This window comes from Chryseobacterium sp. SSA4.19, assembly GCF_022601875.1.
In the GTDB taxonomy this organism is placed as follows: Bacteria; Bacteroidota; Bacteroidia; order Flavobacteriales; family Weeksellaceae; genus Chryseobacterium.
In genome coordinates this window covers 1-57,671 of the sequence record NZ_JAKVIP010000027.1, presented here as the reverse complement: position 1 = coordinate 57,671, position 57,671 = coordinate 1, and the positions used below count along the sequence as shown (strand labels likewise).

Annotated in this window: 55 protein-coding genes, 1 pseudogene and 1 riboswitch (1 of these 57 running past the window's edge); of the genes and pseudogenes, 38 read left to right on the top strand and 18 right to left on the bottom strand. The window is 37.4% G+C overall.

The genetic code is table 11. From position 1 onward, the window contains the following. A protein-coding gene (locus tag MKJ01_RS16175) for a T9SS type A sorting domain-containing protein (RefSeq protein WP_241615085.1) crosses the window boundary here: on the bottom strand, positions 1-456 show its 5' portion. Its footprint begins 1,155 nt before the window's first position; only the first 456 of its 1,611 coding nucleotides appear in the window; its start codon is at positions 454-456; its stop codon lies beyond the left edge, outside the window. 866 nt (positions 457-1,322) lie between these two features. Here MKJ01_RS16175 and MKJ01_RS16170 point away from each other — a divergent pair. After that, a complete protein-coding gene (locus tag MKJ01_RS16170; RefSeq protein WP_241615086.1) occupies positions 1,323-1,544 on the top strand; it encodes a hypothetical protein in 222 nt (73 codons plus the stop codon). A 512-nt stretch (positions 1,545-2,056) separates the two neighbouring features. Here the strand turns inward: MKJ01_RS16170 and hemL are convergent. The 5 genes from hemL to MKJ01_RS16145 form a co-directional block, all read right to left on the bottom strand. Continuing rightward, positions 2,057-3,340, bottom strand: coding sequence for a glutamate-1-semialdehyde 2,1-aminomutase (gene hemL, locus MKJ01_RS16165; protein WP_241615087.1), 1,284 nt, complete (start codon positions 3,338-3,340; stop codon positions 2,057-2,059). An 18-nt stretch (positions 3,341-3,358) separates the two neighbouring features. Beyond that, complete coding sequence (locus MKJ01_RS16160) at positions 3,359-4,333, bottom strand: hypothetical protein (RefSeq protein ID WP_241615088.1); 975 nt, start codon at positions 4,331-4,333, stop codon at positions 3,359-3,361. Positions 4,334-4,349: 16 nt separating this feature from the next. Beyond that, on the bottom strand, positions 4,350-5,408 hold the full coding sequence (locus tag MKJ01_RS16155; protein WP_241615089.1) for a glucosaminidase domain-containing protein: 1,059 nt from the start codon (positions 5,406-5,408) through the stop codon (positions 4,350-4,352). Positions 5,409-5,474: 66 nt separating this feature from the next. Beyond that, positions 5,475-6,383, bottom strand: coding sequence for a 1-aminocyclopropane-1-carboxylate deaminase/D-cysteine desulfhydrase (locus tag MKJ01_RS16150; protein ID WP_241615090.1), 909 nt, complete (start codon positions 6,381-6,383; stop codon positions 5,475-5,477). A gap of 233 nt (positions 6,384-6,616) precedes the next feature. Then, complete coding sequence (locus tag MKJ01_RS16145; RefSeq protein WP_241615091.1) at positions 6,617-6,943, bottom strand: hypothetical protein; 327 nt, start codon at positions 6,941-6,943, stop codon at positions 6,617-6,619. A 41-nt stretch (positions 6,944-6,984) separates the two neighbouring features. Between MKJ01_RS16145 and MKJ01_RS16140 the strand changes: the two genes are divergently transcribed. From MKJ01_RS16140 to MKJ01_RS16130, 3 genes are all read left to right on the top strand, one after another. Beyond that, positions 6,985-7,167, top strand: coding sequence for a DUF5522 domain-containing protein (locus MKJ01_RS16140; RefSeq protein WP_082384278.1), 183 nt, complete (start codon positions 6,985-6,987; stop codon positions 7,165-7,167). A 2-nt stretch (positions 7,168-7,169) separates the two neighbouring features. Then, positions 7,170-7,697, top strand: a complete 528-nt coding sequence (locus MKJ01_RS16135; protein WP_241615092.1) for a DUF4136 domain-containing protein — start codon at positions 7,170-7,172, stop codon at positions 7,695-7,697. 172 nt (positions 7,698-7,869) lie between these two features. After that, on the top strand, positions 7,870-9,411 hold the full coding sequence (locus tag MKJ01_RS16130; RefSeq protein ID WP_241615093.1) for an endonuclease: 1,542 nt from the start codon (positions 7,870-7,872) through the stop codon (positions 9,409-9,411). 69 nt (positions 9,412-9,480) lie between these two features. Here the strand turns inward: MKJ01_RS16130 and MKJ01_RS16125 are convergent, their stop codons facing one another. The 3 genes from MKJ01_RS16125 to namA are packed head-to-tail and all read right to left on the bottom strand — an operon-like array spanning position 9,481 to position 11,201. Beyond that, a complete protein-coding gene (locus MKJ01_RS16125; RefSeq protein WP_241615094.1) occupies positions 9,481-9,804 on the bottom strand; it encodes a CCC motif membrane protein in 324 nt (107 codons plus the stop codon). 29 nt (positions 9,805-9,833) lie between these two features. Next, a complete protein-coding gene (locus MKJ01_RS16120; RefSeq protein WP_241615095.1) occupies positions 9,834-10,118 on the bottom strand; it encodes a DUF2752 domain-containing protein in 285 nt (94 codons plus the stop codon). Between the two features lie 30 nt (positions 10,119-10,148). Beyond that, on the bottom strand, positions 10,149-11,201 hold the full coding sequence (gene namA / locus MKJ01_RS16115) for an NADPH dehydrogenase NamA (RefSeq protein ID WP_241615096.1): 1,053 nt from the start codon (positions 11,199-11,201) through the stop codon (positions 10,149-10,151). A 101-nt stretch (positions 11,202-11,302) separates the two neighbouring features. Between namA and cdd the strand changes: the two genes are divergently transcribed. The 5 genes from cdd to MKJ01_RS16090 all read left to right on the top strand — a co-directional run bounded on the left by cdd (position 11,303) and on the right by MKJ01_RS16090 (position 17,678). Then, the gene (gene cdd / locus MKJ01_RS16110) at positions 11,303-11,785 is read left to right on the top strand and encodes a cytidine deaminase (RefSeq protein ID WP_241615097.1); all 483 of its coding nucleotides are present in this window, start codon (positions 11,303-11,305) and stop codon (positions 11,783-11,785) included. Positions 11,786-11,900: 115 nt separating this feature from the next. Continuing rightward, a riboswitch (cobalamin riboswitch) is annotated at positions 11,901-12,049 on the top strand. 119 nt (positions 12,050-12,168) lie between these two features. Beyond that, on the top strand, positions 12,169-14,190 hold the full coding sequence (locus tag MKJ01_RS16105; protein ID WP_241615098.1) for a TonB-dependent siderophore receptor: 2,022 nt from the start codon (positions 12,169-12,171) through the stop codon (positions 14,188-14,190). 15 nt (positions 14,191-14,205) lie between these two features. Further along, complete coding sequence (locus tag MKJ01_RS16100; RefSeq protein ID WP_241615099.1) at positions 14,206-15,330, top strand: YncE family protein; 1,125 nt, start codon at positions 14,206-14,208, stop codon at positions 15,328-15,330. A 19-nt stretch (positions 15,331-15,349) separates the two neighbouring features. Further along, positions 15,350-16,633, top strand: coding sequence for a DUF5074 domain-containing protein (locus tag MKJ01_RS16095; RefSeq protein ID WP_241615100.1), 1,284 nt, complete (start codon positions 15,350-15,352; stop codon positions 16,631-16,633). Positions 16,634-16,661: 28 nt separating this feature from the next. After that, positions 16,662-17,678, top strand: coding sequence for a T9SS type A sorting domain-containing protein (locus MKJ01_RS16090; RefSeq protein ID WP_241615101.1), 1,017 nt, complete (start codon positions 16,662-16,664; stop codon positions 17,676-17,678). 78 nt (positions 17,679-17,756) lie between these two features. Here the strand turns inward: MKJ01_RS16090 and MKJ01_RS16085 are convergent, their stop codons facing one another. The 4 genes from MKJ01_RS16085 to MKJ01_RS16070 form a co-directional block, all read right to left on the bottom strand. Then, positions 17,757-19,184, bottom strand: coding sequence for a CCA tRNA nucleotidyltransferase (locus tag MKJ01_RS16085; RefSeq protein WP_241615102.1), 1,428 nt, complete (start codon positions 19,182-19,184; stop codon positions 17,757-17,759). Positions 19,185-19,358: 174 nt separating this feature from the next. Continuing rightward, positions 19,359-19,907, bottom strand: a complete 549-nt coding sequence (locus MKJ01_RS16080) for an L-threonylcarbamoyladenylate synthase (RefSeq protein ID WP_241615103.1) — start codon at positions 19,905-19,907, stop codon at positions 19,359-19,361. Positions 19,908-19,971: 64 nt separating this feature from the next. Continuing rightward, positions 19,972-20,397 (bottom strand): IS200/IS605 family transposase, encoded by a 426-nt coding sequence (gene tnpA / locus MKJ01_RS16075; protein WP_241615104.1) that lies wholly within the window; start codon positions 20,395-20,397, stop codon positions 19,972-19,974. A gap of 225 nt (positions 20,398-20,622) precedes the next feature. Beyond that, a complete protein-coding gene (locus MKJ01_RS16070) occupies positions 20,623-21,153 on the bottom strand; it encodes a hypothetical protein (protein ID WP_241615105.1) in 531 nt (176 codons plus the stop codon). 38 nt (positions 21,154-21,191) lie between these two features. Here MKJ01_RS16070 and MKJ01_RS16065 point away from each other — a divergent pair, with 38 nt between their 5' ends. Further along, positions 21,192-21,476, top strand: coding sequence for a hypothetical protein (locus tag MKJ01_RS16065; RefSeq protein ID WP_241615106.1), 285 nt, complete (start codon positions 21,192-21,194; stop codon positions 21,474-21,476). Positions 21,477-21,567: 91 nt separating this feature from the next. Here the strand turns inward: MKJ01_RS16065 and MKJ01_RS16060 are convergent, their stop codons facing one another. The 4 genes from MKJ01_RS16060 to MKJ01_RS16045 form a co-directional block, all read right to left on the bottom strand. Then, positions 21,568-22,083, bottom strand: a complete 516-nt coding sequence (locus tag MKJ01_RS16060) for a DinB family protein (RefSeq protein WP_241615107.1) — start codon at positions 22,081-22,083, stop codon at positions 21,568-21,570. A 118-nt stretch (positions 22,084-22,201) separates the two neighbouring features. Continuing rightward, positions 22,202-23,341: a cystathionine gamma-synthase gene (locus MKJ01_RS16055; RefSeq protein WP_241615108.1), complete on the bottom strand. Its 1,140-nt coding sequence runs from the start codon at positions 23,339-23,341 to the stop codon at positions 22,202-22,204. A 98-nt stretch (positions 23,342-23,439) separates the two neighbouring features. Continuing rightward, positions 23,440-23,766, bottom strand: coding sequence for a gliding motility protein GldC (gene gldC / locus MKJ01_RS16050; RefSeq protein WP_241615109.1), 327 nt, complete (start codon positions 23,764-23,766; stop codon positions 23,440-23,442). A 67-nt stretch (positions 23,767-23,833) separates the two neighbouring features. Beyond that, a complete protein-coding gene (locus MKJ01_RS16045) occupies positions 23,834-24,817 on the bottom strand; it encodes a hypothetical protein (RefSeq protein WP_241615110.1) in 984 nt (327 codons plus the stop codon). Between the two features lie 169 nt (positions 24,818-24,986). On the opposite strand from MKJ01_RS16045, the gene MKJ01_RS16040 reads away from it, so the two are divergent. The 5 genes from MKJ01_RS16040 to MKJ01_RS16020 all read left to right on the top strand — a co-directional run bounded on the left by MKJ01_RS16040 (position 24,987) and on the right by MKJ01_RS16020 (position 28,110). Further along, positions 24,987-25,508 (top strand): GNAT family N-acetyltransferase, encoded by a 522-nt coding sequence (locus tag MKJ01_RS16040; protein ID WP_241615111.1) that lies wholly within the window; start codon positions 24,987-24,989, stop codon positions 25,506-25,508. 51 nt (positions 25,509-25,559) lie between these two features. Continuing rightward, entirely contained in the window at positions 25,560-26,351 is a 792-nt protein-coding gene (gene nadE, locus MKJ01_RS16035) for an NAD(+) synthase (protein ID WP_241615112.1), read from the top strand. Positions 26,352-26,449: 98 nt separating this feature from the next. Next, positions 26,450-26,947, top strand: a complete 498-nt coding sequence (locus MKJ01_RS16030; RefSeq protein ID WP_241615113.1) for a ribonuclease domain-containing protein — start codon at positions 26,450-26,452, stop codon at positions 26,945-26,947. A gap of 36 nt (positions 26,948-26,983) precedes the next feature. Continuing rightward, positions 26,984-27,292 carry a barstar family protein gene (locus tag MKJ01_RS16025; RefSeq protein WP_241615114.1) on the top strand — a complete coding sequence of 103 codons (309 nt, stop codon included), beginning with the start codon at positions 26,984-26,986 and terminating at the stop codon, positions 27,290-27,292. Between the two features lie 221 nt (positions 27,293-27,513). Beyond that, positions 27,514-28,110: a Crp/Fnr family transcriptional regulator gene (locus MKJ01_RS16020; protein WP_241615115.1), complete on the top strand. Its 597-nt coding sequence runs from the start codon at positions 27,514-27,516 to the stop codon at positions 28,108-28,110. 56 nt (positions 28,111-28,166) lie between these two features. Here the strand turns inward: MKJ01_RS16020 and pafA are convergent, their stop codons facing one another. After that, positions 28,167-29,813: an alkaline phosphatase PafA gene (gene pafA / locus MKJ01_RS16015; protein ID WP_241615116.1), complete on the bottom strand. Its 1,647-nt coding sequence runs from the start codon at positions 29,811-29,813 to the stop codon at positions 28,167-28,169. Between the two features lie 263 nt (positions 29,814-30,076). On the opposite strand from pafA, the gene MKJ01_RS16010 reads away from it, so the two are divergent. The 23 genes and pseudogenes from MKJ01_RS16010 to MKJ01_RS15900 all read left to right on the top strand — a co-directional run bounded on the left by MKJ01_RS16010 (position 30,077) and on the right by MKJ01_RS15900 (position 57,588). Beyond that, entirely contained in the window at positions 30,077-30,403 is a 327-nt protein-coding gene (locus tag MKJ01_RS16010; RefSeq protein ID WP_241615117.1) for a hypothetical protein, read from the top strand. A 1-nt stretch (position 30,404) separates the two neighbouring features. Next, positions 30,405-31,184 carry a hypothetical protein gene (locus MKJ01_RS16005; RefSeq protein ID WP_241615118.1) on the top strand — a complete coding sequence of 260 codons (780 nt, stop codon included), beginning with the start codon at positions 30,405-30,407 and terminating at the stop codon, positions 31,182-31,184. Positions 31,185-31,198: 14 nt separating this feature from the next. Beyond that, positions 31,199-31,738, top strand: a complete 540-nt coding sequence (locus tag MKJ01_RS16000; protein ID WP_241615119.1) for a GNAT family N-acetyltransferase — start codon at positions 31,199-31,201, stop codon at positions 31,736-31,738. Positions 31,739-32,205: 467 nt separating this feature from the next. Continuing rightward, complete coding sequence (locus tag MKJ01_RS18965; protein WP_241615121.1) at positions 32,206-33,543, top strand: T9SS type A sorting domain-containing protein; 1,338 nt, start codon at positions 32,206-32,208, stop codon at positions 33,541-33,543. Between the two features lie 53 nt (positions 33,544-33,596). Continuing rightward, positions 33,597-43,793 (top strand): SpvB/TcaC N-terminal domain-containing protein, encoded by a 10,197-nt coding sequence (locus MKJ01_RS15990; RefSeq protein WP_241615122.1) that lies wholly within the window; start codon positions 33,597-33,599, stop codon positions 43,791-43,793. Next, the gene (locus MKJ01_RS15985) at positions 43,765-44,220 is read left to right on the top strand and encodes a hypothetical protein (RefSeq protein WP_241615124.1); all 456 of its coding nucleotides are present in this window, start codon (positions 43,765-43,767) and stop codon (positions 44,218-44,220) included. Before MKJ01_RS15990 ends, MKJ01_RS15985 begins: the two co-directional genes overlap by 29 nt. 89 nt (positions 44,221-44,309) lie before the next feature. After that, a complete protein-coding gene (locus MKJ01_RS15980) occupies positions 44,310-45,398 on the top strand; it encodes an RHS repeat-associated core domain-containing protein (RefSeq protein ID WP_241615125.1) in 1,089 nt (362 codons plus the stop codon). A gap of 1 nt (position 45,399) precedes the next feature. Next, positions 45,400-46,089, top strand: a complete 690-nt coding sequence (locus MKJ01_RS15975; protein ID WP_241615126.1) for a hypothetical protein — start codon at positions 45,400-45,402, stop codon at positions 46,087-46,089. Positions 46,090-46,176: 87 nt separating this feature from the next. Then, positions 46,177-46,872 carry a hypothetical protein gene (locus tag MKJ01_RS15970; protein WP_241615127.1) on the top strand — a complete coding sequence of 232 codons (696 nt, stop codon included), beginning with the start codon at positions 46,177-46,179 and terminating at the stop codon, positions 46,870-46,872. Between the two features lie 97 nt (positions 46,873-46,969). After that, entirely contained in the window at positions 46,970-47,650 is a 681-nt protein-coding gene (locus MKJ01_RS15965) for a hypothetical protein (RefSeq protein ID WP_241615128.1), read from the top strand. A 480-nt stretch (positions 47,651-48,130) separates the two neighbouring features. Then, the gene (locus tag MKJ01_RS15960) at positions 48,131-48,805 is read left to right on the top strand and encodes a hypothetical protein (RefSeq protein ID WP_241615129.1); all 675 of its coding nucleotides are present in this window, start codon (positions 48,131-48,133) and stop codon (positions 48,803-48,805) included. A 290-nt stretch (positions 48,806-49,095) separates the two neighbouring features. Then, entirely contained in the window at positions 49,096-50,736 is a 1,641-nt protein-coding gene (locus tag MKJ01_RS15955) for an RHS repeat-associated core domain-containing protein (protein WP_241615130.1), read from the top strand. Then, positions 50,717-51,298, top strand: coding sequence for a hypothetical protein (locus tag MKJ01_RS15950; protein ID WP_241615132.1), 582 nt, complete (start codon positions 50,717-50,719; stop codon positions 51,296-51,298). The genes MKJ01_RS15955 and MKJ01_RS15950 overlap by 20 nt, the downstream gene beginning before the upstream one ends. A 40-nt stretch (positions 51,299-51,338) precedes the next feature. Continuing rightward, positions 51,339-51,527 (top strand): annotated as a pseudogene (locus MKJ01_RS18860) (RHS repeat-associated core domain-containing protein); the annotation flags it as partial. Between the two features lie 69 nt (positions 51,528-51,596). Continuing rightward, positions 51,597-52,160 carry a hypothetical protein gene (locus MKJ01_RS15940; protein WP_241615133.1) on the top strand — a complete coding sequence of 188 codons (564 nt, stop codon included), beginning with the start codon at positions 51,597-51,599 and terminating at the stop codon, positions 52,158-52,160. A gap of 13 nt (positions 52,161-52,173) precedes the next feature. Then, complete coding sequence (locus tag MKJ01_RS15935; protein ID WP_241615134.1) at positions 52,174-52,707, top strand: hypothetical protein; 534 nt, start codon at positions 52,174-52,176, stop codon at positions 52,705-52,707. A gap of 203 nt (positions 52,708-52,910) precedes the next feature. Then, positions 52,911-53,921 (top strand): RHS repeat-associated core domain-containing protein, encoded by a 1,011-nt coding sequence (locus MKJ01_RS15930; RefSeq protein WP_302850493.1) that lies wholly within the window; start codon positions 52,911-52,913, stop codon positions 53,919-53,921. Beyond that, positions 53,918-54,289 carry a hypothetical protein gene (locus MKJ01_RS15925; RefSeq protein ID WP_241615135.1) on the top strand — a complete coding sequence of 124 codons (372 nt, stop codon included), beginning with the start codon at positions 53,918-53,920 and terminating at the stop codon, positions 54,287-54,289. The genes MKJ01_RS15930 and MKJ01_RS15925 overlap by 4 nt, the downstream gene beginning before the upstream one ends. A gap of 96 nt (positions 54,290-54,385) precedes the next feature. Beyond that, positions 54,386-54,730: an RHS repeat-associated core domain-containing protein gene (locus tag MKJ01_RS15920; RefSeq protein WP_241615136.1), complete on the top strand. Its 345-nt coding sequence runs from the start codon at positions 54,386-54,388 to the stop codon at positions 54,728-54,730. A 547-nt stretch (positions 54,731-55,277) separates the two neighbouring features. Further along, positions 55,278-55,982, top strand: a complete 705-nt coding sequence (locus MKJ01_RS15915) for a hypothetical protein (protein ID WP_241615137.1) — start codon at positions 55,278-55,280, stop codon at positions 55,980-55,982. Positions 55,983-56,175: 193 nt separating this feature from the next. Further along, on the top strand, positions 56,176-56,862 hold the full coding sequence (locus tag MKJ01_RS15910; RefSeq protein WP_241615138.1) for a hypothetical protein: 687 nt from the start codon (positions 56,176-56,178) through the stop codon (positions 56,860-56,862). A gap of 13 nt (positions 56,863-56,875) precedes the next feature. Continuing rightward, entirely contained in the window at positions 56,876-57,277 is a 402-nt protein-coding gene (locus MKJ01_RS15905) for a hypothetical protein (protein ID WP_241615139.1), read from the top strand. Continuing rightward, the gene (locus MKJ01_RS15900) at positions 57,274-57,588 is read left to right on the top strand and encodes a hypothetical protein (RefSeq protein ID WP_241615141.1); all 315 of its coding nucleotides are present in this window, start codon (positions 57,274-57,276) and stop codon (positions 57,586-57,588) included. The genes MKJ01_RS15905 and MKJ01_RS15900 overlap by 4 nt, the downstream gene beginning before the upstream one ends. Positions 57,589-57,671: the final 83 nt, after the last annotated feature.

The following is a 57,671-nucleotide window of genomic DNA, read 5'->3' as shown; positions in this document are numbered from 1 at the left end:
GGAAGCACCGCCGATGGTTTTCTGCCACAGTTCATCCCCAAACTCATTGATACGGATGAGCCAGATGTCCGAGCCGCCTTTGGAATCGTCTTTTTTATCGAAGCCTTTTCCGCTGTACGAGGTTCCGGCAAGCAAAAATCCGCCCTCCTGAGTATTTACGGTAGCAGACAGAAAATCATGGTTCTGGCCTGAGAAATATTTTTCCCAGACTTCTTCGCCCTGCTGGTTGAGTTTCACCAGATGGAAATCGTAGCCGTTGTTTTGTTTGGTATCGGAGGTAAGCTTTTGTGACTGGATGGAGCTTCCGGTGATTAAATACTGCTGGTCAATGGTGGTGGTGACCTGGGAAAGGAAATCCTGGGTGGAGGATTTGATGTCTTTCTGCCAAACCACTTCCTGGGCTGATATGCCGAGAGAGACGCACAGAAACAGTGCACTCATGTAGAGTTTTTTCATGCTTCGTATATTTTCAGTGTGTTATCAATTTTTTAACGCTGCAAAAGTAGGGCTTTTAAGTGATGGTAAAAAGTGTATGACAAATATTTAATGTGAATATTATCAGCTTTATAGGATTAAAAAAACTCATATTTATTCTTCTTCAATTTCTTATGAAGCAAAGGTATTTCTGTAAAGCGACAGAACCCGTCGTGTTTTATTTTAATTGCAAACCGATTAGGCTCTGTTGACTGTACAGATAAGTGCATCTGTTTTATAAAGGACGTTTGCTCCGCCCGCCTCACACAGAGCTCATCCGCTCACCTTATTATAAATCTTTTAAGAGCAAAGTTATCATTATTTGCCAATAAAACAATATAGCATTGTAAATAAATCAATTATTTATTGTTTAATCTGTTTTTTAATGATGCGGTATCGGAATGAGTGTAGGTTGATTTAATAGCCTCAGCCACCGGAATGCGAAATCACCGCCTATTAAAGCCACGGGAATCCCAAACCACAAAACTCGCCTCCTTTTTCGTGCGGCAATTAGGGTCAGATCAGGTAACATCAGGTCAGGGTTAGGGTAACAAGGTACGCGCTGTTAAATGCTGAAGTCTCTCCCGTATTGCTGAAATACACCCATACGTGGACTTTTTTGCCGAGATGGTAATCCACCTCTGTGCTCAGGGCCGACCTGGCTGCAACGGACTCAAAAAGTTTCGAAAGTGCCGAGCGATTCGCTGTAGCAGACGATACTTGCCCTGTCCGTGGCAGAGGCATTGCCCTTCGCAGAATTTTCCTGAGAATCCTCCGAGGATCCCTTTTGTGATTCTTGCCATTGTACTGGTTTTTGTTGGTTGGTGAGACGAAGGTAAAACAGGTTTTTGTATTTTGAAAGGGCGTGGCAGCCTGTGTCCGGTTTTGTCCGGTTTTGGCAGCCTATAACCGGGCAACTTCACCCTTTCTTCGGAAGCGCTTCGGGAATCCTTCGGTACTTCTTCGGAAAAAAGATGTTTTTTCCGAAGAAGTACCGAAGAAACACCGGAGAAGACCCGGAGAATATTGACTTTTTGATAGGTATTTCTGTCAGAGAAATCCAGATTTAGCCATTATTAAATTATTAATCATTATTACATTAATTTGTAGATTCACCAATAAAACACATACGTCAATCCAATTAAAACCCGGCAGAATTCTTACCGGCCATATGGGTTATTCCAATGATCAGGAAACATCAATAACTGATTATTTACAGCATCATCAAAGGCATACCACCTCCTGACCATCAATCATTACATCCTGTTCAAGGTTATAATGAAGAGTTCGAGTAAAAGTCGGAGAAAGGATAAAAGACTTCCATTTCGATGATATGATTACTCCAACCCACACCCATTTCAGAACTGATTATTTTTTAATGATTTGTTGTTTTAATTAAATATTCCGTAAATACAAACTGCAGCAATCCATATCCTTGAAAACGGCAGGGTTTAATGATAACGACCGTTCAATTCCGATGGGTATCACGTTTTCTAAGAGAAGTGAGTTTATTGTCATAAACAAATGATCGCACAAAAAAGGATGAAGCAAAGCCTCATCCTTTTTATATGTGGATCCAATCCTAAGAATATTCAAACTTTCTCACGGCTTCCAGCGTCCTATCGATTTCCCTATCTTTGATCGCATCGCTGATGAAATAGGTTTCGTAACCGCTTGGCGGAAGATAGATTCCCTGGGCTAACATCTGATGGAAGAAATTATTGAACAGCGCATGGTTCGCTTCCTGTGCTTCATCAAAATTGGAAACCCGGTTGATATGGAAGAATACCGACATCATAGAGCCTTTCCTGTTGATCTTATGGGCAATTCCTTTTTCATTCAGGATTTTACCGATTTCAAAATCCAGTGTCTCCGTAGTTTTTTCCAGCCTGCTGAAAAAGCCGGGATCATTTTTAATAATCTGTAATGTTTTTAATCCGGCTCTCATCGCCAGGGGATTCCCGCTTAACGTCCCGGCCTGGTAAACCCCGCCTTTAGGAGCGAGGTGGTCCATAATTTCGTTTCGCCCGGCAAATGCCCCTACCGGCAGCCCGCCACCGATTACTTTTCCGTAGGTAACCAAATCCGCTTTCACCTTAAAAAGCTCCTGGGCGCCTCCGAAAGCCAGTCTGAAACCGGTCATCACCTCATCAAAAACCAGTAAAGCCCCGTTTTCGTCACAGATAGCCCTTAATTTTTGAAGGAATTCATTTTCAGGAAGCACGCAGCCCATATTCCCGGCAACCGGTTCAATGATCACTGCTGCAATTTCACCGTTGTTATGCCTGAATAAATCCTCAACCTGCTCAAAATCGTTATATCTTGCCAATAACGTATCTTTTGCCGTGCCCTGCGTTACTCCCGGAGAATTGGGATTCCCGAAGGTTGCAGCACCACTTCCCGCTTTGATGAGAAATGAATCTGAATGGCCGTGGTAACAGCCTTCAAATTTTATGATCTTATCTCTTCCCGTAAAACCTCTGGCCAGCCTGATGGCGCTCATACACGCTTCCGTACCTGAAGACACCATCCTGATCTGATCGATGTTCGGGACATTTTCCACAATGAATTTTGCGATCTCCGTTTCAAGCTCTGTCGGTGCCCCGAATGAAAACCCTTTCTCTGCCTGGCTTTTAAGCTCTTCCAGCACTTCAGGATGGGTATGCCCCAAAATAGCCGGGCCCCAGGAATTGATATAATCGACATACGTATGATCATCGGCATCGGTCAGGTAAGCCCCTTTGGCAGATTTCATAAAAACAGGCACTCCTCCTACGGATTTGAATGCACGGACCGGGGAATTGACGCCTCCGGGAATGTATTGGTACGCTTCATCGAATAAAGCTGAACTTCTTTGGTATCTCATATTTTATTTTTTATCGTGTTAACCCTCAAAATAAAGGGTACCGTCTTCTGCTGCGTAGTTTTTCTCTCCATTGATTATGGTATAATACAATCGGTATTCATGACCGTTTCGCCAAACGGTTCCTGAAGGCTCAAATCTTCCGTTTAATATATTATTGGGAAGAATGGTCTTTATCATTATCTCTCCCTCACGTTGCGGATCCGGTTCTGAAAGAAACACCAGTTTGCCCGGATCTGATAATGTGATTGAAATATATTTTACGGGATACACTTCATTGGAAAATTCATCAGCCATTCCGAATAAACCTGAAGAATCCGTTGTTAAAATATAGGGTTTGCCATTATACAACTGCCATCCTACATAAGCAATTTCCGGTGTGCTTTTGTATAATTTCTTAATTTCCGGAATGTAAATACCGACCTGTGCATCCCCGGAAAGAATCTCAAGAAAATTAATTTTAAAATTGATGCGGTAAAGATTTTCATCCTCATAAGGAATCAGCATTTCCCGGTCTGTGTCATCAAGGTCATTCCACGTTAAAGAGGCGGGCAGGGCTTTATTATCGAAATAAGGGTCATCATGTCTGCTCCACCGGTCATTAACGGGAAATCTTTCCGGCATAATATACGGGTCAAGCTTCATTTTAGTTTTCATGGAATAATTGTAATAACTGAATCCGTCAAAAACAACATAACTATCACCATTGACAAAAATCGGTTCATCTGAGATGCATTGCATCACCGGTGCTCCGTTACTGCCGATAATCCCGAATTTACCGCTCTGTTCTACATGGAAACCTCCCGCCGATGGGTCATATCCACTGATGCTGTTGTACTGCGGCTGTATTACAATAAACCGGTTAGCATCGCAAAGCCCCCACAGTTTTCCTTTTCTGAAAGGAATGTATTTCTGAGGTTCCTGCGAAAACAGATGGCATGAAAAACTCAGTAAAAACATCCACAAAAGCATGGATTTCACATACACTGTTTTCATGGCTCAGGATCAAAAATTAATTTCTCGGTTTTTTATCAATCAAATAAATCAGCTGTCCGGCAGAAGGCTGTTGCCCCTGGTCCATCCTGTTTTTAGCATATAATTTATTCAATTTGATTCCGAATTTCTGGGCAATGTCATGCATATCTTCCCCATATTCGGCTTTATAGGTCGGTGTATTCCCGTCAGAATTTTTAGATTCGAGGAAAACGATGTCATTTTTTTGCAGCATTTCGCTGTCAAGCTCGTTCCATTTGATCAGTTTGCTTTCGCTGATTTTAAATTTTTTGGCAATGAACTGAACATTGGTATCTTCAGGAATGATGATGTATTTTAATCCGTCGTTCGGGTGGCTTTTGATCAGGATGGTGTTAAGAATTTCCGCCTTGGTTTTAATTCTCTCTACCCTCTTCTGCTGTTGTGCATACGAAGTCTGCTTATACGGAACTTCTACCGTTACAGGGTTCTTTGTTTTCTTCGTGTATTTTTCAGGCTCCATCTGTGCCATGAAAGCCCTGTCGTCCTTAAGGCCGGGATACATTTTCAGAACCGCATACATCACTTCATTAGAGCTGATATTGTCAAATTCGTATAATTTATATCTTTCGATTTTCCCGATCAATATCGAAGCATACCGGGGATTTGTCGCGTATCCCGCTTTTTTCAAACCGGTTGCCCATGCTTTGTAATCTTTCATATCCAGGTTGAAAAGATTCGCATAATATTTCCTGGTGGTCAGGAAGATGGAATGGTCTTCATACGACTGTCTCGGATCGTCGTACACCCGGAAACATTCATTGGGAGCATCATCGGTGTGCTTCATGGTTTTTCCGGTCCAGTCTTCCTTGCATTTTATCCCGAAGTGGTTCTTTCCTTCCAGCGCCAAACGGCTTTGGCCGCCGCCTGTTTCCAGGAGACCCTGTGCAAGCGTAATAGAAGCCGGAATTTTATATTTCTCCATTTCTTCTACCGCATACCTGGCAAATTTCTGGATGTACTGGTCTTCTGTAGCCCAGGTCTGGGCAGAGAATTTTGATAAAACTAAAAGGCTTAATATGGAGAAAAGTCTTTTCATCTTATAATTTTTATTTTTTTAAAATGAAAGATGGAACACTTAGTGTTTCATGCTTTTCAATTTTACTTATATAATTAAACTTCTGTTTTGCCTTGCCAAAAGCAGATTGGCACCTTCAATGCCCTGTAATCCGCCGGTGTGAAAGCACAATATTTTACTGTTTTCAGGAAAATAACCTTCATCCATCATTTCGAAAACCTTCTGCATCATTTTTCCTGTGTATATCGGTTCCAGAGGAATTTCAAATTTCCTTTTAAAGTCATTGATAAAACGAACCGTTTCATCTTTTATTTTACCGTATCCTCCAAAATGCGAATCTATCAGCTCAAAATTTCTTATCGAAGTCAATTCACAGATCCTGCTTTCCAGTGAATCGTCATCCACTGCTTTGAAACCTATTATTTTCTGGTGATCTTCAGCATATTTTGAAATTCCGGCCACGGTTCCTCCTGTTCCGACTGCGGTGCAAAGATAATCAAAATCTTTTGTATGGTCATCCAGCATCATTTTTACGCCTTCTACGGCTGCCTCATTGGTGCCACCTTCGGGAATAATCAACGCTTCAGGAAATTCTTTCAGCAGAAAACCGGAAAGTTTTTCTTTGTGCCGGTATTCTTCACGGCTAACGAATTTCAGGTTCATTCCGTTGCGGTGGGCAAAAGCCAGTGTCGGGTTGTCACGCCATTTGCTCTGCAGCTCCTCACCTCTTATGATGCCCAGCGTGGGGATTCCGGCCAGGCTTCCGACAGCAGAAACGGCCGAAATATGATTTGAAAATGCCCCTCCGAAAGTGATCAGATAAGGCGTTCCCGGATTCCCGGCTGCATATTGATTCACATTATAAAAAAGCTTCCAGTATTTATTTCCCGAAACCTGAGGATGCACGAGATCTTCCCGCTTTATAAAAAGCCGTCTGTTTTTATGAACGGGAATTTCCTGGATCGGGATGTTTTGTGTAGGGAACGGTAACAGCATTTTTATGCGGATTGTAAAGTTCTGATAGGACAAAAATACGTTTTCCAAAATACTTTTTGAAGAATCTGTATCATTCTGTACCAATTAAAGCCGGATGAAAATGAACGTCTGTTCTCTAATATCATCAACAGGAAGATACAGGGATTACCACCAATCTAATATCTAATATCTAATATCTAATATCTAATATCTAATATCTAATATCTAATATCTAATATCTAATATCTAATAAATCACAGATACTTCCTGAAACTCCATAATTTTCTTTTTTCCAGATACTTAAGATTGTGTTCATTGGCATACGCTTCCCTTTCAAAAGAAATTCTCTGATAAGCCCGGTTGCTGTCTTTCAGTTTAACAAGCCAGTAATAATATTCTGCAACATATACAATATAGAAGAAAAGAACAAACATTTCCAGCTGCTGCCTCAAATGTATTTTTTCATGGTTGATCAGTATTTTATTTTTCTTATCTTCGGGGTTGCTGATCAGGATAAAAGGAAAAAGGGCGATGCCGTTGATTTTTAATCTTTTCAGCGGCTTTTGGCATACAATTATCATATTAACAAATATAAAGTTTTTTTGACTTTTCGATTTAACTTATGGCACTTTTTGACATCAAAGAAGGCGAAGACTTTTACTATAATGAGCAGGGGTATAAGGTTTTTACGGAAAAATTTCATCTGAAAAGAGGACATTGCTGTAAAAGCGGATGCAGGCACTGCCCTTACGGGTACGATAAAAAAACTGATACATTCATTAAAAACGATAAAAAAATCAAGTAAAAATGAAAAAATATATTTTTCTTCTGTTAGCTTCTGCTGCATTGACGATAACTTCCTGCAGCTCGTTTAATGTGCGTTCTGATTATGCTGAGACCGCAAACTTCAATTCCTATAAAACGTATAAATTAAGAATTGACGATCTTAAGCTGAATGATATTGATAAAGACCGCGTTCTTAATGAACTGTCTAAGCAGCTCCAGATGCGTGGTCTTCAGCCGGGAGAAAATCCTGATATGATTGTTAATGTAAAAGCGAACCATAAAAAAGTAACCGATATTACCAATAGCTCACCTTACGGAATGTGGGGATGGGGCGGTCCTTTCGGTTGGGGAATCGGAATGAACAGAACATGGACAAGCAATTATAATGAAGGCGCCATTATCGTGGATCTGGTAGATGCAAAAACCAACAAACTGGTTTGGCAGGGAATCGGAAGCGGAATTTCCGTAGATTCCCCGAAAGCGAAACAAAGACAAATCCCTGAGATTGTAGCGGAAATCATGAAGAATTATCCTCCGCAGAGAAAATAAGATCGTATGTAATCATATATAGAAAGCCAAGACCAATGGGTATTGGCTTTTTTTATTGCCTGGTTTAAAGAACATCTGCAAATACTTTATTATTCTCTGATCATTGAAATTTAATGATTCTGTAATTTCCAATTCATAAATTTGTAGTAATCTTACCAAAATAATTTTTGACATGAAAAAAACATTACTGATCTTAACATTGGCTTCGCTATCGGCAAATGCCCAGGCTCCGGCCGGATACTACAATTCTGCGAGCGGATTATCCGGAGCTCCCTTAAAAACAGCTTTAAGCACGATTATTACAAACGGTCATCAGGACAAAGGCTACAGTGGACTCTGGACAGGTTATAAAACAACTGACATCGATAAAAATTATGAAAACGACGGTTCTATTTTAGATATTTATTCTGAAAAGCCCGCCGCAGCAGACCCTTACAAATATACACCGGGAACCAACCAGTGCGGAACGTATTCGGTAGAAGGAAACTGCTATAACCGTGAGCATATTGTACCGCAGAGTTTTTTCAACGAAGCTTCTCCTATGGTTTCTGATATTCATTTTATCAGGGCCACCGACGGAAAAGTGAACGGCATGAGATCCAATTATCCTTTCGGAAAAGTAGGGACCGCCACTTTCACTTCAAAAAACGGATCAAAGCTTGGAAACTCTGCTTCATCAGGATATGCGGGGACGGTTTTTGAACCGATTGATGAATTTAAAGGCGATGTGGCCAGGATGGTATTTTATTTTGTAACCCGATATCAGAATAAACTTTCTACTTTCTCTTCTGGAAATATGCTGGGAGGTTCTGCATTTCCGGGACTACAGACCTGGGAACTTAATGTTTTACTGTCATGGCACAACCAGGATCCTGTTTCCCAGGCAGAAATCAACAGAAATAATGCGTCTTATACTTATCAGGGAAATCGAAATCCTTTTATTGATAACCCTAACTATGTGAATCAAATCTGGGGTTCAGGCTCTTCAGGCGGCGGCGGAACCACAACACCTCCTCCAACTTCAACGGGATGTACCAATGAAACTTTTGAAACCATCCCGACAGCAAGCAGCGCTTCTTATACAACAAGGACCTGGAACAATAACGGATTATCATGGACCGCAACCGATGCCAGAACGGATCAGACGATTTCCGGAAAAGCAATTACCGTAAGAGCCGGTTCGCTGACATCAGGAAGTTCAGCTAACGGTATCGGGTCACTGACTGTAACTACACAACTTAAGTTTTCAGGAAGTAACGGCACTTTTACCGTTAAAGTAAACGGAACAAACATCGGAACCATCCCTTATTCTACAAATGTTACAACTACAACCATCAGCAATATTAATGTTTCAGGAAACGTTGTGGTGACTTTGGAAAATAATTCATCAAGCAACAGGGTGGCCATCGACAACCTGAGCTGGACATGCTATTCGGGGACATCCAAAAAAAGTCAGATGACAGAGCCTGGATTGAACAGCATTCAAAAAGATTTACAGATTTATCCTAACCCGGTTTCCAACCAGGAGATTTTTGTACAGGGTGAAACTCAGAATATTAAGAAAGCTGAGATTTACAATCTTCAGGGTAAAGTTATGCAGACCATTGAACATCCTTTTAAAAACAGCAGGAATGTAATCAGAATTAAAAATCTTGAACAGGGAATGTATATTCTGAAACTGGATGATTCAGCACTGAAGTTTATAGTAAAATAGTATAAATAAGTATACTCCTTAAAAATTTAAAAATACATAATGAAAAAGACCGCTTATCGCGGTCTTTTTTTATCCTCTTCCCATTTTGGAAATATCTCTCATTTGTTCCATATATCCATCCCAGCCTACAGTGGCAAGAATAAAGACCATGTAAATAACCTGCAGTGCTCCTAAAGAAAGCCCGATAATACATAAGATACGTCCTGTATTCAGATTTCCGTAATCTGAATATTGTGACGGGTTCTTGTCATAAAGGAGTTTATCGTTTTTATACTTGCTCAGACCGATCAGTCCGCAGATAATCCCGATTAAACCTGTACAGCAGCAGGTTCCCACTACTGAAATAATCCCTAAAATCAGCACGGTTTGTGCATTTGGCAATTTTTGATCCATAGTTACATTTTAATGTTATTAATATTGTTTTAAAAAATTTGATGCTTGTAAAAATAGGCCACGACCATAATGACCGAATTAACCGCAGCCAGAATGACTAACAGGTTTCCGTAATTTCTCTTCTTATCCACAAAATTCAGGACCACCGTTGCAAAAAAAAGCAATAAGGTATATACGGCAGGAAACATATGGAAAGCCTCACTGAACTTTCCCTCGAAAACCATAACAATAGCCCTTTGGGTACCACAGCCGAAACATTCGATTCCCAGGAATTTTTTGCTCGGGCAGGGCAGCATGAAGTCTTCTATTTTCATTATTTTGTTTACCTTCTCAAATATAATAAATTAAGAGGAAATTTTCGCTCTTAAATATTGATGCGGAAAAAAGCAGTCTTCATTGGTTTCAAATGACCCCTGAACTGCAATGTAAGGGTTTCTTAAGATTTCCCTGGCAATAAAAATAAGATCAGCATCGCCTTTCTGAAGAATTTCTTCTGCCTGTTCTGTGTTTGTGATTAACCCGACAGCACCGGTTCTTACCTGCGCTTCTTTTTTCACCTGTGAAGAAAACGGAACCTGATATCCGTCGTATACAGGAATTTTAGCACCGTGAATGTTTCCTCCGCTGGAAACATCTACCAGATCAACAGCATGGTTTTTTAAAATCTTGGCCAATGCCGAGCTGTCATTGACATCCCAGCCGTTTTCCGCATATTCGGTTCCGGAAATCCTTACGAATAAAGCGATATTTTCATTAAGCTCTTCATTAACGGCATCCACAATCTCCAGCAGGAACCTGATCCTGTTTTCAAAACTTCCGCCGTATTCATCTGTCCTGATGTTAGAAAGCGGCGATAAAAACTGATGAATCAGATAGCCATGGGCCGCATGAATCTCAATGACATCAAATCCTGCCTGTACCGCTCTTTTTGCAGCTTCCCTGAAATATTGAACCTGTTCTTTGATTTCTCCGGATGATAAAGCATGAGGAATTCTTTCTTCCGGATGGTAAGGAACAGGACTTGGAGCAACAGTTTCCCAGCCTTCTTCAACCGGGATCTGGACATTATTCCATGTAGAGCCTTTTCTTCCTGCATGGGCAAGCTGGATTCCGATCTTACTTTCGGAATTCCGATGGACAAATTCTACAATATGCTGCAGCTTTCCTGCCTGTTCGTCATTCCAGATTCCCATACAGTGATTGGTAATCCTGCCGCGCGGCTCCACTCCTGTCGCTTCTATGATGACCAAACCGGTGCCGCCCTGAGACCTGCTGCCGTAATGTACAAAATGGAAATCATTGGCCAGGCCATTATCAGAAGAATACATACACATCGGGGACATGACCCAACGGTTTTTCAGCTCAACATTTCTGAACGTGATCGGAGTATATAACATGATATTATTTGATTTTAAATTAAAAATTTTTGAAGATGCAATAATCTTGCCTACCTCCTGAAAAAGAGCTATTTTTATCGCCCTTTTTTATTTTACAATATATGAAAAAAGAAACGCAGATCAGTTACGAATATTTTAAGAATAGCAGTGAACTGAACGATATAGAAACCGCACTATTCACAAAAGCGAAGGAAGCCCGTGAAAATGCATACGCTCCTTACTCAAATTTTCTGGTCGGCTGTGCCGTGCTGCTGGAAAACGGGGAGATCTATTCCGGGAATAACCAGGAAAATGCGGCCTATCCTTCAGGCCTTTGTGCAGAACGGACCGCTCTTTTCTGGGTTGCCGCAAATTTCCCAAACCTTAAAATCAAAAAGATTTTTGTTGTAGGCGGGCCGAAGGAAGTACAGGCAAGCCATCCTCCTATCCCACCCTGTGGAGCATGCAGGCAGAGCTTAATGGAGTATGAAACCAAGCAGAATGAAAATATCGATCTTTATTTCTCGAGCATGAATGAAGAAGTGGTAAAAGTAAATGCGATTAAGGATTTATTGCCGTTTTACTTTGATTCGACTTTTTTATAGCAATTCTCCAAACAAATAGCATTTAAAGTACAGGATTTATACTCTATTCAAGATTTTAGTTTAGTTTTCATTTTATTGAATTTACAAAAAAACAAATGATAATTTAACAATTTCTCATTGCTAATTCGCCATTAAAGACTTAAATTTGCAACAGTCTAAAAGGGAACCTGGTGGAAATCCAGGGCAGACCCGCTACTGTGAGTGATATTTGGTCATCGATCAACTATTATAAGTCAGACACCTTTTAAATCAATCATATAGATGAAGCTTTCGTGGAGTGAGGCATAGTCGGATTTAACCCTATTTGTACTGAGCAACATAGGTTATCTCTATCTATTCATATCATTTCATTACGCTTTTTTAAGGGCTTTTATAAGAATTGAATGAATAAACATCTTTACTCTCCTGCGCTAATCTTTTTATTAGCTACTCCCATTTCTATTTTTTCACAAAGTAGCAAGAACGATACTGTGAATACCAAAGTGATTGAGAGTATCATCATCAATATGAAGCGTCAGGAAACCGGAGTTATCTCATCTCAAAAACTTTCGGGTACCGAACTGGAAAAACTGAACAGCACCTCTGTTGCGGATGCCGTGCGATACTTTTCAGGTATTCAGATCAAGGATTATGGAGGCATCGGCGGCATGAAAACGGTAAATATCCGGGCCATGGGATCACAGCATGTAGGGGTTTTCTATGATGGAATCCCGATCGGAAATGCGCAGAACGGAACTGTGGACCTGGGGAGGTTTTCTTTAGATAATTTAGAATCCATTTCTCTTTACAACGGCCAGAAAAGTGAAATTTTCCAGGCGGCAAAAGATTTTGGTTCATCGGGATCTATTTATTTACAAAGCAGAACTCCGGTTTTTAAAGGTTCAAAAAAGACCAACTTCAATCTGAATTACCGTTCAGGATCTTTCGGTGTTGTGAATCCTTCTGTTTTGTTTGAACAAAAATTGAGTAACAAAGTAAGTCTTTCTCTAAATACAGAATATCTTACGGGAGACGGAAAATATAAATATTACCAGAGAGTCGCTTTGCCGGACGGAAGCCTCGGCTGGGAACGCAAAGGAATCAGGGAAAACGGCGACATCGAAGCTTTGCGGGCCGAAGCTGGAGTTTTCGGAAAAATAAGCAACGGAAGCTGGAAACTGAAAACGTATTATTACGATTCTGAAAGAGGTGTTCCCGGCGCTATTATTAAGAACGGGCCTATTCCATCAAGCAGACAATGGGATACAAACTTTTTTGTGCAGGGAAGTTTTGAAAAAGAAATCTCTCCAAAATATAAGTTTTTAATTAACTCAAAATTTGCTGATGATTATACCCATTATTACAATGACAATCCCAGCGGAACTCCGATTCTGATTGACAATACGTATAAGCAGCAGGAATTCTATATTTCGACGGCGCATCAATATTCTCCCTACAAATTCTGGAAAATCAATCTCTCCGCAGATTACCAATACAATACATTGGATGCGAATTTAAGGCAATTTGCTTATCCTCAAAGAAATACAGAGCTTATTGCTTTGGCGACACAATTTGATCTTAAAAAATTTAAGTTACAGGGAAGTGTTTTAGGAACTTTTGTTCAGGAAAAAATAGAAAATACAAATTTTTCAATTCCTCAAAACCGTTCGGAATTTACACCTACCGTATTTGCATCTTATCAACCGTTTGCAACCGACTTTAAGATCCACGGATTTTTTAAAAGAATTTTCAGAATGCCGACTTTCAACGATCTGTACTACGCAGACATCGGAAGTTCTCAACTAAAACCCGAATTTACCAATCAGTATGATCTGGGATTTACATTTAATAAAGATTTTCAAGGAGGAATATTAAAGAATATCAACCTTATTGCAGATGCTTATTACAATAAAATTCATGATAAAATTATTGCTGTTGCCAGAGAGCCATTCCGTTGGGAAATGTCTAATCTTGGTGAAGTGGAAATAAAAGGCGCTGATGTTTCAGCACAGGCAATCTGGCTGATTTCTGAGAATATTCTTTTCAGCAGCCGTTTTACCTATACTTTTACTGAAGCACTGAATATTACAAAAGGCAATATCACGTCTTATTACAGAAATCAAATCCCTTACACTGCAAAGAATAACGGAAGCATGTTGCTCGGACTTACGTATAAAGAATGGCAGCTCAACTACAGTTATATTTATGTGGGAGAACGTTACAATATGTCTCAAAATATCCCCGAAAACTACGAACAGCCCTGGTACAGCAGCGATATTTCCGGGACGAAAGAATTTAATCTGAAAAACTGGAAATTCAGACTGGGACTGGAAGTTAATAATCTTCTTAATCAGAATTATAGTGTTATCAGGAATTATGCGATGCCCGGGAGAAATTACCGTGTTAACTTAAGAATAATGTTTTAACAGTAAGATCTTATTATGAAAAAATTACACTTATTATCAGCCATTTTTTTACTTCTTACTGTCCTTTCCTGTAGAGAAGATTACGATTATGTGAACTATGGAGCAATTGTTTCGGGAGTTCAGGAGCCGGAAGATATTGATATTAAAGGTTTGTATGTACTGAACGAAGGAAATATGGGAAGCAACAAGGCTTCAATTGATTTTTTTGATTATACGAACGGAACATTTACCAAAAATTATTATAATGCTCAGAATCCAACCGTGGTCAACAGTCTTGGTGATGTCGGTAATGATATAAAAGTGTATAAGGATAAATTATATGCTGTCATTAATGTTTCCAATTATATTGAAGTAATGGATGCGAAAACAGCAAAACACATCGGTGAAATTCCGGTGCAGAATTGCAGATTCATTAATTTCCATAAAGATTATGCTTACATCACCTCTTATGGCGGTGCGGTGGGAGCTTCCCAGCCCGGTTATGTGGTAAAAGTAGATGTCAATACACTACAGATTGTCGGTCAGGTATATGTTGGAAAACAACCCGATGAACTTGAGGTTATTGGTGATAAATTATACGTTGCCAATTCAGGCGGTTACAGTTCTCCGGATTATGACAATACCGTTTCTGTGATTGACCTGAATACGTTTACGGAGATTAAAAAAATTCCGGTGGCGATCAATTTAAGTAAAATTAAAAAGGACGATTCCGGAAAACTATGGGTAACGTCACGAGGAAATTCTGCAGATGTTTCGCCTAAAATATATGTACTGAATCCCCAGACCGATCAGGTGATCAGAGAGATCAATATTCCGGTAAGTGATTTTTCCATTATTGAAAACAGACTTTACTACTTCAGTTATGTCTATACTTCTTCAGGAACTGAAAGCGGCTACGGAATCATTAATACCGACACATTCGCTACGATGAGCAATAATTTCATTACCGACGGCACACAGAATAATATCGTTATCCCGTATGGCATTGCTGCCAATCCTGAAAACGGGGATATCTTTATCGGTGATGCTAAAGATTACACTTCATCCGGCGAGCTTTTCTGCTACAACAAATTCGGGAAGCTGAAATGGAAAGTACCAACCGGAGAGATACCGGGACACCTCACTTTTTTATATAAATAATTAAAATAATTCAACAAAAATGAAACACTTTTACTCTAAATTTTTAAAACTGAGTTTTACAGCAGCAGGATTTACATTGCTGTCCGCACAGTATTCGAACGGCTATATCGTTGCTAATGAAGGAAACTACGGCTCTCCGACAGGAGAAATTTCTTACATTGACAACAACAATAATGTTACGAATAATGTTTATCATTTAGCCAATAACGGCGAGGCATTGGGAGATATTTTGCAGTCTATTTATTTCAATGGAGATAAATCTTACCTGGTTTTAAACAATTCCAACAAAGTAGTGGTCACCAACAGAGCAAGCTTTGTGAAATCTGCAGAGATTACCAGCAATATTGTACAGCCAAGATATACAACCATTGCCAACGGAAAAATATACACCAGCAATTGGGGAACATCTTCTGACCAACATGTTTCTGTACACGATGCGACTACCCAAGCTTATATTACAAGTATTACTTTAAGCCAGGATCCTGAGGAAATCGTTACGGTAAACGGAAAAGTATATGTAAACAAATCATCATACCGTGCAGGAAACAGCATTGAAGTGATAGATCCTTCAACCGACACCATCATTAAAACCATCACATTAAGCAGCGGATTGCAATCCATTACGGTAATCGGAAATGATATTTTCGCTTTATGTACAGGTTCAACAGGTTCAACAGTTTATAAGATCAATACCACTACAGATACAGTGGCATCAAGCATCGCAAATGCTACGATCGTACCGCCATCGGAATATGAAGCGCTTAAATTTACATCAGACGGGACAAAACTTTATATTGCGGGAGTGACAAGCGTATATTCTTTGAATAGTGATCTGGCAGCATTCAGCAGTACTCCTATTTTTACGACAACTCCAAGTACGACTTATGGTGATTTCTATGGTTTTGCTGCGATCGACGGAAAAATTTTCCAGGGGAATGCGAACAGCTTCGGTCCTAGTTCCACTGTGAATGTATATAACTTAACAGGAACTTTGCTGAATACATTCTCTACCACTATTGGTGCTAATAATGTTTATAAAAACCTGTTTACACCTTCAAATCTTGCGACTGCCGAAAATAAACTGAGCACTGCAATTTCAATTTACCCAAATCCTGTATCGGATGTTCTTTACATTAAAAATGCTGACACAGCTTCATATCAAATTGCTGATCTTTCAGGAAGAATTGTAAAATCAGGAATTTATAATAACGGAATCACAGTTTCAGATTTGAATAAAGGAACGTATATTATTCAGATTTCAGTTAAAAACACTCATAAAACAGAAAAATTCATCATTAAATAAATTGATGAGAAAAAATTAAATTATTACAATGAAAAATTTATTCATAGCAGCTTCTTTTTTTTCTGCCTGCTTTATAAGTGCTCAAAGTTATGCACCACAGGCCGGTGTTGCAGGGTCAACAGCGATCATAAGTACCAGTCCGCTTTTTAAATCCTGGGCAACAGGCGCTGCTATCGTACGCGGTCCACAGCAGATTAACGGAACTTCAGGAGCACTTGCCAATGCGGGTGTTGACACCAATGCCACAGGGGCATCCAACGGATCTGTTGTTTCTTTAGGCGACGGTGGTACTGCGACTCTTACTTTTGCAAAACCCATTACCAATGGAAGCGGATTTGACTTTGCGGTATTTGAAAACGGCTTCAATTCAAGTGTTACAGGAAAAGCATATTTAGAGCTAGCTTTTGTAGAGGTAAGCTCAGACGGAGTGAATTTCTTCCGTTTCCCTTCTCATAATGAATACCCTTCAAATTATATACAAAATGCTCCGGACCAGGGAGGATCAGGCTTTGCAACCATGGATGCAAAATACCTGAATAATTTTGCAGGAAAGTATGTTTCCAACTACGGAACGCCTTTCGACCTCAGCGATCTTCCTGATAATGTACTTTTAGACAAAACAAAAATCACCCACGTGAAAATTATTGATGTTGTAGGTACCAATATTGATGGATACAGAACGTACGACAGCTTTGGAAACATTGCCATCGATCCTTTCCCTACGCCTTTCGGTTCGTCAGGATTTGATCTGGATGCCGTGGGCGTAATCAATGAATTTGTTGCGGGCAGTATCTTATCAACGGCAGAAGGTCAGAAACCGGAACATAAAGTTAGCATTTATCCGAATCCTGCGTCAGATGTCATTAAAATCAATACAGCTGAGGATGTCGCTGTGAAGATTTACAGTGTTAACGGAACGCTTATTAAACAGGGCAAAACAGTTAATAAAACATTTAATGTGTCCGATTTATCAAATGGAAATTATATCATCCAGATTGATAATACGGTTACCAAATACAATCTAAAACTGATTATCTCCAAATAATTTCAGTCAGATTATATAAGCAAACCTCTTTCAAGTAATTTTGAAAGAGGTTTTTTATTTAACGTAAGTTTTTTAAGATTAAATTTTTTCCAGCCTGAGACCCAATTTTTCGGCTTCTGCGATGACAAAATTTCTTGCTTCTTCGCTGTCGTTTCCAATTTCACCTTCCAGGATGGCTTCTTTTACTTTCTCTTTTAAAATTCCGATTTCACGTCCCGGCTTCAGGTTGAACATTTCCATAATTTCCTCGCCGGAAATAGGAGGCTGGAAATTCCTCACCTGGTCTTTTTCCTCAACTTCTTTGATTTTAACAGCAACGTATTCAAAATTTTTCCTGAATTTTTCCTGCTTCCTGGAATTTTTGGTGGTGATATCCGCCTTGCAAAGCGTGAACAGATCTTCCATATCTTCTCCGGCATCAAACAGCAGTCTTCTCAGTGCCGCATCAGAAGCATCATCGGTAATTAAAGCAATCGGGCGGGAAGACAGCTTCACCATTTTCTGAACATACTTCATATCCGGGCCTAGCGGTAATTTCAATCTCTGAAACAAGGATTTTACCATTTTAGAACCTAAAAATTCGTGACCATGAAAGGTCCATCCCGTTCCCTCTACAAATTTTTTGGTCGGCGCTTTCCCTATGTCGTGAAGCAAAGCCGCCCAGCGCAGCCAAAGATTATCGGTATTTTCGGAAATGTTGTCAACGACTTCCAGCGTGTGGTAAAAATTATCTTTGTGTGTCTGTCCTTCCACTTCTTCCACGCCTTTCAGATCAATCAGTTCAGGAATAATTAATTTCATCAGCCCGGTCTGCTCCATTAATTGTAAGCCGATAGAAGGCTTCTGGGAAAGCATGATTTTGTTGAATTCCACCATGATCCGCTCCATGGAAACAATTTTGATTCTTTCGGCTTCCTGCTTAATGGCCTCTAGAGAATGTTCCTCAATCTTAAACTGTAAGGTTGAAGCAAAACGGATCGCTCTCATCATACGCAGAGGATCATCAGAATACGTCTGGGCAGGCTCTAAAGGGGTTTTTAAAATACCTTTTTCCAAATCACCGATTCCGTTAAAAGGATCAACCAATTCTCCGAAATTATCACGGTTTAAAGAGATAGCCATCGCATTTATAGTGAAATCCCTTCTTTTCTGATCATCTTCAATCGTTCCGCCCTCAACTTCCGGCTTTCTGCTGTTTTCAGTATAACTTTCCTTCCTCGCACCTACAAATTCCAGTTCAAGATCTTTATATCTGATCATGGCTGTTCCATAGGTTTTAAAAACGGATACTTTCATTTTAGGATCGATTTCTTTTCCTACGTTTTCGGCAAGCTCAATCCCGCTTTGTTCCGTCACAAAATCAATATCCGTAGAAGCTTTTCTTTTCATCAGCAAATCCCGGACATAGCCGCCGACAATATAGACCGACTGGTTGTTTCCGGCTGCCACCTGAGAAATTGTTTTAAAAAGTTTTAGGTTTTTATTTTGATTAAGATTGATGAACATTTTTTTAATAGATGTTAGATATTAGATGTCAGATACTAGATTTACCACTATCTGTAATAATTGTTAATTCATATCTAATGTAAAACCACTAAGAAATCAGATTGTAAGCTTAAACTAAATTTCCGACTTCTTAATGGTTAATTGATTTTGCAAAGATAATTAAAATCTTCTTTTTTATTCCCGAAGAACTTTTATTCTGTTGTCGCTCCATATTTTAATCACCGAAGAACCCGAATATTTTGAAACTACATCTCTGTTTTCTTCCACTGCATAATCTACTAAATCAATCATTTCAGATGAAATATCGGAGAATTTCAATGGACTTTTATCTCCACTAAAATTCGCAGAAGTTGAAACCAATGGTTTATTTAGTTTAGTGATTAATTTTTTACAGAAATCATTTTTTACCAGACGGATTCCTATGCTTCCGTCTTCTGCCAATAATTCTTTCGGCAAACCTCTGTGGTTTTCATAAACGATCGTCACTGGTTTTTCGCTGAGGTCAATAATTTCCCACGCCATTTCCGGAACATCCACCAGATCCTGCAGCCTCTTTTCAGACTCCACAAGGATGATCATGGATTTGTTTTTTTCCCTTTTTTTAATGTCAAAAATTTTGTTAACGGCGTCTATATTGGTAGCGTCACAGCCGATTCCCCAGATGGTATCAGTGGGATAAAGGATGGTTCCACCGGATTTTAGTATTTGTATGATGTTTTCCATATTCAATAGGGACGGGCTTTAGCCCGGTTTCAAAATTAAGCATTCATTTGGCTTTAGCCAAAACCTATTTAAAATTATATTTCTCTATAAATTCTAAATATTCATCTTCAAACGATTTTTTCTTATGATGTATTTCCTGATTTTTAATATAACTTTTAACCGATTCAACCATAGATTCCGAAACAGAGACCGCAAAATATTCATCTTGCCAAGCAAACTTTTCTTTAGTCAATTGATTTTTATTGATCCAAAAAGAAGATTCGCCTTTCATTAACTGAACAACTTTCTCTATATTTTGATTTGAACTTAAAGAGATCAAACAGTGACAGTGATCAGAATACCCGTTGACCATATCCAGATAAATATTTTTTTTGGAAGCGTTTTCTTTGATATGTTTCCAGACTTTGACTCTTAATTCTGAAGTATTAAGATAAGGAATTCTATTTCTCGTCGAAAATACAATGTGAATATAAATTTTAATAAATGGCATTTGTGTTGTTTTGCCAAAACTATTAATTCTTTTTTAAGTTTTGGCTAAAGCCAAGTGAATTGCATTAAATAGAAAAACGGGCTAAAGCCCGTTTCTATTGATAATGATGTTTATTGTTTTACGTACAACTTCGGCAAATACTTTCCCTCGATAATATTCAAATGATGCTTATTATAACCAATAATAATTTAAAATGCATTCAGTTCTTATGAGTAATTGAATGCATTACTTTAAAATTCTTTTCAAATCCCTCGCTTTGAAATACTGTGCAAATAAGACAGGCGTATTGAACCTTGTGGTTTCTTTAAGCACCGTATATAAAATTTTTTCATTCCTGATAAAAATAAAAGTCGTCTGTTCATAACCAGAAGATCCTTCATAAGTGGGCTCATTGAGAAAAAGTAAATAATCTGCTGCTTCGTATGTTCTGTAATTTTTTATTCTGCTGTACTCTGCAATTCTCCTTTTAATTTCCTCCGGCTGAATGTTTGTCCTGATTTCTTTAAGCTTCATTTCATTGAACTGACAGTACAATCCATGCAGTCCGAAAATCATTATTGGAAAAAAGAAAAATTCAGGAAAAGCAATATCATGACTTGTTATAAGATCGATCATCATTATTAATGAGACAAGAACAAAACCCGAAAACATGCTATAGCTTAGTGCCCGGTTCAATCCATCAGAATTATTCTCATTAAAAATCAGTTTTTTTAATTGGATGCTTCTTTCAATATCCAGATTATCCAGCCGGCGCATTTTTTTTATTTAGTAGTTTTAAATAAACTGCTGAAAAAGTGATAAACAGCATTGAAAACAGCCATAAAAAATATCCGGTATTCAGACTGGATATCTTTGCCATCCTTCCATTTTCAGCTGCTAAAATTTCTGTACAGAAAATAAATGACCCGGAAATGAGAATGGAAATGAAACCAGAGACCATTGCCATACTATTGTATTTTCTGAAAACACAGAAGAGAGAAATTAAAAACCAGACGTTTGCCGTCCATGTTAAAAATTCTTTTCCTGCACCTCCTAAAAAGCTAATGGGACCAATAACGAATACTTCAAAAGATGCGTAGCTTTTGGTTTTCCCCATGTCTTCTACGGTAAAGGCAGTAAAGAAAAGAGAAAGTATAAAAATAAGTATACTTATAATGGCTAGCTTATTCTTTAACTGACGCATACGGCTTGTGGCAAATACCTTTCTTTAATAATATTCAGGTGATGAATATTGTGACCAACAATTAATTTCCCTATGGTTTCTACAGAAATCTGATTTCCGTTGGCTGTTCCAATCGTATTTAAGACAGATGGTTGCAATGTTTCCAACAGGATCTGAGACGATTTTCTGATCAATTGATATTCTTCTAATAATGAATCTAAATTTCTTTTATTAGCAAAGGAATTTGCAGCATACATTTCTTCGTCAAAACCCGGCAATTCGTTTTGGTCACCTCTCGCAAAGGCTAAAATCCTGTATTGAAAAATCCTTTCCGTATCTGATAAATGCAAAAGCAATTCTTTTAATGTCCATTTTCCTTCCGCATATGCAAAAAAAGACTGTTCGTCCGTGAAACCGGAATACAGCTCGACCGTTTCTTCCCCTGTTTTTACAAGCTCTTTTAACCAGTTTCCAGATGGGATGAGGTCTAAATACCGCTGAACGTATTTCTGAAATTCAGTCATTTAAATAATATATTAAGTTAAGAATCGTGAGTTTGTCATCCGTAAAAATGATCATGAGAAAATTGAAGTTAAGCCATTTAACAGATCAATTTTCTCATGATGTATGTTTTTATTTTAATTAAGAAAATGCTTTTTCCAGATCTGCGATCAGGTCTTCCGCATCTTCGATCCCTACGCTTAGGCGAACCAGGTCATCTGTGATGCCCAATTCAGCACGTTTTTCAGCCGGGATAGAAGCATGGGTCATTAAAGCCGGGTGGTTGGCTAATGATTCCACTCCCCCTAATGATTCAGCAAGCGTAAACACCTTTACCTGCTCCAGAAACTTTACCGCATCTTCCTGTTTTCCGGATTTGAAAGTGAAAGAAACCATTCCTCCGAAATCTTTCATCTGAGATTTAGCCAGTTCATATTGCGGATGAGACTCCAGTCCCGGATAAATTACTTTGTCAACAGCCGGATGAGATTCCAGATATTTTGCAACGGCCATCCCGTTTTCAGAATGTCTCTGCACTCTTAATGCCAGTGTCTTGATTCCTCTTAACACCAGATAAGAATCATGAGGACCTAAAATCCCGCCGCTTGCAAACTGAATGAAGTGCAGCTTATCTCCCAATTCAGCATCTTTCGCTACCAGCGCTCCTGCGATCACATCAGAATGCCCTCCAAGATACTTTGTCGCGGAATGCATCACAATATCAGCTCCCAGATCAATGGGCCGCTGAAGATAAGGAGTCGCAAAAGTATTGTCAACAGCGACCAAAATATTTTTCCCTTTCGCTATTTCGACAACCGCCTTAATATCAACCAGCTTCATCAACGGATTGGTTGGTGTTTCCACCCAGATTAGTTTCGTTTTATCGGTAATCACATCAGCGATCTTAGATACATCATCAAAATTCACGAATGTAAATTTCAGCTGGTATTTTTCAAAAAGCCTTGTGAACATTCTGTACGTTCCCCCATATAAATCATCAACAGCTACGACCTCATCACCGGGATTCAGCAGTTTTAAAACACAGTCGATGGCTGCTAATCCCGAGCCGAAAGCAAGGCCTCTCGCTCCGTTTTCAATACTTGCCAGAGAATCTTCCAAAGCCTGTCTTGTAGGATTCGCCGCTCTTGAATATTCATAACCGGAATGAACTCCCGGGCTTGTCTGTGCAAAGGTGGAGGTTAAAAATACAGGCACATTTACGGAACCGGTTGCGGGCTCGTGGTGCTGTCCTCCGTGTATTACTTTAGTATTAAAATTCATAATTGGTATAATTAATAATTTGAGAATTTGAGAATTTGAAAATGCTTACTAAATGCTTAATTTTCAAATTGCCTCATTATCTCATTTTCAAATTGGTTTTACATTTTTATAGCAGATTTAACGGCAAACTCCTCTGCAATTTCTTCCATCCATTGTGCTACATCTTCTTCACCGGTTGCCCTCTGGTATGTATTTCCAAGAGAAACCAGGATCTGGTGGATAAACATTTTCATCTGGTCAACCGGCATTTCTTTGGTCCACAAATCAATTCTTAAAGCTTCCATTGTTTTATCATCCCAAACGGAAATCATGGTCGCTTTGGTTTCCTCCTTTTCTATTCCTCCATCCTGTGCATTCCAGGTGATATGTTCGGGAATATGGTTTTCATCAAGTTCTACATCTATTGTAATCTGAGTTTTTCTCATAATGTTCTCTATTCTTTCTAATTTATTTTTATTTTCGGCTGTTAAGCCTCTTCATCAGTACACTTTCCTATTTCATTTTCGGTTTGTATCCGGACTGGTTAAAGATTACCGTTGCATCCATCTTTAAAAAATCCTGCAGTTTGGTATCCGGTTTTTCATTAAGATAAGCTTTACAGATCTGCCACCCGGCAAAAATCCCTACCTGTGGTGAAGATTCATTGTCTATATCAGTATAAAACTTTGAGAAAGGCCCCGGCGCAATAAACCGGTCCTCCAGCCTGTGGTCATCACCGAAAATAATATTGTTTTCCACAAAATAATTCCAGATGTTGGCTTCATTGGCCACTGCCCATTCGTACTGCTTCTGGGTATAATTCATTTTCAGGTATTCCGGATAGGTAGGTAAAAATGCATCTTTAAGAATCATTATTTTACCGTTCAGGATCATCATATCAATAAATTTCTGGTGATCCGGCGATTCTTTTACGAAGCCTTCTGCAAAAATCTGCGCCACTTTCGGAACAATATTGTTCGGATTCATCGATTTCTGGAAATACATTTCCAGGCCTTTGTAATTTGCATTCCCGTCTCCCATGAACCCGGTAACGTCAATGAAAAGAAGGTTTCCTTTTGCATCATAAAAAATAGGATCCTGCACCATCTGTAACGCCGAAGAAAATAAAAATACCTTTGGACTTTTAAACTGTGGAAAATAATATTTAATATGTGAAAACAGATCGTGAAGATCAGTCTGAAGCTTATTCCGGTCTATCTTTCCGATGGCTTCCTTGTAAATTTTAATTTCTTCCTTATCAGTCCTGCGTTTTCCAAAATCAGCATCGCTTACGGTTCCCTGGAACCATGGAAATTCAGCTTTAAACTGCTCTAACGGGATGCTCTGATTATAGAACTTGCCTGAAATATCTGTAATGATTACTTTTTCAGCCGGTGTTTTCACTTCCACGTCCCATTGATTCTGAGACTCTTTATTACAGGAGCCCAAACTTAAAACTAATCCTAGAGAAAGCGCAATAATTCTGAAAATCTTCATATTTTTACAAGGAATTTACAGGTACAAAAATAAGGATTTAAAGATAACCTGATGCCGAAAAATAAAATAATTGCAACTCTTTTCATGCCTTTGTTCTGCTTTTACAGTATATAAAAGTCTGCTTCCCGTTTGTGGAAACTTTGGAAAAGCTGAGGCAAAAAAATAAAATATGGAACTTAAAACCGAAAGACTTATTTTAAGAAAATTCGAGGATCGTGATGCTGAACGCCTGTTTCTTATGGATTCGGATCCTGAAGTCGTAAAATATACGGGTACATTGCCTGTTACAGACCGCAGTGAATCCGAGAACATGATCCGTATGATCCAAAAACAATACGATGAATATGGCACAGGAAGACTGGCAGTCATCGAGCAGCAGAGCGGGCTTTTCATTGGTTGGTGCGGGCTTAAATTCTGTATTGAAGCAAACGGGTATAAAAACTTTTACGATTTAGGCTACCGTTTCCTCCCTGAATACTGGGGAAAAGGATATGCTTCGGAAGCGGCAAAAGCTTCGCTTGACTGCGGATTCAAAAAACTTAATCTTGATAGTATCTATGCGGATGTCCATCATGAAAATGCGGCCTCGCATCATCTGCTGAAAAAGCTCGGTTTCATTAAAACCGGTGAATTCACAGAACCTGACGGCCTTTGTTTCTGGTATGAAAAACAACGTGATAAGCATCTCTGAATATTTTTGGAATATAAATTGAAACGTCTTAAAAAAATTAAAATATAAACAATGCAGACACAAAAAATAACAGACCATATTGTGAACTGGCTTAAAGATTACGCCACAAAAGCCAATGCGAAAGGATATGTATTGGGCGTTTCGGGAGGAGTAGATTCCGGAGTAGTTTCTACGCTTTGTGCGATGACGGGGCTTGAGGTGCTGCTTCTGGAAATGCCGATTCGCCAGAAAGCTGATCAGATCACCCGGGCACAGGATCATATTGAAGACTTAAAGAGGAGGTTCCCAAACGTAAAAGGCCATACAGTAAACCTGACTCCGGTTTTTGAAAGCTTTGAGAGTATTGTTGAAGAGCATGCGAAGGACAACGCCAATAACAATCTTGCGCTGGCCAATACAAGATCGCGTTTCAGAATGCTGAATCTGTATTATTTCGGACAGCTCCACGGACTTTTGGTTTGCGGTACCGGAAATAAAGTGGAAGATTTCGGAATCGGATTTTATACAAAATACGGTGACGGCGGTGTGGATGTCTCACCGATTGCAGATCTATATAAAACAGAGGTCTATGAACTGGCAAGATCATTGAACCTTATCGAAAGCATCCAGAATGCGATTCCTACAGATGGACTGTGGGATGCTGAAAGAACTGATGAAGATCAAATTGGAGCGACCTATCCTGAGCTTGAAAAAATCCAGAAGGAGTATGGAACAAAAGCTGTTGCAGATTATGAAGGCCGCGATAAGGAGGTGTTTATGATTTTCGACAGGATGCATAAAGCCGCTAAACACAAGATGGTCCCGATCCCGATCTGCGATATTCCTGAGGAATGGAGAGGATAATAATGTAACAATCCGGAAGTTTCCCAATAGAACAGTAAATTATCTGTTGTATTAGTATATTCCAACATTGTTAAATTACTACATTTTAAATTAAAAATATGACCGGTAAAACAAGATCCTTATTTTTTATCTGCCTGGGGCTTCTTTTCGGAATGTCTGTGATGTATGTTTATCATAATTTCATTGCAGATAAAAAATCAGCACCTTCTACACATCCTGTTGTTGAGTATGCAACAGCAGACGGGAATTCCGGCAACACAATTCAACAATCAATTGATCAGCTGACTGCAGAAAAGACGGTTGTTGACTATGTAAAAAAGAACCATACCCTGCCCGCATATTATATTAGTAAAAACGAAGCCAGAAGTCAGGGCTGGGATCCATCAAAAGGCAATCTCTGTGAGGTACTGCCCGGAAAAGCAATTGGCGGGGACTGTTTCGGCAACCGGGAAGGGAACCTTCCAAAGGATGAAACATATTATGAAGCTGATGTCAACTACCATTGTGGCAACCGCAATGCAGATCGTATTGTATTTACCAAAAACGGCAAAGTTTATCTGACAAAAAACCATTACAAGAGTTTTAAAGAGCAATAGGTTGGATATAAAATAATCCTTACTAAGATAAAGAATATGAAGACACTATATATAGATTTTACGGACATAGGAGATGATGAAGATTTCTATGCCCAATTGAAAGAAAAAATTACCCTGCCTGAACATTTCGGGAACAATCTGGATGCGTTATCCGATGTTATTACGGGCGAACTGGAAATGCCGCTTCACATTGAATTTGTCAATATGACTGTTGATCAGCTCGAAACATTTGAAGACCTGCTGATTACCCTCGAAGATGCGGAGGAAGAACTGGAAGGTTTTACTTTCACATATTTTTTAGAACAGTATGCTGATGAAGATGATAATATTAATAACAAAGATTAAATACAGACCGATCAATAAAAAACCCGCAGAGCAAGTCTACTCTGCGGGTTTTATGTTGGAAATCATTTATTTTATATTGATGAAATAATTAATCTTCATATTGGACATATTGCAGGCAATTGCTTTATCAGAGGCACTTCTAAGGCATGCATGTGGTATTAATTAATTTTTAAACAAGATGTTTATTCGTTAATTTTATCACAAATAAATACTGTTAGCTTATGATCATTTGCGAAAACCTATTGTTTTCCCATGGCGCTGAACTGCAAAACTATATCCCCGGTGAATATATCTTTAAAGAAGATAACACTCCGAAATATTATTTACAAATAAAATCAGGCACTGTAAAGTTAAGCAGCTTTTTGGAAGATGGTAAAGAGTTTATCCATGGAATCCCATTTGACGGCCATTGCCTAGCAGAAACCTATCTTTTTCATGACAAAAAATATGCAGTCAACGCCATTGCCATTACAGACTGTAACATTATAAGGCTTGAAAAGACCAAGCTGATGGAAATGCTGAAAGAAAAACCTGAACTTTTTTTTAAAATGTATTCTTATACGGCAGACCGTATGCATTACCGGTATATCATTGCCGCTCCGTTTTCGTTTCAGGATCCTCTTGCTAAGCTTCATCTTATCATGAACCATGTTAAGAGTCATTTCGGCTTTAAAGAAAAGTTTTCTTATCCCATTCCTTACACAAGACAACAGCTGGCATCGCTTACCGGCATGCGTATAGAAACAGTGATCCGGACGATTAAAAAGATGGAAAAACAGGAACTTGTGAGAATTGACGGTACTAAAATTTTCATTTAATAAAAAAATCCTCAACTGGTGTTAAGGATTTTCAGATTCTGTTATTTAAAAGTATTTTATTTACCTGTAACTTCCGTGATCGGGTTACCGATATTTCCGCTCGGAAACTGAATTTTCAGCAAAGAAGAAACCGTTGGCGCGATATCGGTCATATTATAAGGCTTATCGCTTTCGCCATGCTGAATTCCCCAACCCATAAAAATTAATGGAATATGGGCGTCATAAGAATTCCACACGCTGTGCGTAGTTCCCGTTTTTGCATACGGCGGAAGCATGGAATCGTGAGAAATCAGCTGAATATCTCCGCTTCTCTGCCTGTTTATTCCGTTGATGATTCTCTGCTTGATAGGTTCCGGAATTGTAGCTTCCTGTACCTTTGTCACTGAAACAGCATACAGATCATTCGGGTCATTTTCAATCTCCTGAACCGTGAAGTCCTTCACGTCATCGAGGGATATATTATTATCTTTCAATAATTTCCTGTCAAAATAAATCTGGTAATTATCCACTGCATTGATCAGTTTATCCACGCCAAATTTTTCTTTCAGTTTCTTATTCATATTCAGCTCCATTCCATCACCGAAAAACCCTGTAGTTATTTTATGCTCCTGCAGAAATCCTACAGAATGAGCTCCTCCATGATCTGCCGAAAGGAAAACCATATACTTTCCCTTCCCCACTTTAGCATCCAGGTAATTGAAAAATTGTGCTAAATCCTGGTCTAGGCGTAAATACACATCCTCTACCTCAATAGAATTAGGACCGAATTTATGTCCTGCATAATCTGTAGACGCCAGATTAATCGCCAGCATATCCACAAAATCATCACTTCCTAACTTTTCTCCTTCCAGCACCGCTTCTGCCAACTTTAAAGTCAGTGTATTCCCAAACGGCGTGTAACGGATATTATCTTTTTTGGACTTATAATCAGCCGCCAGATTGCTGTAAGGAAACGTAGGAGTTTTAGCGCTGCCCAATAATCCTTCCCATGATGAATTGTCCGGTGAACTTTCGGTATACTCACCGATTGGAAGCAGCGTATTCCAACCATTCGCCACCAGCTTATCCGGAAGGTTTAAGGCATTAAATGACTTCAGCCATTGCGGAAGTTCATTCATATACCAGGTGCTGGTAATAAAATTTCCGGTAGAATCATCAAACCAATAGGCACCGTTCGGGGTATGGCCTGCCGGAAGAATGGAAGCACGGTCTTTCAGGGAAACACCCACTACTTTCCCCTGAAAATTAGTCGCCAGCCTTAATTCGTCACTCACGGTGGTTGACCACAGGTTTTTTGGAGAATGGCTTCCTACTTTTACATTGGTAGTACCAACTGGCTGTACGCTCTCGTCGGTAGTACAATACACATTTTTCCCTGTTTCTTTATCTGTCCAGTCATTTCCTGCAATCCCGTGGATCGCCGGAACAGAACCGGTATAAATACAGGTGTGACCTAAGGCTGTAACGGTAGGAACATAAGGAATATGAACATTGTTTAAAGAATAGCCGGTATTCAACAGTCTTTTAAAACCATCGTTGCCGTATTTATTATAAAAGCGGTACAGGTAATCCCACCTCATCTGATCTACTACTAGCCCCACTACCAATTTGGGCCTTTCCAACTGAGAATTCCTGTTCTTCTGCGCATGGGTTGTGATAACGGACAAAAAAGCGACCGCCACAACCGAAATTTTCCTAAGCATTCGTAAAATTTTATTGAGAACAAATTTACAGGTTTTGAAATTTTCAGGATGTGAAATTTTAATTAAATTTAATCCTTCCGATTGTTATAAAAAAGTAACATTCTACTGGTATTCGTGTAAAGGCAAGCAAGTCATGCAAGCGATAATTATTAAACAGTATACAACGGCACCATGAAAGTCATAATAGCTGTAAGTTTTTCACTTTTTTCGGATTGATTTTTTTACATTTGGAAGGACAGAACTCCTGCATAAATCTTTAATTAATGAAACTTTTCAGACCTTTTCTTTTATGTGTTTCAATCTTATTATTCGGATGGCTTTTGATGAGCAATATTACCCTCATTAATGTCGCCACTACACTGAATGAAGCTGAAATAAGCTCCGAAATCGCCAGGGTAAATAGTTTTTCGGACATCGATCATCTGAAAAAATTTACTATTGAAAAGATCAGCTATATGGAAGTGATCAGAAAAAGATTTTCGGAAAACGCAATGATAAGGGTGGCTGTAATTTCAGTACTGGCTTTTATACAAATCATTCTTTATGTAATGAAGAGGAATGAGTTTAAATCGGAATCCATAGGTCATTAAAATGATTTTAGGAGTATATTGGTATTATCGGTTTCCTGAAGGCTTATATGATTTTAAATACTTCAGATTTTTAAACGGCTTCGGAGGACATGTCAATAATCCGGCCCAGCTTCAGGCAAGAATCTGTGTTCAGAATACCGGAAATTTCCTGTCCGCTGTAAAAATATTGAAATCTAAATATAGAATGGCGTATTTAACCATCAAAACAAGCGGGAACCAATTATTGATAGAAACAGGAGACTACAATTTATTCGATTATCATTTTCAACTGGTGTCAGAGATTGAACAACTCTTAGAAAATGAGAATGCAACTCTAGCAGATCATGAAATTCCTTTTCATTTGGAAACCCGTTATGATTTTGATGCAGATTGGGAAGGTATCGATGACAAAAACAAACATAATTTCATTCAACTCGTAGGCTCAGACTTTAAAAAATATAATGCAGAAAACTTTTCATTGCGGATAGACTGTCATCTCTCCCTACCTCTAAAAAAGAACTTTATTAATGATTTGACCGAAGCATGTCACCAGGAAAATATCTCCGTTTTCTATTACTATGATTATGAAAAGGATGATTTTGTCAACCTGATGCTTTTTTTCACCAACGGACGTCAGACCAAAGAGCATCTTCAGATTGTTAATATTCATTCTTTCGGAAACAGAGTACAAAGCATAGCTGGAAAATATGCTGTAAAATATAAGCATAAAAAAGGGTTGGAATCATATCCTGCTAACGGTCCTCATGTACAGTTAATAACTGATGAAGAAATGATTATCTAAATCCTATAAAACCAATGGAAATAAAGAAATTAAACAAGCTTACGGATAACCTTAAGGTAAAATGGGGTTTAACCGGCTACCAAACCGATACGATATATGCTGTTTCAGCCATTGAGATGGGAAGTGCTTTTGAATTCAGCTTAAGAGAGAAAAAACAGTCGTATATGAAAGTCTGGTCGACAGAACCTGAACACATTGCTCAACTCAATACCATCATTGAACAGAAACATTCTTTCGGCGCTTTTCATGAAGGGGAACTGATCGGTTGGGCCATCTGTGATTTCAGAGCATCAAACCACAGCCTTTTTATTGAAACTATTTTAGTCAATGAACCTTTCAGAAACCAAAATGTAGGCAGGATGCTCATAAAAGCAGTTAACCGGGAAGCAAGAGAACTGAACTGCAGAATCGTAGAACTTGAAACCCAGAATACCAATTACCCGGCGATCCGGTTTTACCTGAAATGCGGCTTTACATTTACCGGAATCAATACAAAAAGATATCCAGATTCTGCGGAAACAGCTGTATTGATGAGTTTTGATCTTATGGTTTAATTGTAGTAGTGGCTGTGTTATAGAAGATATATTAAATTTTATGTGTCCATAGTCTTTGTGATAAAAACATGATTCTTTACAAATAATATTTTATAAACCAAGCCTTAAAATCACTATAAGAAATTAGCAACAAACAATAACATCTATATACATTTTCATTATTTTTTCAGACATAAATCAATACTATTTTTATACAATAAATAAAATTATTAATTATTTAATAATTATCAGGTTATTTTTATATCTTTATTTCATAAAATTAATACCACTAATATACCATGTTTAATGTCTTAAAATCTAATTTTCGATTACCATATCTTATTTTAAGATTGATCATTGTTTCAGGTTAACGATACAATGATATTATATTTCTTACCCACCTTTTCAGATATCCAAACCATTTTAATAACCATTTCATTCTTTATTGTATGTATAAAAATTCCTGTATAAAGATTTTCACACTTCTCGTGTTTTTTCACTCGTTATATGTTTATTCTCAGGTTATAAGCTCTGAAGCACAACTATGGGAAAAGGCAAATCCCAACTTGCGGGAAGCGACCCGATGCAGCGACGAAAAACTACTTAACTTCCATTGTGGGATTAAAGATAAGCTTCTCAAAAAGTATATTAAGTATAGTAAAAATAAAAGTCATACACTGAGTCTGGTACATGCTTCAAAAGAGGATGAAATAATCTGGGATAATGCTGATAATAATGTTTTATTGGCAAATACCTCCTATAAAAGAGGAGAACGGTCTAGGAAAATCAATCAAAGACCAAGCATATTCACTTACAGTGGAACAACAGACTCAGAAAACGGAAAATCTGACAGTCTAAAGATAAAATTTGAAGATCAAAATTTATATGAACTGATTTTCGTTCCGAAGAAATCTAAAACAATGGAACTGAACAAAATACACTCTTACCTCTCTATAAAATATGGAATTTCGCTTGAAAAAGGAAAATATTATGGAAGTGACGGCATGATACTTTGGGACCCTGAAAAACATAAGGATTACATCTTCAGGCCTACAGGACTGGGAAGAGATGATGGTAACGAGCTTAATCAGAAACAGTCTTCCAACCAGTCTGATCTATTTTTAGCTATAGGAATGAATGGAATTCAGAGGACAAATTCCGAAAACAGGACCGTTTTCGATAACAATAATTTTGTGATTTGGTCTGATGATAACAAGTCAATGTCCTTACGATCTGAAAAGGATATGGATATCCTTGAAAGAAGTTGGGAAATAAATTTTATTGGAAATGATATTCCAAAAACTAATTATCAGGTAAGAATATCAAAAGAAGCCATTAATCCTAAATCCGCTCCTCTAAGCTATTGGCTCCTGTTAAAGAAAGATAATGAAGAAGTTAGAAAAATTAAAGGCAATGAAAATGGGAGCTATATTGTCTTCAGCAAAGTAGATTTTATTGACCCATTTGATTCTGAAAATACCACTCATTTCAGTTTTGCAGTAGGTCCTTTGAAAGATATAAAGCCTGAAAATGGAAGTCAGAATCCAAGACCAATAATCAATGAAAAAGATCTTTCTTTAGATCTCACCAAAATTGCACTGTATCCTAACCCAGTAAAAAAAGACCAAAACTTTACGATCACTTTCCCGCAAATGGAAAGTCTAATTATTTCTATTTATGACGGAGGCGGAAGGCTGCTTGCATTAGACAAAATCAGCAGCAGTGCAAGATCTTATATGAACCATCTGCCAATTCAGAGTTCTTATCTTATCAACCTTACTCAAAATGGGAAAATCATCAAAACATTCAAACTAATCGTAGAATAATTAATACCATGAGAATACAAGTTAAACGGCTTCCATTTAATAAGAAGTTATGTATGATAGTGTCTTTCTTTTTGTGCATGTTTGTTTTCGCAAGCTTCACCAAAGAAGACAGACAAAAAGTATGGGAATTCAAAAGAGAGTTGATACTTAAATTAAATCTTAAAAATTCAACAGACCTGGAGGCTAGTTCCCTTGCGAATATAGAAGCAAGGGCCTATGAGGCTAATTCAGACAGACATCAAAAGAACAGTATAAAAACTAGTTTCAAAAAGACAGAAGCTTTTCCATTAGGTACTTCTTCCGAAGTCCTTTCACCGGCTCGTACAATAATTGGCATATACACTTCTAAGGAAAAGCAAGGAACAATCGGTACATTTTCAGAGAAGGAACAGGATCAGCTAACTGATAACTTTTTTACAATAGAGATTCCTAGCGATATTAAGAAGAACTGCAAAGTATATTTGGAATATGAACTCTTTGGGCTGGCTTCACATCAGTCTGTTCCGAGATCCATTAATCAAAATATTGCTATTGGCGGCGAAATTGTGATACCAAGTGGGCAGTGGGCCCATCAAAAAGAAGAAATTAATGGACATCTATTAAGAGCAGGTATTAACACAGTTCTGTTTACCTCGCCTGCAAACGGAGTAAAATATAAGGTGAAAGACCTTAAAATAGTATGTGAAAATTCAAGACAGCCGATTTCCGAATTGGTAATAAACACTCTGCTTTCTGAAGATAAACTTTATATAAAAGGAAGCTTTGCAGGAAATAATCTTCTCATCAATAGCGAGCATATTATACTAAAAAACAATGAGTTTGAGAAAATAATCAAATTATCTGATAAAGAAAAGCGTAAAGAATTTTTCACTGTTTCTGCCGATGGCATTACTACAAATTATAAAATTCCAAATAATAAACAGTCTTTTAATACTCTCCTTACTCCTTATACGGAAACAAAAAGCATTCAAATTTTGAATGATCAAGAATATCATATTTCGTTTCAGGAAGCTTCAATCAGTATAGAAAAAGAGAGTACCTTGAATTTTTCCCAAATAGATTTCTCCAGCCTTCGGGAAAAGGATATTCCCACAACGACACAGGGAATAAAAAATATCACTCCCGCTTCAGGTGCATACAGACTCCAGGTCAAAGGGAAACTGACTAAAAATGTTAAACTTACTATTCCTTTTGATCCGAAGCGACTGGGTTTAACACCTGCTAAGGATATCAAAACCTTTTATTTTGATTATGCTGAAAAACAGTGGAAGCTGGAAAAGTCAGCCGTAGTTGATGAGGAAAATAAAACAGTTACTATTGAAAGTAAGGGTGATGGTGATTACATCAATGGAATTATTTCAGTTCCGGAATCACCACAGATCAACGCATTTGCCCCAACCACAATCAGTGGTTTAAAAACGGCTGATCCTATGTCGGCTGTTCAACTGATATCAGCGCCATCACCAAACCAGAGAGGTGATGCAGCTCTGTCATATCCTGTAGTTATTCCTTCCGGAGTTCAGGGGATGCAGCCTAATATTTCCATTTCTTATAGCAGCAGCAAAGGAAACGGTTGGATGGGTGAAGGATGGGACATTTCAGGCGTATCAGGAATTACGCTTGATACCCGATGGGGCACCCCTACTTTTGATCCTGGTTTTGAATCTGAGATTTATCTGCTGGATGGGGAAATGCTGGTCTACGAAGGAGACTATTTGCCACACCGCCATACCACAAGTAACGGAGTTTATAACATTGGCAGACAACCGAGAAATAATTCCGGTAAAAAGACATTTTATCTCAGAAAAAATAATGGATTCACAAGAATAGAGAGATATGGAAATACTCCAAAGACCTATACCTGGATCGTTACTACTACAGATGGCACAAAAAAATACTATGGCGGTGATGGTGCAACAGTAAATGACAATGCTGTTGTAAAAACAGACAACAATGAAATTGTTCAGTGGGGCATTACCAAAGAACTTGATGTTCATAATAACAATATTAAGTATTACTATGATAACAAGGTTTTACATGCAGGCACAGCACCGGTTACCGGTGATAATGTCAATCTTGATAACGGACGGCAGTTCCATATTGAAAAAATCACCTATAGCGGTAAAAATGATGCCGATGGCCCATACTGGGTTTCTTTTTACAGTCAGAAATATGACAGGCCGGATTATTCAATTAATGCCAAAGAGGGTTTAAAGAGAGTGGAGACCATGCTACTGGAAGGAATCCAAGTTGCCTATACGGATCCAAACGGAACAAATTCCGGTACTATAAGGCAATATACTTTTGGATATACGACAGGCGCATTCTATAAAAGCTTACTCCAAAAAATTAGTGGTCCCGGTGTAAATTATCAGCTTGACTATCATAATGATGCCGGAAATACCATTTTCGGAGCTGACAAATTTGTTTCAGCACCATCTCCGGATGCTTTTTCCGGAGTTGTTAATTCCCTGCTTACCCCTTCAAAGATCAGTGCTGACAATAACCTGGAATGGGGCTGGTCAGTCCGTGCCGGTGTTGGGCTGGGATTACTGAAGCCACACAGAACAGGTGACAAGAATTTTATGGTTTCAGGCTTTAAAGGTGAATCGTATCCTGATATCAAGAAAGCTATAGAACTTATTGATTTCAATGGCGATGGTATCTCAGATATTCTTTATAGGAAAAGAAATGGTGATAACGGGCTTAGGATTATTCCGGGAAGTCTTGATAATAATGGCAATTTACAGTTTGTTTCCGGAGAGAAAGATATCTTAAACTTAAAAAGCAATTTTACTAGAACCACCGGAACCACCTCTAATAATGGAGTTACTGCTCTTTTCAACTGGTGGAAGATGGGCTTTGACCTAACCAAGAGCTGGTCTAAAAGCAAAACTTCCACTCCAGTTTATCTCATAGACGCAAATTCGGACGGTCTCCCGGATATTGTTAAAGACAATAAGGTCTGGTTTAATAAGATCAAAGATAACGGGCAACCAGAGATGGTAACCACCAGCGATCTGACAGAAAATATGGTCCTTAAGGACAATATAGTTTTGCCTTACACTGAGCCTGAAGACGATGAGGGAGATAATGAAGAACCTGTTAAGGCAAAAAATGATGTTGTAAAAGTATGGATTGCGCCTAAGTCAGGATTTATTAAAATCTCCGATATCATTTCAATGGCAGACCCTGTAAGTGAAGCACAGGCTATTTATTCCATTGAAATGAAGGACCCCCTGAATATGCCGAAAAACGGGCGGCTGTTCCTTAGGAAACTAAGTGGTGGAAACGCACCTTTCTCGCTAACTATAGAGCGTTACAATACTTACCCTGCTATCCCATTGGGTATTGCCAATGCAGACCGAATAGCGGTTAAATCCGGTGATAAAATCTATTTTAGACTTCATAAGAAGACAGGAACTAATTATGTGGTTAATACATCACCAATCGTGAAGTATGTGAATAGCAATGGAGTCGAGATTGCAGATTCCCCTGATGAAGAGCAGGACGGCTTCCAGCCAAATGCTTTGAAATATGAACAGAAATTTTTTCTTAATAATCTGGTGAAGACCCTTAATTTTTCTGTAACAGCACCGAGCAACACAATTAATATACCTGGTTTTACCGTTCCCAAACTGAATGATAAAGTCAGATATTCAATTACGCTTTCAAAGACCGATGTGGTAGATCCTGTCACCGACATTCAGATATTATATGAGAAAACCTATCTGCAATCTTCTGCGCCAGCTAATATAAATCCGGTCAATCTTTCTTTTGCTCCTCAGTCAATTACCCCTGGAGGATGGCACCTGAAATTTTCTGTAGAATCCGACTCCTACATGAATAAAGACTTAGAGTGGAAAAATATTGAGGTTAAAAACGGACAGAACATGGCCACAGTGCATGATATTGCCGACTACCCGTCATATTTTATAGCAGACATGAAGAAAAAGTTCCATATTGCTGATCTTGGAAATGCCCCGCAGGGAAGCAATGACTACTTTATATCCGTCAATAAATCATTTACCTTTAGCCCCGCACTGCCTGGAAACTTTATTTACATTATTAAGAAGAACGGCTTGGTCATTGATAAAAGACGAGTTCAGATCAATGCTTCAGGATTATCTGAAACAACCATGAGTGGAACTGCTATAGCGGGAATAGATCCTATCCTCTTCTATTCCGGAAATCCCTACCAGTCTGTACAGCTTAATGATAAGATCAATATTTTGGTTTTCTGTATTACACCAAATGACCGCGCAGCTTATAATGCCTTAAGAACACAGCTTCAGGGAAAGCTATTTAATATTTATTACGGACCAAATAAGTTCCTTCTATCGGGAACGACTGAAACATCTGTCAATACGGGAGAATTCAATGGTATCAGTGCAGTGTACCACAATTGGGGCCAGTTTATTTATGATGAAAGTAAAGATGTAATAAAGGGAAAAAACCCTCTTACCCCACCCGATCCACGCGATCCTCAGACTGGTCCTATCTCAGGCAACGGACCTGATTACGTACCCAATCCAAATACACCGAAAGACCAGTATGGAGCACTGATCAACAGTGAATTCCTTGATAACCCTTTTGGTGCGTTTAATACAGATTTCAGTTCATGTGCAGGTAACACAAATGCGAATGACTACGCAGAATGTATCGGAGATATTGCACAGGCAGATTTTCAAAACATCGGCAATACCAATATACTGGCAGGGATGAATCCTATTGTATCAATGATTACTTATAATATGAAAAAGGGAAATGCCTTCCTGCAAAAGTGGATCAATGGTTTCTTTACCGAACAATATTCAATGCCATCAAGTTTCCGGGACGAAGAAAGCATAGACCCGTTTTTTGTAACAGATGATCCTGACGAAGGAGACGTAGAAGTACAGGGCAATACTGCTTCGGAAATGTATGCGATTGAAAAAAAGCAAAAGAGTATGGCTAAGACCACAAACTGGGGGCTTGGCATTCCCGTAATATCTACCTCAACATCTCAGTTAAGGGGATATGGCAATCTCAATACCCAGGATTTCTTTGATGTGAATGGTGATGGTTATCCGGATATGATTTACAGAGACCAGTCTCAGCTAACCAATGCGCTTGGAGGCCTTAAAGGAGCTCAAGGCAGGAACCTTGAGAACAGCAGCGATTCACCTATATCAACAGCAGACAGTTTCCAGCGAACGAATACAATAGCGTTCTCCAATGCTGCTGTAAAGACCGTGGGACGGATGGTCGGCAATAAAGGTTCAGATGCTAAAGGTGATGAATCTACCGCCTGGTCAGGAGGACTCGGTTATTCAACCTATCCCAACTCATATGATAAGGGTTTGAAATTCTGGGCAGACATCAATGGTGACGGACTGGTAGACAGGGTAGATAACAACGGAACTGAATACCAGTATAAGCTCAACTACGGGACCGGATTGATAGATTCACCATATGAGATATATTCAGGACTGGACACCTACAATTCAAAACCGGTCGGAGCAGCATCTATAAGTATTGGTCCCGGTCTCTCCGGTCTGATTTCTGCAACCTCCACATTCAGCCAGGGTTTTGGTATTTCTGGCAATATTACTGCATCTTCATCAACTGGGACCTCTAAGAAAACATTTCAGGATGTGAACGGCGATGGCTTAGCGGATCTAATTACAGTAGATGATAATGGAGGCGCTGATGTGAGTTATAATATGGGCAATAAATTTGCGTCTCCAACATCTTTGAGTAAAATAGGTGGAGCGCTTAATTATGGGAACGAAAGTAGAAACTATAATGGTGGGTTGACCATAAATGTTGGCTATTACGCAAATCTTCCGCTAGTTACATTTTTTGGAATCACGCTTCTGTACCTCAGATTTGGATCTGATTTGAGTGGAAGCCTGGGTACTACCGTATCAGAAATCAATAAAGGGATGCGGGATGTAAACGGTGACGGCTATCCTGATCTCGTGGTGAATAATGGAAACGGCTTGCAGGTTAATTATTCCAGAATCGGAAGAACTAACAAGCTTGCCAAAGTAAGTGAAGCTGATTCACAAGGAGCATTTACTATTAACTACGAATTTAGCAAGCCTACCTATAATGATGCACATTCAAAATTGGTGATGAGCGAAGTGAAGATTTTAAATCCGGATATTAACTCTCCTACATATACGCAGTCGGCTACTGATAAGGATATGGTGACTAAATTTCGCTATGAAAATTCCAAATTTGACAGAAGAGAGAGAACATCATACGGCTTTGAAACCGTTACAGCTGAAAGCATGAACGGTACGTCAGTATACAGAAAGGCAGTACAGACTTATCACAACAGTACCTATTTCAATAATGGGCTGGAACGCAGAACTGACATTTATGCTAATGGTGTGCTAAGCGCTACTACGGACAATACCTATAAATTGTATAATTATACAAATAATCATACGGAGATCGCAGAACTCCCTTCAGCTCAATTTGAAACATATGATGTCGGAGGTACCGAAGGGAACAGGATGGCTATGATACTACCTTCAGGAACTACTAGCACAAATTATGAAGGCGGCATCTCACTTACAACGAGCCGTTCGATCACTTATAATACAAAGGGACAGGTTACCAAGTATCAATATAATAGTAATGTCGCTTCGGGAAGCTATTCATCGACTATTTTGTACCATAGTTATCCGACATTATTAGCTGCCAATATTCTGGATATCCCATCAGAAATCAAAGTATTCTCAAACAACAATACGCTGCTCCGCCAGAGAAGTACCCAGGTTGATCAGAATACAGGTGACGTCACTCAGATTAATGTCATGCTTACTCTCGGAACGTCTGCACTTACGAATATGACCTACGATACGTTTGGGAATGTTAAAACGATAACCTATCCTACGGGTTATACTCTGACTTATGAATACGATCTGACAGGAAAATATGTACTTAAAGTAACGGATAATTTCAATGTATTTTCCTCCGCTATTTACGATCCTAAGTGGGATGCGGTACTGGAATCAACGGATCCAAGCGGCAATAAAATAAAATACACCTATGATGCATTTGGGCGCACATCATCTGTTCTTGCCCCTAAAGAGGCTGGAGTATCGCCTTACACGGTACAGTACAGTTATTTTACCTCTCCGTTAGGTACAGGAAATACGGCACCGAAACTTTACGGTTCAATCACCCAGAATTTCGACCCGCTGCATCCTGCGAATCCTATCGAGACGATCAGTCTGGCCGATTTTACCGGAAAAACCGTACAGGTAAAAAAAGATATAGATATAGCGGGAACAGAAAAAATGTCGGTATCCGGGATCACATGGTATGATATCTTCGGAAGGCCTGTTAGGCAGTATCATCCTACGGATGAAGCTAAAGATGCGGTACTTAACAAGAAATTAAAGCTTAGTACAGCAGTATTCTATACATCTGCACAATACGACGCTCAGGATAGAGTGATATATAGTTTTGACGAAGACGGAAACCAGACGGAAAATAAATATGCCATTGATAACGCAATGTTTAAGGTAACCAGCGAAAAAATGCAGAACACGTCTGTCCTGATGAGAACAGAAAAACTGAGCGATGCAGAGGGAAGAACGGTAAAAACCATAAGTCATATTGGTAGTCAGCCGCTGATTACAACGTTTTCATATAATTCAGTAGGTGATTTGGTCTATGCCACGGATCCTGATGGAATGACAACCGGTTATCAGTACGACATGGCAGGAAGGAGAATTACGGAAAACCATCCCGACCGCGAGATTTCAAATTTCGAATATGACGCAGCCGGAAACCTGGTTAAAAAATACACTGCTAATCTGGTCAATTCAGGGCTGTCGCAAACCTATATCTGGTACAAATACAACTATAACAGGTTAACCAATATTTATTATCCGAATCTTCCTAATGGAACTGCAAATCCATCCAATGTGACCTATCAATACGGTACCACAGGTACAGGGAAAGGCAGGATTACCCGAAAAATTGACGGCACAGGCAACAGCGACTATCAATATGGAAATATGGGTGAGCTGATTTACGAAAAAAGAGTTGTAATGGGTTATAATATCCCGACAATGAATTTTACCACCAGATTTGGATATGACAGCTGGAACCGAATCAGATACATCATGTATTCTGATGGGGAACAGGTGCAGTATTTATATGACCTGGGCGGAAACTTGAAGACAATCAGGAATGATAAGAATGTGTTTTACATTAAGAATATCGAGTACGACACTTATGGACAGCGCACAAAAGTGTTAAACGGGAACGATACCTATTCTTTGTTTACTTATTTGCCTAAACAGAGAATCTTAGACACGCATGTTTTGAAAAAGGATGGCTATACAACATTCCTGGCCAATTCGTATAAATATGATCTGGCAAATAACATTACAAAAATTACAAATGACAGCCCTCTTACGCCTAACCAGTTGGGAGGAAGCTATGAGTTCATTTACAGCTATGATGCACTTAACCGTCTTACGCATTCAGAAGGCGCTGTGCTTAAAAACCTGAAAGATCAGCATACAGACCCGAATAATGTAACCTCAAGCTATTCGACATCGCTTACCTACACCCCGAGCAGCGGCATCAATACAAAAAGCCAGAGTGTAAGCAGCCTTGGCGTGGTAAACCCTGTGAATACCTATAATAATAAATATAATTATTTCAGCGGAACCCATAAAGTATCAACGGTTTTAGACCAGGCTACTTCAGTCACCAATATGTTTAAATATGATAATAATGGGAATGTTACCACGGATGCACTTACGGATGACCATAAATTTATGTTCTGGGATGAGGAAGATAACCTGAAGGCCTACCATGCCGATGAAGCGGGTGTATATCAGTACAATGTATATGATGATAAGGGTGAAAGAACGATTAAATATAATCTGAATCAAAGCGCTAAGCTCTATCAGAACGGGGCTTTAGTGGATGGTTCCATGTCGCTTCGGTCCTATTCCGTATATCCTAATCCGTATATGACCGTGACTTCCGATGGAAAGTATACTAAGCATTACTACGCAGGTACGCAGCGAATTGCGAGCTATCTGATGAGCAATACCGGTCAGATCAGTAAATCTGCAGATTCTACGGCAGTATCGGGAAGTTCCGGCGTTGCAGATGCAGATTTTGAAGCAGGTTTCAGAACGTATGCCGAGAAAGCAGGCCTGGATATGGAAGCCATAGATGCACAGCTGAAGGCTCCTGTTTCTCAAAACGGGATTTATTACCTGCACGGAGACCAGCTCGGGACCGCAACATTTGTCACCGACGGTAATGGTTTGGCAACGCAGTTTTTCTTAAATTTACCTTTCGGTGAAACGTTCGTTGAACAGCAGGTCATCGGTAAGTATAAAAATCCGTACAAATTTAATGCTAAAGAGTTGGACAGCGAAACCGCTTTATATTATTATGGAGCCAGATATTATAATCCGAGGTTAAGCATCTGGTATGGTGTGGATCCACTGGCGGAGAAAATGCCTCGTTGGTCGCCATATACTTATGCATTTGATAATCCTGTACGTTATACAGATCCTACGGGAATGGAGCCAAAAGATGACCATTTTAATAAACATGGAAGATTTATGTATAGAGATAATAAAAAAACAAATAATATTATAGTACATACCGACCAAGGTGAGGCAAAACTTTCACAGTTAAATTATAGTAAAAGAGGGACACTGAAAGCTGTATCAAATATATTAGCACATTATTCAAGTCAAAAAAATATTGGAGGCTACACTGGAGTAGCGACTGGATATGGATTTTCGGCATTTACTCATCCTGATAGTAAAAATATTTTCTTCAACATATCTGAATTAAAAAGTGGCATTTTTAATAATTTATATAACATAAAATCTACATTAAATCATGAGGGTGGAAGGTTTGGACATAAAAATGAAAAATTTACTGGAGCTTATACCTTTGAAATGCATTCTAAAGTATACTTAAATGAAGCAATAAATCCTGATTTTAGTAAAACAACAGAAGCATATCGAGCTGGACAAGCAGTAAGTTTTGCTCAACATGTGCTGAACGCAGCTCAAAAAGAATCTAGTTATGGAAACAACCATATGGATATGATTGACACATATAATCAAAAAAATTCAGGAGACGTATATATAAATACATTTAGTGGAGGAAATGGCCTGCCAACCAGTACAACAATTACGCCTGAGGTAGGTAATAAATTATACAAAACAACATCATATGAAAATATTAAACATCCAGAAGATTAATTTTTGTTTAATTTTAGTTTTGCTTTTATCATGTCAAAAAGAGAAAAATGAAAAAATAAAAAATATTTTTTCAAGTGAAAAAGGGAAAAAGTGGTATGTCTACAGCATTGACAGCTCTCATTCTTTCTATCCTTATCGTGTTAGTAACTTTTTTTCTGATGGAAAACAGCTTCAATACATAAATAATTCGACAACTAAGAGTTTAGAGATTATTCCAAATCATAATATGTATAATCCTGAAAAATGGTTTATCATAAACGATTCAACTGTTAGTATTGAGAGTGTGTATAATCCCAAAACAAAGTCTTACCATACTTTTAAAAGGAAATTATTATATTATAATAACGATACGATTATTTTACAAGGAGTAAAAAAAGATAATTACGAAGGAGTCTTGATTCTTACCAGATATAAAGACAAAAGATAAAATCTAAAGCTTACAAGTTTTTTGCTGAAAATTCTGATGCAGATTTTGAAGCAGATTTCAGAACGTATGCCGAGAAAGCAGGCCTGGATATGGAAGCCATAGATGCACAGCTGAAGGCTCCTGTTTCTCAAAACGGGATTTATTACCTGCACGGAGACCAGCTCGGGACCGCAACATTTGTCACCGACGGTAATGGTTTGGCAACGCAGTTTTTCTTAAATTTACCTTTCGGGGAAACGTTCGTTGAACAGCAGGTCATCGGTAAGTATAAAAATCCGTATAAGTTTAATGCCAAAGAGTTGGACAGCGAAACCGCTTTATATTATTATGGAGCAAGATATTATAATCCCCGCTTAAGTATATGGTACGGTGTTGATCCTTTGGCGCTCTACAACCCAGTGATGGAGAGTCAATTTTATGGAAACGGTCAGCATAATGGAGGATTTTTTAACTTTGGTAACTTAAACCCGTACATCTATACTTATCAGAATCCGATACGATACGTAGACCCCAATGGTAAACAGGTCGATAGTGTTATAGATGGTATAAAGAAGATGTTCAATGGGATCAATCCATGGGCGGCAATGGAAACCACCAATAAAGGTCCAAGAGTGCGATCTGGCGAGGAACGTTTTCAGCAGTTTAGGAGCGGGGCAATACAGGCAGCGAAAGGTTCTGCAACTGCAGAAGTGGGACATGCGCTGTTGGATGTAGCGGGAACGGTAGAGCCAACACCGGTCGCCGATGTTGCCAATGGTATTTGGTATGCCATTGAGGGAGATTATAGGAATGCTGCTGTAAGCGGTTTGGCTGTAGTACCTTACCTAGGGGATCTGGGTAAAGCTGGAAAATATGGTGGTAAAATTATTACCCAAATCCAAAAGCATCATATAATACCTCAACAGTTGTATGCATTAATGCCAGCCATAGGCGAGTTTATTCTGAAAAATTCCGGGGTGAATTTGAAAAAACTGCCTAATAGATTCCATGGCAATCACCCGGCATACACCAATTGGATTAAAGGGAAGATTGACGTATTGATAGAAAGAAATGAATTAACTAAGGAGGGTCTTGAAGGCATTATTAAGGAGGCAAATACCGAAATAAATAAAGCCTACAAAGAATTTAAAGAATCAGGACAATCACTAAATAAATACTTTAAAAATAAGACTCAATAGTATGAAATTACAAAAAAAATATATCCAGATTGAACCTAGTATTAATCCAAAAATTATTGGGCGAAGCGATCTCCCATTGACAGTTGCCATTAAGGATAAAAATTTTGTATCGCAAAGCAGCAGTTATGTGGTTGATTTCAAGAGGTATTTTGAAGATGAAGATGCAGCATTCACAAATTTACCAGACAATATTGTTGGTAAGATGTTTCAAAAGAAACATCCCGTTGACATAATGGGCATAATGCCACATCATCCAGTTATCCTTTGCATAGTAAGTCAAAAGGTGATCGATATACTGGAAAAATTGCAAGTAAATAAGAAAGAATACAAATTTAAAAAGTTAGAGATTACGGGAATAGATACCCGCTATTATTTCTTAATTACACCAATTTTTAAAAGTTCCGAATATATTAATTTTAGTAAGAGCCAATTTACTGAAGTCGCTACTGGAATTGATTGGGGTTTTCCCGATTATGAATCCTACATGTTAAAAACTAAATCTAATAAGTTCGTTACAAAATCAATTTGTATCAATCCCATTCTGCAAAATAATGATATTATTAGGATCCAAACTGTGAAAACTTTTTTTAGTGAACGCATAATTAATGCGTTTATGAAAAATGAGGTAGTCGGATATGACATAATTAAAGGTGGTGACTTCAAAATAGATTTGAATTTTGATACTAATTGATAATAGCCATTCAAAAAAGCATGATAAAATTATCATACAGGATTTTCTATTTACTCTATTAACGTGAAACTGCTAACTAACTTGAGAATGTATGCCAAGAACAAGGATAAAGACTATTACCAGATCGATGCTACAATCGATAAAAAAATAATTGGTAGAAGTGAGCTGCCACTAAGTGTGGAAATAAAAGATCAAGGTTTTTTAAATTTTCGAAAGGAAAAACTTAACAATATTAATAATTACTTCAATCAAGTAGATCTGTATTTTGGTTTTCCAGAAGAAGTTAAAGGGAAAATGTACCAGAAGAAGAAAAATCCGATTGATATTATGCTAGTGATACCATCGTGTTTAAGTTTGCCTTATATAATCAGTGAAAAAGTAAAGAATATCTTAAGTCAGCTTGTTAGTGATGAAGAGTATCACCTGGAAAAGATAGAAATAGATGGTTATGACAAATATTTTTATTTTCTGTTTATTCCGTATTTGGAAACCTGGAAATATGTAGATTTCAGTAACACTATTTTCTATAATAGGTCAAACAAGGAAGAGATAAAGTTTAAGGATTTCAATTCTTATGAAGAAAATAAAAAACTAGAGCGATACGCATACAAAAAACTCTCCTTATCTGGGGATTTGAGCACTAGGAAGTTAATTAATATACCGGTCGCTGGTATTTTTTATCATCATACTATAATAAACGCTTTTATTAAAGAAAATGTTGTAGGTTTTGACATAATCGAGGGTGGTGATTTCAAAGTAGATTTGACTTTTAACACTGATTAATGTTTGCCTTTGCAAACAGGTTAAATAAAACCAACACCGTAGCGGTTCTATTAACTCTATCAGTCTAAAATTGCTAAATAATTTAAAAATTTATTTCATGAAGGTTGATAAACTGTACTATCAAATACAAGCAACAATCGACTCAAAGATAATAGGAAGAAGTGAATTGCCCCTATCTGTAGAAATTTCTGATAAACGATTTTTGACTTTTCGCAAAGAATATCTGGTTGATGTAAACAAGTATTTTGAAAAGAGTAATGTTTATGAAGATTTCCCAAAAGATATAAAAGCTAAAATGTATCAGAGGAAAAAGAATCCTATAGATCTTATGTTGGTTATGCCGATGTGTTTGGGTATTCCATTCATTGTAAGTGAAAAGATTAAGAAAATACTTGAAAATTTGAAAGTAAACAAATCTGAATATCACTTGGAAAAGCTATTTATTGAGGGATCGTATGAAGCTTTTTATTTTTTATTTATCCCTATGCTAAAAAATTCTGATACCATTAACTATAATAAAAGTGTTTTTTATAGTGCATCTCAGGACAGATTTGCCGTTTTTGGTACTTTTGAAAATTATCTGACGGAAAAAATTAACCGGTTTAAAGTAAAACGATTATTTATTAGTAAAAAATTTCAGAATCAGGATATCATTCGATTACAGGCTGCTGGCCCCTTCTTTAGCGAGCGTTTAGTAGATGCTTTTGAAGAAAGTAATGTAGTAGGCTATGAGATAATTAAAGGTGGCGACTTTGAAGTAAATTTAATTCTTGAGTGATTCTTTCCAGAATTTATATATGACAGAACTACGCTGAATGGCTCTTTTGTAAACCTAACAGTCACCTTAAAACGATAGACGGAAAATTACATCTCAACATCACTGTGGAGTGCTTCAGCTGCGGCTATCTTCGCTGAGATTTAGCTAATGATATAATGGAGGAGAAAGGCTAAAAATTTTTTGCACAAAATTACATCTCAGAATTTCTGAGTTTGGTTATTAGTTCTTTAACCGGCCGGCACGGGCTGGCCGGTTATTTATAAAAATAAAAATGAATTATGAAAAAAAGGACATTACCATCACGGAGTGCCTTAAATGCGGCGCCGGTTATAAAAACTATTTTAAATATAAAAAACTACTAATATTAGGGATCTTCATTTGCAAAAGTAAAAGCGATGGATGGTACATTATATAAAAGCCCCAATCAAGGTCAATCATCAGCAATGATTACTTTAAGAATAAAACAAAAGAGTAGAAAAAATGGATAGATATTTTCAGATAGAAGCGACGATTGACCGAAAAATTATTGGAAGAAGTGAATTGTCACTCACGGTTGAAGTCAACGATAAACGCTTTTTAGCGTTTAGGAGCGAAAAGCTGGTAGATATAAACAAATATTTTGAGATGGAAAATATTTATAAAAATTTCCCTAAAGACATTAAAGGAAAAATGTATCAAAAGAAGAAAACTCCAATAGACATAATGCAGGTAATGCCAAGTTGCTTGACTCTAAAATATGTCGTCAGTGAGAAAGTACAAGAAATTTTGCAAACAATAGTTAATGACGAATCTCAGTATCACTTCGAGGAAATCACTATTGATGGTAGTTCTCAAAAATTCTTTTTCTTATTCATTCCTTTTCTTAAAAGTTCTGAGTATATAGATTATAGTAAGACCGTTTTCTATAACAGTTCAAATAAAGAGAAAGTGATTTTTGGTGATTTTGAGACTTATGAAGTTCAAAAAAAAATAAACAATTACTTATTTAAAGAACTGTATGTATCAAAGGAAGTACGAGACAGAAAAATTTTTAGTTTTCCAGTTGCAGGAACTTTCTATTGTAATTCTATCATTGAAGCTTTTGAACGGGAAAACGTAATCGGGTATGATATTGTGAATGGTGGCGACTTTAAAGTAAATTTAATTTTTGAGTGATTCTTTCCAGAATTTATATATGACAGTACTACGCTGAATGGCTCTTTTGTTAACCTAACTGTCACCTTAAAACGATAGACGGAAAATTTCATCTTAACATCACTGTGGAGTGCTTCACCTGCGGCTATCTTCGCTGAGATTGAGCTAAATGATATTATGGAGGAGAAAGGCTAAAAATATTTTGTCCAAAATTACATCTCAGAATTTCTGAGTTTGGTTATTAGTTCTTTAACCGGCCGGGTATGCGCTGGCCGGTTATTTATAAAAATACAAATGATTTATGAAAAAAAATGACATTACCATCACGGAATGCCTCAAATGTGGTGTCCGTTATCAGAACTATTTTAAACCCGAGCAGCGGCATCAATACAAAAAACCAGATTGTAAGCAGCCTTGGCGTGGTAAACCCTGTGAATACCTATAATAATAAATATAATTATTTCAGCGGAACCCATAAAGTATCAACGGTTTTAGACCAGGCTACTTCAGTCACCAATATGTTTAAATATGATAATAATGGGAATGTTACCACGGATGCACTTACGGATGACCATAAATTTATGTTCTGGGATGAGGAAGATAACCTAAAGGCCTACCATGGTGATGAAGCGGGTGTATATCAGTACAATGTATATGATGATAAGGGTGAGAGAACGATTAAATATAATCTGAATCAAAGCGCTAAGCTCTATCAGAACGGGGCTTTAGTGAATGGTTCCATGTCGCTTCGGTCCTATTCCGTGTATCCTAATCCGTATATGACCGTAACTTCCGATGGAAAGTATACTAAGCATTACTACGCAGGTACGCAGCGAATTGCGAGCTATCTGATGAGCAATACCGGTCAGATCAGTAAATCTGCAGATTCTACGGCAGTATCGGGAAGTTCCGGCGTTGCAGATGCAGATTTTGAAGCAGGTTTCAGAACGTATGCCGAGAAAGCAGGCCTGGATATGGAAGCCATAGATGCACAGCTGAAGGCTCCTGTTTCTCAAAACGGGATTTATTACCTGCACGGAGACCAGCTCGGGACCGCAACATTTGTCACCGAAGGTAATGGTTTGGCAACGCAGTTTTTCTTAAATTTACCTTTCGGGGAAACGTTCGTTGAACAGCAGGTCATCGGCAAGTATGCCAATCCGTATAAGTTTAACGCCAAAGAGTTGGACAGTGAAACCTCCTTATATTATTATGGTGCAAGATATTATAATCCAAGGTTAAGTATATGGTATGGGGTTGACCCATTATCGGAGAAATATCCAAGTATTAGTCCATACGCCTACTGCATGGATAATCCAGTTAATGCCGTTGATCCTAACGGAGAAGAGATTATTTTTATACAGATTAAAAAGGATGGCACACAGATCCATTTACAATATAGAAAGGGTAATTTTTATTATTTAAATGGAGAGCGCAAAGGTGAAAAATACGATGGAAGAATTCACCAGGTGAGTAAAAATTTATTCAGAATTGCAAAAGCATATCGAAAAATAGAGCATTCAAAAAATGCCATTTTAAAAGACAGGTTGCATACGCTAGAGAACAGTAAAAATAAACATTATCTCTTTGATCCTACTGAAGAAGATGGTCCTTCAGGCATGCAGGGATCACCAGGAGTTGGTTCAAAGACAGTATATAATCTTGCAAGTTCAAGAGAAAACGCAAGATTTAAAGAAATTGAGGGAATATCTAGTACTGATCTAGCTACGGTAGCTCATGAAATGCAGCATCAATATGATAAAGAAATAGATAATCAAGGGGATGCTACTAATACTAATGACGCCGACAATCCTTCTGAACAAAGAGCAGTTAAGACAGAAAACGAAGCGAGAAAATTAGAAGGTTCACCATTAAGAAAAACTTATGGTGGACGAAAAGTTACTACTAATCCACCAAATTATACATTACCAAATGAAAAAGTTAAGAAATAGGATGAAAAATTTAATATATTATTATAGATTTATATTATTTATTATGCTCTGGGTTTCATGTAAAAATGAATCCAACCGAGAAGTTTTTATTGAAAAACTTTCTGCTATTCAAAATGGTTTACCATCACCATATTTTAACTATTATCTTTATTTCAAAACTGATAATGACAAAATTTTAGAAGCTAACATAGATTCAATATATGCGATCTATAAAATTTATTATATTAAAAAATACCAAAACTTTAACAGTTATCTCATAAGTATTATGGAAGGAAGAGAGTTGGTCAGAGAAATATATATTAATAATGTCAAAGAAACAGGTGATTACTTGTTAAATGTAGAAGATATTAATAAAAATATCGAAGAGATGAGTGTCGAAGAGATAGAAAGAAAATATTTAAAATCTGAAAAACAGTCTTTCATATTGGCAACTGGCAATGTGACTGCTATGGAATCACGGAATATACTTTATAAAATGTTTTTTAATGGGTATATAATTTCTTTTAGTGATTATGGGGGGTATTATTTAATCAAAAAGTATGAATCTGATGATTTCAAATAAGTAGAGTGTATTTCTACAGATTTAAACTAAACAATAGGTCATCGGTAAGAATGCCAATCCGTATAAGTTTAACGCCAAAGAGTTAGACAGCGAAACCGCTTTATATTATTATGGAGCAATATATTATAATCCACGGCTAAGTATCTGGTATGGGGTTGACCCGCTGGCGGAGAAGTATCCAGAAATATCTCCCTACGTTTACACGGCTAATAATCCTGTAAAATATATTGATCCTGACGGAAAAGATTTTATACTTGCAATTTTAGGAATGTTCCGTAAAGATAGAACTGTATCCAAAATGGAGGTAAGAGCAACAGTTTATATCACTGGAGCAAATGCATCAGCAGCACGAGCTAAAGAGTTGAATGCTTTAGCAAAAGGTACCTTTAGAAGTAAAAAAGTTGACGGAGCTGAAGTAGGATTTAATGTAAAATATGTTTATAAAAAGAATATTGATTCTAAAGATTTAAAACCTGGAGAAAATATGTTAAATTTCGTTAAAGAAACTGGGAGGTCAGAAGTTTATGGAGCTGTAGGTGAAGACTCGTTTGATAGCAGCAGAATTTATTATACAGGTAATACTGGGACTGTTTATTCAGACGGTGATAATATGTCTGTTTTGCATGAAACGGGTCACTTTCTCGGTTTACCCGATAGATATACAGATTTTAAAGATAAAGAAGGTAATGTTTTTTCAAAAGCACATTCTGGTTTCGTTGGTGATTTGATGGGTGATAAAGGAAAAAAACTAAATAGTAACTATTATCAGGATTATCTTAAAAGGGCAAATGAGAATAAAGGTATTGATAAGCCATCTTACATTCAAATTGGAAGAGATAAAAAAGGAAACTTAATCAAATAATAAAAATATATTTATGGTAAAGAAAAAAAATAAAATATTATGGCACTTACTTTTGTGGCTTTTTACATTTGGATGCACAAATACTAATAATGGTAATAATAAAATTATTAATGGAAACACTTATAAGGGCTTAGGTATTTTCTATTATTTTGAAATAGACAGTGGAAGTTCGTATGACATAATATTTATACCATTCCATTTTAAAGAAAATCTAGGAAACATTAAAGAAATCTCCAAGCAGACAATATTAAAAAACACTGAAAGTATTATTTTTGAAAAGGGATTGGGTTTTAGCACATTTAGTAATGGCGATATTTTTGATAAGGTATTTTTAAATTCAGAACCATGTGAAACTAAAAAATATTGTTTTGCTTATGTGGATTTCGTGAAAAACCACCAAACAGAAATAAAAGAATGGGATTACTATAAAAAAGAATTTTCCATTAGAATATGTTTAAATAAAGGTATTAAAATTGTAAAGTATTATCATACCAAAAATGCTGCGCGGGATTTGATAAAAATAAATACATTAAAGGTAATAAAATAACGTTCGCCTCGCTATCAAGCAAATCATGTAGTTTGGTAGCTTGGTATTTTTAAGCTTGATGATAAAGGTGAAGTCATTTAAATAAAAATAGTACGTGAAAATATTTATGGAAAAAATCCTGAATTCGTTTATAAAATAATTATTACGAATTTACTTTAACCAAACATCAGAAAGGCTTGAATATGTAGAATGGGATCTATTATATGCATGGGGATCAGCTCGGTACCGCAACATTTGTCACCGACGGTAATGGTTTGGCAACGCAGTTTTTCTTAAATTTACCTTTCGGGGAAACGTTCGTTGAACAGCAGGTCATCGGTAAGTATAAAAATCCGTATAAATTTAACGCTAAAGAGTTGGACAGCGAAACCGGTCTGTATTATTATGGAGCAAGATATTATAATCCGAGGTTAAGTATCTGGTATGGGGTGGATCCGCTGGCAAGTTACGATCCTGTAAGAGAAAACGAGTTTTATGGTGATGGCCAGCACAATGGTGGAGTTTATTATTATGGTAATCTAAATCCTTATATTTATACATATCAGAATCCTGTTAAATATATTGATCCGAATGGAAAACAAACTTTAGCACCAGGAACATATAATACAGCTTTTGTTTACTATGTTTCAGGTGATGTTGGCCATACGTCAGTAGGATATTACGGTAAGTATGACAAAAATCCCGGTGTCCTCTACGCTCCGTTATCAGGCAATTCTAACTACAGACAACCGAGGATGGGATTGGATGGCAGTTATTATAACGGTGTCAGTGAGGCGCAGACAATTAAATCATATTTAGATGATGGCAGTAAAGTAGAACGTTATCATTATAAACTAAGAGATGAAGCGATGAAGTCTTTGGCTGAAGGAATAGAAAGCGACCTTATTAATCCTGGCAATACCTATGATCAAGCATATTGTACCTTACAAGCGAAACAAGCTATAAAATTAGCATTTGAAGATATCAAAGGAGTAGATGATAAAAAAGCAGCAAATAAAATAATTTCATATAGATTTCCGACAAACCTATCGAATAGTGAAGTACTGGAGAGCGGGAGCGTAAAATATGATATTTTCACAAAAGAAAGTGGAAAATACTATAGAACGACAAACACATGGAGGGCACGTAGTGTAGGTAAAAGTTGGATTGAAAGAAATATCTTCGGTAAAGATGGATGGTCTTCAAAAAAAGTTGAAATAAAATTTGTAAAATGAAAAAAATATTTAAAGTTTTAATCCTCATTTTTCTTGTATTGTTTGGAATAGGATTTTTCATTCAAATAAAAGTTGAATTATATAAGCAGAAGTTAATTGACAGCTATAATTTTAGATATTTAAAGAATAAACGAATTAGGTATATGCCATTCGTAGTGTTTTTAATAGAAAATAAAATTATGAAAAAAAATAAATGTTATTTTGCTAATATTAACCTTCCCTATCAAGAATATGAAAAGATCAAGAATATCAAGAGAATTCCACATTCAGAATACACTTTGGTATACAATATAGAATATAATGCATACTTAATGTATTGCTATTATAATATAAATGATTTGGATTGTGATATGGTAAAAGAAAAATAGATATTATCAAACTATGGCAATTGGCCTATGTCTGTATCCTGATATAGAAAAATTTGGATGCTCGACAAGATGTTTGCCTTTATTAAATTACGATAAATGGATACTATGGTTGGTCAGATCATCGGTAAGTATAAAAATCCGTATAAGTTTAATGCCAAAGAGTTGGACAGCGAAACCGCTTTATATTATTATGGAGCAAGATATTATAATCCGAGGTTAAGCATCTGGTATAGGGTTGACCCGCTGGCGGAGAAGTATCCAAGTTGGTCGCCGTATGCATATTGTGGAAACAACCCTATTAATTACATTGATCCTGATGGAAATTTTAGATTACCAGCAAATGCTACGAGAGAGGAAAGAAGATTATATACAGCGGCAATAAAAACTATAAAAGCGGTGTTTCGAGATTCAGGATTTCGAGAAGCGTTTAAAGAGATTTAAGGTAGATGATAAAATGATACAGACAATGCTCAGAGATGGAGATGGGCTCACTGTTATAATGAATGAAAGTATGGGACATTTGGGGTTATTTGATTAAAAAAAAGATCCCAATGTTATTTATATTGATCCTGGCGTAATAAACACGGTTTCAAAAAATAAAGGAAATAAAAAGTATATTGATAATTTAGCAGAAATTATAATTCATGAAGGTGGTCATTGGGCAGAATATGCAATTGACCATCATTCCAAGGAATCTGACCCACTTTTTAAGACGAGTTTTAAATCAAAAAGTGGTATTGGAGATGCAGGAGATAATTGGGAAGCTGTTTATTTTGGAACAGATACTCAATTTTCTGCTTCTGATCGTGATATAATTACTGAAAAGTTTGATGGAATTAGGAGGAATAATGCTGCAAAAGATTTTAGACAACAACATGAAATCAGGGACTTGAAATCACAAAAAAAGTCATCTATTTTAGATAATTATAAAAAACCAAAGATAATTTGCGAGTAAGACCATGTTATTAACCCAAAATCCCTAAACAATATGAATTTTAAAACAAAAATAGTTATGATTTTATTATCCTCTTTATTACTTACGAATTGTAAGGAGGAAATGAAGAAATGTGTAAGTCAATCAACCGATACTAATGTAAAACTATATAATGATTTAACAGATCAGTTGATACCTTATTTTTTTAGAGAAGATTATTTAGGTAAAAAAAGATATTTTGATAGTTTAAGAGTTCATAATGAGGATTTATATATCGAAGAGAAGACAAAAGCGCATAACGAAATTTTTAATCATCCTGAAAAATTTTGCAATTTGTATATAGATTCTACTAAAAGTAAAAATACATATTTTGCTACAAGTAGTAAAAACTTTATTACAGGTCATCCCGAAGCTCATATAAATTACATAAAAAGTAGGAAGGAGCTTTTAAAAGAATTTTCCAGTAATACAGATATTATTAAAAAATTAAGTACACGAAGTTCTATAAAAGCAAATCAATTTAATTTGTGTACGGCAAAAGTCCTAGATCTGGCAGAGTATGATAAACATACAAATGAATGTGAGATAGGTGTTGTCTATTTTTCAGAGATTGTATTTGATCCTTCTAAAAAAAGAGCATTAGTTTTTGTTGACCATCGTATAAAAAAAGATTATTACGGGAGAAATGCTGTATTTAAACTAAGATTGCATGATAATTATTGGGAAATAGAAGATTTTACGTTAGTGTCAACTTCCTAATTTCCGGGTAATGTACCCGATAGCGCGGATTTGTAATCCGTTCCTGTAATAGCAGCAAAAACTTTGCAGATTGCAAAGTTTTTGTTCTTGTAAAGTAGTAATTATATATCACGCACTGGCGGAGAAAATGCCTCGTTGGTCGCCATATACTTATGCATTTGATAATCCTGTACGTTATACAGATCCTACGGGAATGGAGCCAAAAGATGACCATTTTAATAAACATGGAAGATTTATGTATAGGGATAATAAAAAAACAAATAATATTATAGTACATACTGATGATGGAAATGCTAAACTATCCCAGTTAAACTATACATCTTCTGGTACTCGTAAGGCAGTTAGCAATATTATCGCTTATTATGCGAGAAAAAAAGGTTTGTCAGGAGTTTATGGAGTTAAAATAATGGGAAGTGAAAGTACGGGTGCACATACTACACGCAATAAATCCGTATTTTTCAATGCTAAGCAATTTGAAGCTAGCTTTTATAATGATTTTCACACTTTGGGAAATACATTAGATCACGAAGCGGGGCCGACTGGCCATAAGAGTGAAAATATTACGCCGTATAACTATTTAGCTCATACGAAAGTATACTTAGGACAATCTAAAACTTCAGATTATGGCTTATCGTCAGAACATAACCAATACTCTGTTGCCGAAGGTTTCATGCAAAGACTTTGGAATGCTTACCTAAATAAAGAGGTTTCATGGCAAGGTATGGATCCGTACATTGATGATTTTAATAAAAATAATACAGGTGGAGTAACTGTAACGCCAATTGGCGGATACGACGGTCCTATGGATATTTCAATTAAAAATGATAATAGAGAAACTAATCTTCGTAGGTTAAAAAAAATGAGTAATCCCAATGATTAAAAGTATAAAATTCATGTCAATATTTTTACTGCTTGCTAGCTGTAGCGGTAAAAGTCCAAGTGAGAAAATAAGAAATGTTATTCTTTATAACGATAGTATAGGCTATTGGAATTATGAGTGGCCTAGAGATAGGTCAGAATTTTATGGAATGACCTTTAAGCTTGATAGTAAAGGTAAGGTAAGTCAATATTCTTTTGATAAAGTGGAAAACATAAGAAGATTATTTTCTGATTATGGTACTGAACCCAGGTTGGAATGGGGAATAGCAAATGATTCTACATTTACCTTAATGAATTATAATTCGAAAATTAAAGTTACTAAATATAACAGCGATACTATTTGGCTTTTCAATAGAGATTTGAAAAGAAATGATATGCTGGTCAAAGTCAAGGGAAAATTAAATCTTGAAAAATGAAATTAGACGAATTCAATTGGTTGATCAATATGAAAATATTAAACACCCAGAAGATTAATTTTAGTTTAATCTTAGTTTTGTTTTTATCATGTCAGCAGGATAAAGAGGAAAAGATAAGAAATATTTTTTCGAGTGAAAAAGGAAAAAAGTGGTATGTCTACGTTATTGATAGTGCTCATTCTTTCTATCCGTATCGTGTCAGCAACTTTTTTTCTGATGGAGAACAGATTCAATACATAAATAATTCGACAACTAAAAGTTTAGAGATTATTCCTAATCATAATATGTATAATCCTGAAAAATGGTTTTAATTCAGGCAGGTAGTGTCTCACTAACTGTGTAAGTTAAAAAGTTATTCTGGAAAATTTTGAGCCCTTACAGCTCAAAAAATTTT

Bases quoted from the DNA above. Each gene is read 5' to 3' on its own strand.
- MKJ01_RS15920 (WP_241615136.1), top strand. From the start codon at position 54,386: ATGGATACTATGGTTGGTCAGATCATCGGTAAGTATAAAAATCCGTAT.
- MKJ01_RS15990 (WP_241615122.1), top strand. From the start codon at position 33,597: ATGATAGTGTCTTTCTTTTTGTGCATGTTTGTTTTCGCAAGCTTCACC.
- MKJ01_RS16030 (WP_241615113.1), top strand. From the start codon at position 26,450: ATGACCGGTAAAACAAGATCCTTATTTTTTATCTGCCTGGGGCTTCTT.
- MKJ01_RS15900 (WP_241615141.1), top strand. From the start codon at position 57,274: ATGAAATTAGACGAATTCAATTGGTTGATCAATATGAAAATATTAAAC.
- MKJ01_RS16085 (WP_241615102.1), bottom strand. From the start codon at position 19,184: ATGTTCATCAATCTTAATCAAAATAAAAACCTAAAACTTTTTAAAACA.
- MKJ01_RS16100 (WP_241615099.1), top strand. From the start codon at position 14,206: ATGAAAAAATTACACTTATTATCAGCCATTTTTTTACTTCTTACTGTC.
- MKJ01_RS16130 (WP_241615093.1), top strand. From the start codon at position 7,870: ATGAAAAAAACATTACTGATCTTAACATTGGCTTCGCTATCGGCAAAT.
- MKJ01_RS16000 (WP_241615119.1), top strand. From the start codon at position 31,199: ATGGAAATAAAGAAATTAAACAAGCTTACGGATAACCTTAAGGTAAAA.
- MKJ01_RS16160 (WP_241615088.1), bottom strand. From the start codon at position 4,333: ATGAAAACAGTGTATGTGAAATCCATGCTTTTGTGGATGTTTTTACTG.
- MKJ01_RS16125 (WP_241615094.1), bottom strand. From the start codon at position 9,804: ATGGATCAAAAATTGCCAAATGCACAAACCGTGCTGATTTTAGGGATT.
- MKJ01_RS15940 (WP_241615133.1), top strand. From the start codon at position 51,597: ATGGAGGTAAGAGCAACAGTTTATATCACTGGAGCAAATGCATCAGCA.
- MKJ01_RS16025 (WP_241615114.1), top strand. From the start codon at position 26,984: ATGAAGACACTATATATAGATTTTACGGACATAGGAGATGATGAAGAT.
- MKJ01_RS15985 (WP_241615124.1), top strand. From the start codon at position 43,765: ATGAAAATATTAAACATCCAGAAGATTAATTTTTGTTTAATTTTAGTT.
- namA (WP_241615096.1), bottom strand. From the start codon at position 11,201: ATGTTATATACTCCGATCACGTTCAGAAATGTTGAGCTGAAAAACCGT.
- cdd (WP_241615097.1), top strand. From the start codon at position 11,303: ATGAAAAAAGAAACGCAGATCAGTTACGAATATTTTAAGAATAGCAGT.
- MKJ01_RS15960 (WP_241615129.1), top strand. From the start codon at position 48,131: ATGGATAGATATTTTCAGATAGAAGCGACGATTGACCGAAAAATTATT.
- MKJ01_RS15915 (WP_241615137.1), top strand. From the start codon at position 55,278: ATGAATTTTAAAACAAAAATAGTTATGATTTTATTATCCTCTTTATTA.
- MKJ01_RS15975 (WP_241615126.1), top strand. From the start codon at position 45,400: ATGAAATTACAAAAAAAATATATCCAGATTGAACCTAGTATTAATCCA.
- MKJ01_RS16090 (WP_241615101.1), top strand. From the start codon at position 16,662: ATGAAAAATTTATTCATAGCAGCTTCTTTTTTTTCTGCCTGCTTTATA.
- MKJ01_RS15980 (WP_241615125.1), top strand. From the start codon at position 44,310: ATGGAAGCCATAGATGCACAGCTGAAGGCTCCTGTTTCTCAAAACGGG.
- MKJ01_RS15965 (WP_241615128.1), top strand. From the start codon at position 46,970: ATGAAGGTTGATAAACTGTACTATCAAATACAAGCAACAATCGACTCA.
- gldC (WP_241615109.1), bottom strand. From the start codon at position 23,766: ATGAGAAAAACTCAGATTACAATAGATGTAGAACTTGATGAAAACCAT.
- MKJ01_RS16040 (WP_241615111.1), top strand. From the start codon at position 24,987: ATGGAACTTAAAACCGAAAGACTTATTTTAAGAAAATTCGAGGATCGT.
- MKJ01_RS15970 (WP_241615127.1), top strand. From the start codon at position 46,177: ATGTATGCCAAGAACAAGGATAAAGACTATTACCAGATCGATGCTACA.
- MKJ01_RS16120 (WP_241615095.1), bottom strand. From the start codon at position 10,118: ATGAAAATAGAAGACTTCATGCTGCCCTGCCCGAGCAAAAAATTCCTG.
- hemL (WP_241615087.1), bottom strand. From the start codon at position 3,340: ATGAGATACCAAAGAAGTTCAGCTTTATTCGATGAAGCGTACCAATAC.
- MKJ01_RS16055 (WP_241615108.1), bottom strand. From the start codon at position 23,341: ATGAATTTTAATACTAAAGTAATACACGGAGGACAGCACCACGAGCCC.
- MKJ01_RS16140 (WP_082384278.1), top strand. From the start codon at position 6,985: ATGGCACTTTTTGACATCAAAGAAGGCGAAGACTTTTACTATAATGAG.
- pafA (WP_241615116.1), bottom strand. From the start codon at position 29,813: ATGCTTAGGAAAATTTCGGTTGTGGCGGTCGCTTTTTTGTCCGTTATC.
- MKJ01_RS16145 (WP_241615091.1), bottom strand. From the start codon at position 6,943: ATGATAATTGTATGCCAAAAGCCGCTGAAAAGATTAAAAATCAACGGC.
- MKJ01_RS16045 (WP_241615110.1), bottom strand. From the start codon at position 24,817: ATGAAGATTTTCAGAATTATTGCGCTTTCTCTAGGATTAGTTTTAAGT.
- MKJ01_RS16135 (WP_241615092.1), top strand. From the start codon at position 7,170: ATGAAAAAATATATTTTTCTTCTGTTAGCTTCTGCTGCATTGACGATA.
- nadE (WP_241615112.1), top strand. From the start codon at position 25,560: ATGCAGACACAAAAAATAACAGACCATATTGTGAACTGGCTTAAAGAT.
- MKJ01_RS16080 (WP_241615103.1), bottom strand. From the start codon at position 19,907: ATGGAAAACATCATACAAATACTAAAATCCGGTGGAACCATCCTTTAT.
- MKJ01_RS16060 (WP_241615107.1), bottom strand. From the start codon at position 22,083: ATGACTGAATTTCAGAAATACGTTCAGCGGTATTTAGACCTCATCCCA.
- MKJ01_RS15950 (WP_241615132.1), top strand. From the start codon at position 50,717: ATGAAAAAGTTAAGAAATAGGATGAAAAATTTAATATATTATTATAGA.
- tnpA (WP_241615104.1), bottom strand. From the start codon at position 20,397: ATGCCATTTATTAAAATTTATATTCACATTGTATTTTCGACGAGAAAT.
- MKJ01_RS15925 (WP_241615135.1), top strand. From the start codon at position 53,918: ATGAAAAAAATATTTAAAGTTTTAATCCTCATTTTTCTTGTATTGTTT.
- MKJ01_RS16005 (WP_241615118.1), top strand. From the start codon at position 30,405: ATGATTTTAGGAGTATATTGGTATTATCGGTTTCCTGAAGGCTTATAT.
- MKJ01_RS16105 (WP_241615098.1), top strand. From the start codon at position 12,169: ATGAATAAACATCTTTACTCTCCTGCGCTAATCTTTTTATTAGCTACT.
- MKJ01_RS16010 (WP_241615117.1), top strand. From the start codon at position 30,077: ATGAAACTTTTCAGACCTTTTCTTTTATGTGTTTCAATCTTATTATTC.
- MKJ01_RS16020 (WP_241615115.1), top strand. From the start codon at position 27,514: ATGATCATTTGCGAAAACCTATTGTTTTCCCATGGCGCTGAACTGCAA.
- MKJ01_RS15905 (WP_241615139.1), top strand. From the start codon at position 56,876: ATGTCAATATTTTTACTGCTTGCTAGCTGTAGCGGTAAAAGTCCAAGT.
- MKJ01_RS16095 (WP_241615100.1), top strand. From the start codon at position 15,350: ATGAAACACTTTTACTCTAAATTTTTAAAACTGAGTTTTACAGCAGCA.
- MKJ01_RS16155 (WP_241615089.1), bottom strand. From the start codon at position 5,408: ATGAAAAGACTTTTCTCCATATTAAGCCTTTTAGTTTTATCAAAATTC.
- MKJ01_RS15930 (WP_302850493.1), top strand. From the start codon at position 52,911: ATGCATGGGGATCAGCTCGGTACCGCAACATTTGTCACCGACGGTAAT.
- MKJ01_RS15955 (WP_241615130.1), top strand. From the start codon at position 49,096: ATGACATTACCATCACGGAATGCCTCAAATGTGGTGTCCGTTATCAGA.
- MKJ01_RS16150 (WP_241615090.1), bottom strand. From the start codon at position 6,383: ATGCTGTTACCGTTCCCTACACAAAACATCCCGATCCAGGAAATTCCC.
- MKJ01_RS16070 (WP_241615105.1), bottom strand. From the start codon at position 21,153: ATGCGCCGGCTGGATAATCTGGATATTGAAAGAAGCATCCAATTAAAA.
- MKJ01_RS15910 (WP_241615138.1), top strand. From the start codon at position 56,176: ATGGAGCCAAAAGATGACCATTTTAATAAACATGGAAGATTTATGTAT.
- MKJ01_RS15935 (WP_241615134.1), top strand. From the start codon at position 52,174: ATGGTAAAGAAAAAAAATAAAATATTATGGCACTTACTTTTGTGGCTT.